The 40,912-nt window shown below is 71.4% G+C and carries 32 protein-coding genes; 16 read left to right on the top strand and 16 right to left on the bottom strand.

From position 1 onward, the window contains the following. Positions 1-30: 30 nt before the first annotated feature. The gene (locus AADR41_RS24770) at positions 31-597 is read right to left on the bottom strand and encodes a nucleoside deaminase (protein WP_342283604.1); all 567 of its coding nucleotides are present in this window, start codon (positions 595-597) and stop codon (positions 31-33) included. Between the two features lie 108 nt (positions 598-705). Here AADR41_RS24770 and AADR41_RS24765 point away from each other — a divergent pair, with 108 nt between their 5' ends. The 11 genes from AADR41_RS24765 (at position 706) to AADR41_RS24715 (ending at position 16,044) form a co-directional block, all read left to right on the top strand. Then, complete coding sequence (locus tag AADR41_RS24765) at positions 706-1,683, top strand: antibiotic biosynthesis monooxygenase (protein WP_342283603.1); 978 nt, start codon at positions 706-708, stop codon at positions 1,681-1,683. A gap of 128 nt (positions 1,684-1,811) precedes the next feature. After that, on the top strand, positions 1,812-2,774 hold the full coding sequence (locus tag AADR41_RS24760; RefSeq protein WP_342283602.1) for a DUF6807 domain-containing protein: 963 nt from the start codon (positions 1,812-1,814) through the stop codon (positions 2,772-2,774). Next, positions 2,768-3,733 (top strand): D-2-hydroxyacid dehydrogenase, encoded by a 966-nt coding sequence (locus tag AADR41_RS24755; protein ID WP_342283601.1) that lies wholly within the window; start codon positions 2,768-2,770, stop codon positions 3,731-3,733. The genes AADR41_RS24760 and AADR41_RS24755 overlap by 7 nt, the downstream gene beginning before the upstream one ends. 13 nt (positions 3,734-3,746) lie before the next feature. After that, positions 3,747-4,988, top strand: coding sequence for a mandelate racemase/muconate lactonizing enzyme family protein (locus AADR41_RS24750; protein WP_342283600.1), 1,242 nt, complete (start codon positions 3,747-3,749; stop codon positions 4,986-4,988). Between the two features lie 90 nt (positions 4,989-5,078). Continuing rightward, the gene (locus tag AADR41_RS24745; protein ID WP_342283599.1) at positions 5,079-6,149 is read left to right on the top strand and encodes a LacI family DNA-binding transcriptional regulator; all 1,071 of its coding nucleotides are present in this window, start codon (positions 5,079-5,081) and stop codon (positions 6,147-6,149) included. A 182-nt stretch (positions 6,150-6,331) separates the two neighbouring features. Beyond that, the gene (locus AADR41_RS24740) at positions 6,332-7,507 is read left to right on the top strand and encodes a GntR family transcriptional regulator (RefSeq protein ID WP_342283598.1); all 1,176 of its coding nucleotides are present in this window, start codon (positions 6,332-6,334) and stop codon (positions 7,505-7,507) included. Between the two features lie 14 nt (positions 7,508-7,521). Further along, positions 7,522-9,156 (top strand): FAD-dependent oxidoreductase, encoded by a 1,635-nt coding sequence (locus AADR41_RS24735; RefSeq protein ID WP_342283597.1) that lies wholly within the window; start codon positions 7,522-7,524, stop codon positions 9,154-9,156. Between the two features lie 102 nt (positions 9,157-9,258). Next, the gene (locus AADR41_RS24730; protein WP_342283596.1) at positions 9,259-10,362 is read left to right on the top strand and encodes a Gfo/Idh/MocA family protein; all 1,104 of its coding nucleotides are present in this window, start codon (positions 9,259-9,261) and stop codon (positions 10,360-10,362) included. Beyond that, the gene (locus tag AADR41_RS24725; protein ID WP_342283595.1) at positions 10,359-11,084 is read left to right on the top strand and encodes a polysaccharide deacetylase family protein; all 726 of its coding nucleotides are present in this window, start codon (positions 10,359-10,361) and stop codon (positions 11,082-11,084) included. Before AADR41_RS24730 ends, AADR41_RS24725 begins: the two co-directional genes overlap by 4 nt. 46 nt (positions 11,085-11,130) lie before the next feature. Then, entirely contained in the window at positions 11,131-14,136 is a 3,006-nt protein-coding gene (locus AADR41_RS24720; RefSeq protein WP_342283594.1) for an alpha-mannosidase, read from the top strand. Between the two features lie 150 nt (positions 14,137-14,286). After that, on the top strand, positions 14,287-16,044 hold the full coding sequence (locus AADR41_RS24715; RefSeq protein ID WP_342283593.1) for a serine/threonine-protein kinase: 1,758 nt from the start codon (positions 14,287-14,289) through the stop codon (positions 16,042-16,044). Positions 16,045-16,056: 12 nt separating this feature from the next. On the opposite strand, the gene AADR41_RS24710 is transcribed toward AADR41_RS24715, so the two are convergent. From AADR41_RS24710 to AADR41_RS24680, 7 genes are all read right to left on the bottom strand, one after another. Next, the gene (locus tag AADR41_RS24710) at positions 16,057-16,671 is read right to left on the bottom strand and encodes a hypothetical protein (RefSeq protein WP_342283592.1); all 615 of its coding nucleotides are present in this window, start codon (positions 16,669-16,671) and stop codon (positions 16,057-16,059) included. 8 nt (positions 16,672-16,679) lie between these two features. Further along, on the bottom strand, positions 16,680-17,363 hold the full coding sequence (locus AADR41_RS24705) for a hypothetical protein (RefSeq protein ID WP_342283591.1): 684 nt from the start codon (positions 17,361-17,363) through the stop codon (positions 16,680-16,682). 141 nt (positions 17,364-17,504) lie between these two features. Then, the gene (locus tag AADR41_RS24700) at positions 17,505-18,479 is read right to left on the bottom strand and encodes an acetylxylan esterase (RefSeq protein WP_342283590.1); all 975 of its coding nucleotides are present in this window, start codon (positions 18,477-18,479) and stop codon (positions 17,505-17,507) included. 137 nt (positions 18,480-18,616) lie between these two features. After that, positions 18,617-21,409, bottom strand: coding sequence for a hypothetical protein (locus AADR41_RS24695; RefSeq protein ID WP_342283589.1), 2,793 nt, complete (start codon positions 21,407-21,409; stop codon positions 18,617-18,619). Positions 21,410-21,580: 171 nt separating this feature from the next. Next, entirely contained in the window at positions 21,581-22,507 is a 927-nt protein-coding gene (locus AADR41_RS24690; protein WP_342283588.1) for a carbohydrate ABC transporter permease, read from the bottom strand. Beyond that, positions 22,507-23,538, bottom strand: a complete 1,032-nt coding sequence (locus tag AADR41_RS24685) for a carbohydrate ABC transporter permease (protein ID WP_342283587.1) — start codon at positions 23,536-23,538, stop codon at positions 22,507-22,509. Before AADR41_RS24685 ends, AADR41_RS24690 begins: the two co-directional genes overlap by 1 nt. Before the next feature lie 290 nt (positions 23,539-23,828). Then, positions 23,829-25,211, bottom strand: coding sequence for an extracellular solute-binding protein (locus tag AADR41_RS24680; RefSeq protein WP_342283586.1), 1,383 nt, complete (start codon positions 25,209-25,211; stop codon positions 23,829-23,831). Positions 25,212-25,441: 230 nt separating this feature from the next. Between AADR41_RS24680 and AADR41_RS24675 the strand changes: the two genes are divergently transcribed. Further along, a complete protein-coding gene (locus AADR41_RS24675) occupies positions 25,442-27,253 on the top strand; it encodes a hypothetical protein (RefSeq protein ID WP_342283585.1) in 1,812 nt (603 codons plus the stop codon). 117 nt (positions 27,254-27,370) lie between these two features. On the opposite strand, the gene AADR41_RS24670 is transcribed toward AADR41_RS24675, so the two are convergent. Further along, positions 27,371-27,634, bottom strand: coding sequence for a hypothetical protein (locus AADR41_RS24670; RefSeq protein ID WP_342283584.1), 264 nt, complete (start codon positions 27,632-27,634; stop codon positions 27,371-27,373). Positions 27,635-27,768: 134 nt separating this feature from the next. On the opposite strand from AADR41_RS24670, the gene AADR41_RS24665 reads away from it, so the two are divergent. Further along, positions 27,769-28,902, top strand: a complete 1,134-nt coding sequence (locus AADR41_RS24665) for a PP2C family protein-serine/threonine phosphatase (RefSeq protein WP_342283583.1) — start codon at positions 27,769-27,771, stop codon at positions 28,900-28,902. 29 nt (positions 28,903-28,931) lie between these two features. Here the strand turns inward: AADR41_RS24665 and AADR41_RS24660 are convergent, their stop codons facing one another. Together AADR41_RS24660 and AADR41_RS24655 are read right to left on the bottom strand one after the other, a co-directional pair. After that, on the bottom strand, positions 28,932-30,137 hold the full coding sequence (locus tag AADR41_RS24660) for an FUSC family protein (RefSeq protein ID WP_342283582.1): 1,206 nt from the start codon (positions 30,135-30,137) through the stop codon (positions 28,932-28,934). A gap of 82 nt (positions 30,138-30,219) precedes the next feature. Next, complete coding sequence (locus AADR41_RS24655) at positions 30,220-31,365, bottom strand: glycosyltransferase (RefSeq protein ID WP_342283581.1); 1,146 nt, start codon at positions 31,363-31,365, stop codon at positions 30,220-30,222. Positions 31,366-31,669: 304 nt separating this feature from the next. Here AADR41_RS24655 and AADR41_RS24650 point away from each other — a divergent pair, with 304 nt between their 5' ends. Further along, positions 31,670-32,656, top strand: coding sequence for an alpha/beta hydrolase (locus AADR41_RS24650; protein WP_342283580.1), 987 nt, complete (start codon positions 31,670-31,672; stop codon positions 32,654-32,656). Positions 32,657-32,933: 277 nt separating this feature from the next. Here the strand turns inward: AADR41_RS24650 and htpG are convergent, their stop codons facing one another. From htpG to AADR41_RS24625, 5 genes are all read right to left on the bottom strand, one after another. Further along, positions 32,934-34,865 (bottom strand): molecular chaperone HtpG, encoded by a 1,932-nt coding sequence (gene htpG / locus AADR41_RS24645; protein ID WP_342283579.1) that lies wholly within the window; start codon positions 34,863-34,865, stop codon positions 32,934-32,936. A 65-nt stretch (positions 34,866-34,930) separates the two neighbouring features. Beyond that, complete coding sequence (locus AADR41_RS24640) at positions 34,931-35,806, bottom strand: SDR family NAD(P)-dependent oxidoreductase (RefSeq protein ID WP_342283578.1); 876 nt, start codon at positions 35,804-35,806, stop codon at positions 34,931-34,933. Between the two features lie 52 nt (positions 35,807-35,858). Next, positions 35,859-36,641, bottom strand: a complete 783-nt coding sequence (locus tag AADR41_RS24635) for an SDR family NAD(P)-dependent oxidoreductase (protein ID WP_342283577.1) — start codon at positions 36,639-36,641, stop codon at positions 35,859-35,861. Beyond that, positions 36,598-37,347 (bottom strand): GntR family transcriptional regulator, encoded by a 750-nt coding sequence (locus tag AADR41_RS24630; protein ID WP_342283576.1) that lies wholly within the window; start codon positions 37,345-37,347, stop codon positions 36,598-36,600. The genes AADR41_RS24635 and AADR41_RS24630 overlap by 44 nt, the downstream gene beginning before the upstream one ends. Positions 37,348-37,380: 33 nt before the next feature. Then, the gene (locus AADR41_RS24625) at positions 37,381-37,935 is read right to left on the bottom strand and encodes a VOC family protein (RefSeq protein WP_342283575.1); all 555 of its coding nucleotides are present in this window, start codon (positions 37,933-37,935) and stop codon (positions 37,381-37,383) included. Positions 37,936-38,073: 138 nt separating this feature from the next. On the opposite strand from AADR41_RS24625, the gene AADR41_RS24620 reads away from it, so the two are divergent. Together AADR41_RS24620 and AADR41_RS24615 are read left to right on the top strand one after the other, a co-directional pair. After that, a complete protein-coding gene (locus AADR41_RS24620; RefSeq protein WP_342283574.1) occupies positions 38,074-40,272 on the top strand; it encodes an alpha-ketoacid dehydrogenase subunit alpha/beta in 2,199 nt (732 codons plus the stop codon). Between the two features lie 37 nt (positions 40,273-40,309). Then, positions 40,310-40,912 (top strand): E3 binding domain-containing protein (locus AADR41_RS24615; protein WP_342283573.1); only part of this gene is annotated, 603 nt, incomplete at its 3' end.

Raw genomic sequence — 40,912 nt, 5'->3', positions numbered from 1 at the left:
GCCCCCGGCCCTCTGCCCCCGGTCGCCGTCTCAGTAGGGGTGCTTGTTCACCCTGTCCGCCCAGGCCCGGTACGATGTGTTCCCCAGTTCGGGATGGATCTGTTCGAGTGTGATGCTGCGCCGGTCCGGCGGCTTGGCGAAGTCCTCGTACTGGAAGGCGTCGTCGAAGCCGATCTCCTGGGTCGCCTTCCAGTCACAGCTGTAGTAGACGGCGCCGATGCGGGCCCAGTAGATGGCGCTCATGCACATCGGGCACGGGGCCCCGCTCGTGTAGATCGTGCACCCCTGCAGCATCCGGGCACGCTCCGGCACGGCATCGGGCGAGCCCTCGGGGCGCGGCACCAGTTTGAGCGTGTACCGGTCCAGGTAAGCCTCGGAGATGCTGGGGGCCTCGGGATTGAAGACCTGGATGGCCTTGCGGATGGCTTCCACCTCGCCGTGAGCGGTCGGATCGGCGGTGAGCAGTACCCGGTTCTGCCCGCGCGCGATGATCTCGCCCTCCTTGGTGATCACCGCGCCGAACGGCCCGCCCCAGCCCTCCTCGACGGACTCGGTGGCCAGCCGCACAGCCTCGGCCATGAATTCCTTGTGCCCCATCACGGCACCCCTCTTCATCCGGCGCTCGCCCTCCCGGCGCGACCATCCTTAGGGGATTAAAATCACCCTATTTGTCCGATAACTCCCTTTAGAACTAGACTACTCCGCATGAGTACCCGTGCAAGCCCCGGCCCCGACTCCGGCCCCGGTGGCAGTGCCACGGTCGTCATCTCCCAGCGAGTCCGGGCGGGCCGGAACGACGAATACAGGCGCTGGCAGGAGAAGACCAACGAAGTCGTGCGGGGTTTCGACGGGTTCCAGGGGACGGAGATGTACCCACCGGCTTCCGGTGACGAGAACGAGTGGGTCGTCGTATTCCGCTTCTCCCGCCTCGAACAGCTCACCCGCTGGCTGGAGTCGGCGGCACGCCGGCAACTCCTCGACGAGGGTGTTCCGTTGTTCGACGGGCCCGCCACACAGGAAGTGCTCTCCGGCGGGACGCCCACCGACGATGTCGTCACGGCCGTGGTCTCTCACGACGTGCGGCCGGGGCACGAACAGGACTTCCTGCACTGGCAGTCCAAGATCCTGAAGGAGCAGGAGAGGCAACCGGGTTTCATGGGGTCCGAGTTGTTCAGACCGGTGAAGGGCATCCAGGACCGCTGGGTGGTGGCCTTCCGGTTCGACACCCGGGAGCACCTGGAGACATGGCTCGCGTCCGACGCCCGGCGACGGCTCGTCGAGGAGGGGCGCGGCCATTTCGAATCCTACGACGTTCGCAGGATCGGCTCGGCGTTCGGCGGCTGGTTCCGCTTCGGTCCGGGCCCGCAGGAGGGCGTGCCGCCCAACTGGAAGCAGGCCATGTCCGTGGTGCTGGCGCTGTATCCGACGGTGATGGTTCTGGAGCTGACGGCAGGCGACAGGTTCAAGGATCTGGGGGTGCCGGGGTACATCGCGCTGTTCCTCAGCAATGTACTGAGCGTGAGCATCCTGACCTGGCTGCTGATGCCACTGGTCAACCGGGCACTCGCGTTCTGGCTGCTGCCCGGCCGCGCCCGGTCGGTCCGGGTCCACGTGGCCGGAGCGGCTGTCGTGACGCTGTGCTACCTGGTGATCATCACCGTCTTCGGCCTGACCACCGGCTGACCGCGGCGCACGGAAACCGGCCCCTCCGTACCGCAGCCGCCTCGGCCCACGTTCTTGTTGACACCCCTCCGAGGCAGGCCCTAGGTTTCGGTAAGCGCTTTCCAGCCGCACCCAGGAGATCTCGGGACATGAGCAGTCCACTGCGCATCACGCACGCCCACGGTGACCGGATCACGGTCACGGAGGAGCGCGGCGGCATCGATCTGATCAGCTACGTCTACCGACCGGAAGCGGCCTGGGAAGCCCCCAAGCCGTACATCCATCCCATGCGCACACTTTCCGACAACGTTGTCACCGACTACCGGCCCAACGATCACCGCTGGCACAAGGGCCTCCAGATGACGGCCTCCCACCTCTCCGGGCAGAACCTGTGGGGCGGCAACACCTATGTGCACGGCCAGGACTACGTGCCGCTGCCCGAGCGGGTCGGATCGATGGCGCACCTCGGATTCGACGAGGTGACGGCGGACGCCGGACGCGCGGTCATTGCGGAGCGGCTGAGCTGGCGCCACAACGACGGCACGCACTGGGCGGACGAGCTGCGCCGGGTCGAGCTGCACGACGTCGAGCACGCCGGCTCCGGATCCGCCGCCGGCGACGCGGGCCGCGGCGGCAATTGGACACTGACCTGGTCCAGCGCGATCACCAACCGGCGTACCGAGCCGCTGCTCTTCGGCAGCCCGACGACCCACGGCCGGGAGGCGGCCGGTTACACGGGCCTCTTCTGGCGCGGACCGCGTGCCTTCCGCGGCGGCCGGATCCTGGGCCCGGACGGGGAGGGCCCGGGGCTGATGGGGACGCAGGCCCCCTGGCTGGCGTACACCGGCGAACACGACGGTGCCGACGGGCACGCCACGCTGATCTTCCAGCACGCACCGGAGAACGATCACACGGGAGCGGGCGGCACCCACCCGGCGCACTGGTTCGTCCGCGACGAGCCCTTCGCGGCCGTCGCCCCCTCCTTCGCCTTCCACGAGGAACTGGAGCTCGCCCCGGGCGACACACTGTCCCGCCGCTACCGGGTCACCGTCGCGGACGGTGTCTGGGACCGGCAGCGGATCGCCGATCACCTGGCGGCGCACCCGTGGTGAACGAGGACAAGGACGGCCCCGGCCTGTACGTGGAGCTGCCGCTCGACGATGCCGGCCGGGCCCGGCTGCGCGGTCTCGGGACCGGGCCGGTGTGGTTCGCCGAACCGGGAACCACCGCCGCGGCGGACGCCCGGGCGCTCGCGGGCGCCGGCATCGCGCTCGGCAATCCCCGGGCGGCCTGGGTGGCCGAAGCGTCCCGGCTCCGGTGGCTGCAGCTCGCCTCGGTCGGGATCGACGGCTATCTCGGCCTGGACTGGCCGGTCCTCGGCCACCGGCTGACCGTCACCAATCTGGGTGACCTCTTCGCGGGACCGGTGGCCGAGTCGTGCCTGGCGGGCGTCCTGGCGCTGTACCGCGGCATCGACGAACTCGCCGTGCTGCGTACCCGCGGCACCTGGGCGAAGCCCGCCGTCCGGCCGCGGCTGCGGCTGCTGTCCGGATCACGGGTCCTGGTGCTGGGCCGGGGGTCCATCGCCCGGAGGTTCGCCGAGCTGCTCGGACCGTTCGGCTGCCGGGTGTCGTACTTCGCACGCGGCTCGGGCGACATCCGCACACCGGCCGGACTCGACGAGCGGCTGCCCGGCTTCGACGTGGTGGTGGGGCTGCTGCCCGGCACGCCCGCGACGGACCGGCTGCTCGACGCGCGCCGGCTCGCGCTCATGCGGCCGGGGGCCGTTCTGGTGAACGCCGGCCGGGGTTCGCTGGTGGACGAGGAGGCACTGGTCCGCGAGCTGTCCTCCGGGCGGCTCGGCGGCGCGGTGCTGGACGTGACGGGGCAGGAGCCGCTGCCCGCCGGGCATCCCCTGTGGTCCTGCCCGAGCGTCGTCCTCACCCAGCACACCGCGGGTGGCTCCACGGACGAGAGCGCGCGGGTCGTCGACCTGTTCGCCGACAACCTGCTCCGGTTCGGGGCCGGTGAACCGCTGCGCAATCCCGTGCGGTGGACCAGAGGATTCTGAGGACGCGACCGACATGCCCGAATCAGCTTCCGCGCACCCCGGTGCGCTCGTCGACGACAAAGTGCGCATCGCGGCGCTCCGGCCGGTGCTGCTCAGTGCGCCGTACGCCGATCCGGAGAATCTGGAGGTGCGCGTGGCGCTGCCCACGGGGTGGCGCACGACGGGGCTGGTCGAGGTGACCCTGGACGACGGGACGACCGGTCTCGGCGAGGGGTATCTCGCCGTCTTCGCCCCGCAGGTCTTCGTCTCGACGGTCGAGCTGCTCGCCCCCTACCTGGTCGGACGCCCGGCCGGGGACCTGGCCGGGCGCTACCGGGACATGGTGCACGTCACGGGGTACTGGAGCCTTCAGGGGGCCGCCCGCCATGTCGTCTCCGCCGTGGAGGCGGCCCTGGTCGACGCCCTCGGGAAACGGGCCGGCGTGCCGGCGTACGAGCTGCTGGGCGGCCGTCGTACGGACCGGATCCGGCTCTACGCCAGCGGGGGCGACTCGACGTCGCCGGCCGCGATGAGCGCCGAGATCTCCGCCGTCGCCGCCCTCGGGATCGACACCTTCAAGATCAGGGCACGGGGCCACGAGGCGGACAAGGCGGTGTGGACGCTTGAGCACGCGGCCCCGCACGGTGTCGGGATCGCCGTCGACATGGCGCAGAATCTCCATGACCCCGGTCAGTCGGCGGCGGACGCGCTCGCGTTCCTGGCCGCGGTGCGGGCCGGCACGCGGCGGCCGCTGCGTTTCCTGGAGGAGCCGCTGGGCCCCGCCCGCACACATGAGTACCCCGCGCTGCGGCGGGCGGCCGGTTGCCCGGTGGCCGGCGGGGAGACCGTCACCACCGCGCGAGAGCTGCTGGAACGCATGGCCGCGGGTTGCTACGACATGGTGCAGCCGGACGCGACGGTCGTCGGCGGGCCGGTGCAGACACTGGCCGTCTTCGCGGGTGCCGCGGAACACGGCGTCGACCCGGTCGTGCACTGCTGGGGCAGTGCGGTGTGCCAGGCGGCCAACTACCACGCCGCGTTCGCCGGTGGCGGCCGGCTGGCCGAGTGGCCGATGCCCGCGTATCCCCTGCGGTCCGAGCTCCTGGTCGAGCCCTTCCGCATCGAGGCGGGCCACCTGCTCGCTCCGCGGGCGCCCGGGCTCGGCGTCCGGCTCACCCCGCAGACCGAGCGGCAGTACGCCTTCCGCGGTGATGCCGTCTACCGCTGCCTGGCCACACTGCCACCGGCCGCGCCGGGCCGGTGGCGCACCGGCTGACCGGGCGGCCTGGGCGAAAGCGTCGACGGCGGGCCGGGTCCTCTTGCCCACACAATGGGAAAACGCTTTCAGTGCGGCTATCGTAGCCCTATGCAGAGCCAGGTCAATCGACGTTCCGCCCGCCCCCGCCCGTCGTCCGCCGTGACGCTCCAGCAGGTCGCGCAGGACGCCGGGGTCTCTCTCGCCACGGCGTCGCGCGTCCTCAGCGACAGCGACCGCAACGTGACCCAGGAGCTCCAGGAGCGGGTCCTGGAGGCGGCCGCCCGGCTCCGCTACGTGTCCAACGCGCCCGCCCGCGCGCTGGTGCAGTCCACGACGTCCATCGTCGGCCTGGTCGTGCACGATGTGAACGACGCCTACTACTCCACCATCGCCGCCGGCGTCATGGAGGTCGCCCGTGACCACAAGCTCCTGGTGATGCTGGCGGGCACCTTCCACGAGCCCGGGCTCCAGGCCGAGTACGTCGCCCGGCTGCGGGCGCAGCGGGCCCGCGCCGTGGTCCTCGCCGGATCGGGTTTCACCGGTGCGAACGCCGCGCTCGCCCAGGAGCTGGAGGCTTTCACGGCACAGGGCGGCCGGGTGGCCGCGGTCGCGCACCAGGACCTGCCGGTGGACACGATCGTGCCGGGCAACCGCGAGGGCGGCCGGGCGGTCGCCGAGCACCTCGCCGCGCTGGGGCACACCGAGATCGGCGTCATCTGCGGACCGCTGGCCCTGGTCTCCGTGCAGGAACGGCTGCACGGCTTCCTGGAACGGGCCGCCGAGCTCGGCGTCGTCGTGCAGGAACACCACCGCGTCGAGGCCGACTTCACCAGGGAGGGCGGCCGGGCCGCGGCGGTGCGGCTGTTCCGCAGGTCGCCTGGGATCACCGCGCTGTTCGCGCTCAACGACGCCATGGCGCTGGGGGCGCTCGCCGCGCTCCGTGACGACCTCGGCAGGGGCGTTCCCTCCGACGTCTCCGTCGTCGGCTTCGACGACCTGCCCGTGGCCTGCGACGTCACCCCCGCGCTCACCACCGTACGGCTGCCGCTGGAGGAGATCGGCCGCCGGGCACTGCTGCTGGCCCTCGGCGACGCGACGGCCTCGCCGCGCACGCTCGCCGTGCCATCGCGCCTGGTGGTGCGGGCCAGTACGGCTCCGCCACCCCGAGCGACCGGCTGACTTCCTTCCCGGCCACCGGGTCATCGGGAACAGCAAGTTGACGCATTAAAGAGGCGGATCCCCGGCTTGATGCACCAAGTTGCCGATCCTTTCCCTGCAACCCTCTTGAAATAATGCATTAACCCCCTCCACACTGAGGTCAACGCCGATTGACGCGTCAAATCCGAGAGGGTGGTGGCTGGATGGGTACGTCCGGGCCCAAGTACCAGCGCATCAAGGACGAGTTGCGGGCCGAGGTGGCTCGTGACGAGTACGAGGCCGGTGCTCCGTTCATCACTCAGAACCAGCTGCGCGAGCGCTTCCAGGTCAGCTCCACCACCGCCGTCCGGGCGCTCAACGACCTCGTTGCCGAGGGGCTGCTGGTGCGGCGGCGCGGCCAGGGGACCTTTGTCGCCGACGCCGGTGACCGGGCGGCCGCGGAGCACTCACCGGCACACCGGTCCGGGGTGGTCGCCTGCATCATCAGCGGCCAGGGGCCCTACCAGTCGGAGGTGCTGCGCGGGATCGAGTCCGGTTGTTCGGAGCGCGGGATGCGGCTGTTCTTCTCCGACTCCGCCGTCCACATGACCGAGACCGGGCACGCCTCGCACGACGCCTCGCTGGACCGCCAGGACCAGGCGTTGCGCCAGGCCGTCGGGGACCGGGTCGACGGCATCATCCTCTACCCCGTCCAGGGCGCGCCCGATCTCGACGTCCTCGACGAGATCAGGCGCCTGCGCATCCCCATGGTGCTGGTCGACCGGTATTTCCCCGGCCTCGCCGTCGACGCGGTCACCGCCGACAACTACGACGTCGGCTACCGGCTCACCGAACATCTGCTGGCCGACGGCCACGAGCGGATAGCGACGCTCTGGGGCGAGACGCAGTGCACCAGCGTCCACGACCGGATGACCGGGCACAAGCAGGCGCTGCGCGCCCATGACCAGCCGCTGCTCCCCCAGTTGACCGCCCTGCGCTCGTACACGGCGCTGTCCGAGGACGAGCGCAAGCAGTTGCTGACCGACCTGCTCGGCTCGCCCGAGCCGCCGACCGCCCTGCTGTGCGCGCACGGTTTCGCCGTCGCCACCGCCGCCGCCGATCTGGCCTCGCTCGGCATCGCCGTGCCCGACGAGATCGTGCTGGCCGGGATGGACGACGCCGGACCCTACGACCTGCTGCCGCTCACCAGCTTCGCCGCCCGGCTCCCCGCCAGGGAGATCGGCCTGCGGGCGGTCGAGCAACTGGTCACCCGGATCGCGGAGCGCGCGGCGGGCGAGGACCCGTACCGCAGCGCCGAGCAGATCGTGCTCCCCGTCCGGATCAGGACGCGCGAGTCCGTGCCGGTCCGGCTCCGTACCGTCGCCGCCCGCCGGCCCTGAGGGAGGAGACTCCTGTGTTCGCCGCCCCCACCCCCCGTACCCGCGAACTCGGGACCGATGTCCTGGTGGTCGGTGCCGGTCTCGGTGGTCTAGCCGCCGCGCTGACCGCCTCCCGGTTCGGACACCGCGTCGTACTCACCGAGGCGACCGACTGGCCCGGTGGCCTGTTCACCGCGCAGGCCGTGCCGCTCGCCGACGGCCACCGCATCGAACTGGACCCCGTCTCCCCCGGCTACCGCGATCTGCGCGAGCGGATACGCGACTTCTACCGGCGCAACTACCCGCTGTGCCCCGAGCCGTTCGCCGATCCGCTGCTCGATCCCGGCCTCAGCACCACCGGCCATCTCAGCCACGAGCCGCGCGCCGCACTCGCCGTCGTCCAGGAGCTGCTCACCCCGCACCTCGCCTCCGGCAGGCTCACCCTGCTGCTCGGCCACCGCCCGGTCGCCGCCCAGGCGGACGGGGACCGGGTCACCGCGGTGACCCTGGCGGCGGCGGACGGCGAGCCGGTGACGGTCAGCGCCCCGTACGTCGTCGACGCCACGGACCTGGGCGAGCTGCTCGGCCTCGCGGGCGTCGAGCACGTCACCGGCGCCGAGTCCCGCGAGGAGACCGGCGAGCCGCACGCGCCCGCCGTCGCCGATCCGCTGGACCAGCAGCCGGTCTCCTGGGTCTTCGCCCTGGACCACCGCCCCGGCGAGGACCACACGGTGGACCGCCCGGCCGGCTACGACCGGTGGTCCGAGGCCTTCTCCTGGGACACCGCGGAGCCGGGCGGCGGACCGGCCCGCTCCGTGCCGCTGTTCCTGCACGAGCCGGACGACGTCCCGCCCTGGGCCGCGCCGCCCAACGACCGCTGGCACCAGCTGCGGGCGCTGGCCCGGAGCCGCTACCTGCCGGGCACGTTCGACAGCGACATCACCCTGGTCGACTGGGAGCAGACCGCCTACAGCCGGCTCCCGCTGACCGGTGCCGGCGACGAGGTACGGGTCCGGGCCGAGCAGGAGGCGCGCGAGCAGGCCATGTCGTTCCTGCACTGGATGCAGACCCGCGCGCCCCGGCACGACGGCGGTCACGGCTACCCCGAGCTGCGGCTCAGGCCCGATGTCACGGGCACCGGGGACGGGCTCGCCAAGGCCGCGCACGTACGCGAATCCCGGCGCATCCGGGCCGAGTTCACCCTGCTGGAGCACCATCTGACCGCCGAGGCGCGGGCCGGGGCGCCGGGCGCCGAGACGTTCACGGACAGTGTGGGCACCCTGCGCTCCCGGATCACCCTGCACCCCGGGGCGGGTGGCGGCGCCGGACTGGACCTGGAGTGCCTGCCGTTCCAGCTGCCGCTGGGTGCGCTGCTGCCGGAACGGGTGGACAATCTGCTCCCGGTCGGGCGGAACATCGGCGCCACCCATCTCAGCGCGCCCGCGCTCGGCGGGCACGCGGGCCAGTGGAGCATCGGTGAGGCCGTCGGCGCACTGGTCTCCTACTGCCTGGAGCACCGGCTTCCGCCGCGTGCGGTCCGCGCGGGCGAGCACCGGCTCGCCTCCTTCCAGGACCGGCTGAGCTCCTCGCTCGGTCTCGCCCTCGACTGGCCGGACCGGCTCCGCACCGGGCCCGTGACCAGTGCCGGGGCGCTCTACGCCACGCTCTGACCCCACTGCCCTTCCCTCGGGAAGGGCACTTTCCCGACCTGCTGGAAAACGCTTACCAATCCCGGCGGCTCACGCCCTCAGCCTGGACGGCCCTCTGTGACTGTGACTCCCTACCGTGTACTGCTCGTCGGCGCGGGCAACATCGCCCGTGCCGTCCACATGCCGGCGTTCCTCGAACTTCCCTCGGACTTCACGGTGATGGGCGCCGTGGACGCCGATCCCGCGACCGCCCGTTCCTTCGCCGCCGACTTCGCGCTCCCCCACCACTCCACCGATCTCGCCGCCTCGCTGGGCGAGGTCCGTCCCGATCTCGTCGTCATCGCCTCGCCGCCCATAGCCCACCGGGAGCAGGTCGTCACCGCCCTGACCGCGGGGGCCTGGGTCTGGTGCGAGAAGCCGCCCGCGCTGAGCCTGGCGGAGTACGACGCCATGACCGCCGCCGAGGGCGAGCGCGGACCGTACGCCCCGATCGTCTTCCAGCACCGGTTCGGCTCGGGGGCCGAACACGCCAAGGCGCTCATCGCCTCCGGGGAGCTGGGGGCGCCGCTGGTGGCCCACTGCCAGACCACCTGGTACCGCGACGACGCCTATTACGCGGTCCCCTGGCGCGGGAAGTGGGCGACCGAGGGCGCGGGCCCCGCCATGGGGCTCGGCATCCACCAGATCGACCTGTTGCTCGAACTGCTGGGTGACTGGGCGGAGATCCGGGCCATGGCGGGGAGACTGGCCCGTGACGTCGAGACCGACGACGTCACCACCGCCACCGTGCGCTTCGCCTCGGGCGCGCTGGCCACCGTGGTCAACAGCGCGCTCTCGCCCCGCCAGCTGAGCCATCTGCGGATCGATCTGCGGGACGCCACCATCGAGCTGAACCATCTGTACGGGTACGGCAACGGCGACTGGACCTACACCCCGGCTCCGGGTGTCGAACCCGGCCGGGCGGCCGGCTGGGCCTCCCCCGCCGAAGACGTCCCCAGCTCGCACGGCGCCCAGCTCCGCTCGCTCCTGGCCGACATGCGGGCGGGACGGCGGCCCCGGGCGAGCGCCGGGGACGGCCGCCGCTCCCTGGAGCTGATCACCTCGATGTACAAGGCCGCGCTCACCGGCCGCCCGGTCCTGGCCGGTGAGATCGGGCCGGGCGACCCGTTCTACACGGCGCTGCACGGCTCCGTTCCCGGCTGGGCCCCGCAGGGGTCCGGGCGATGACCGACCGCCCGGACAGCGGCGTGGACCGTGCCCTGCTGCTCACCTTCGACGACCGGCACGTGCACGAGTGGGCCGCGGCCGCGCCGCTGTTCACGTCGTACGGCGCACGGGTCACCTTCTTCGTCTGCGAGCCCGACCGGCTGGACCGGGACGAGGTACGGCTGCTGCGCCGGCTCGCGGACGACGGTCACACCGTCGGCTGCCACGGCCTGCGGCACGAGCGCGCCCCGGAGTTCGTCGCCGCGCACGGCGCGGGTGCCTATCTCGACCGGGAGGTGGTGCCCGCCCTCGACGCGCTGCGCCGCCTCGGCTTTCCGGCCCGCAGTTTCGCCTACCCGTGCAGTGCCCGTGACGAGGACACCGACCGGCTGCTGCTCACGCTCTTCGACCGGCTGCGCAGCGGGGTGCCGGTCGGCCGTCGCGCCGACCCCCGCCTCGCGGACGAACTCCACGTCCCGGCCGGTGACGTCCCCGCCCGGCGGGTCCTGCCGGGGTGCTCGGTGGACTCCGGGCGCGGGAGCGTCGCGTACGGGGACGATCTCGGCGGTGTCGAGGCGGCCCTGCGCCGGAGCGCCGAGCACGGCGGCGTGACCACGCTCTACGCCCACTGCGTGGCCGACGCCCACGAGGCCAACCACGTGACCCCGGCCCGGCTGGAGAAGCTCCTGGCCACGGCCGACGGGATGTCACTGCCCTGCGTGGGCTTCGACGACCTCCCGTGAACCACTTCCGCGTCGCACACATTTCATCCAGAGGGGCCCTTCACTCATGCATGACGACCGCACACTGACCGAGGAACGGCTCGACCGCGCCCTGCGCGAGCGCATCCGCCCCGCCGTCCACCCCCGCACCGAGCCCCTGGAGTTCGAGGTCTGGCACGCCCCCGGCGAACCGGTGCCGTTCACCGAGGCGGTGGCCGCCCCGTACAAGCCGGGCGCCCTCGGCGACGACTGGGGGCCGGCCTGGGGCACCAGCTGGTTCCGGGTGACCGGCCGGGTTCCGCAGGGCTGGGCCGGTGAGACCGTCGAGGCGGTGATCGACCTCGGCTTCGCCAAGGACCGGCCCGGCTTCTCCGCGGAGGCGCTGGCCCACCGGCCGGACGGCAGCGTGGTCAAGGCGCTCAACCCGCGCAACACCTGGCTGCGGGTCGGTGAACCGGTCGCGGGCGGCGAGGAGTTCACGTACTACCTGGAGGCCGCCGCCAATCCCGAGATCCTGGACGGGGTCAGCCCGCTGGGCGACCGAGAGACCGCGGGCAGCGAGCCGCTGTACCGCGTCGAGCGGATGGACCTCGCGGTCTTCGACCGGCAGGTGTGGGAGCTGGTCCAGGACCTGGAGGTGCTCGACCAGCTGATGCGGCAGCTGCCGCTGGGCTCCGCGCGCCGCTGGGAGATCCTGCGCGCGGTGGAACGCTGCCTGGACGCCCTGGACCTGGACGACGTGGGGGCGAGCGCGACCGCCGCCCGGGAGCGGCTGCGGGACGTGCTCGACTCCCCCGCGAACGCCTCCGCGCACCGGCTGTCCGCGGTGGGCCACGCGCACATCGACTCGGCCTGGCTGTGGCCGCTGCGGGAGACGGTGCGCAAGGTGGCCCGCACCACCTCCAACGTGGTGGCGCTGATGGACGACCGGCCGGAGTTCGTCTTCGCGATGTCGCAGGCCCAGCAGCTGGACTGGCTGCGGGAGCACCAGCCCGCGCTGTACGCCCGGGTGAAGGAGAAGGCCGCCGCCGGCCAGTTCGTTCCGGTGGGCGGGATGTGGGTGGAGTCGGACACCAACATGCCCGGGTCGGAGGCACTGGCCCGGCAGTTCGTCTACGGCAAGCGGTTCTTCCTGGAGGAGTTCGGGGTCGAGACCGAGGAGGTGTGGCTGCCCGACTCGTTCGGCTACTCGGCGGCTCTGCCGCAGCTGGTGAAGCTCTCCGGCTCGCGCTGGTTCCTCACCCAGAAGATCTCCTGGAACACGACGAACCCGTTCCCGCACCACTCCTTCCTGTGGGAGGGGCTGGACGGCACCCGGGTGTTCACCCACTTCCCGCCGGTGGACACCTATGTGGCCGAGCTGTCCGGCGAGGAGCTCGCGCACGCCGAGGAGAACTTCCGGGACAAGGGCCACGCCACCCGTTCGCTGGTGCCGTTCGGCTGGGGCGACGGCGGTGGCGGCCCCACCCGCGAGATGCTGGCCCGGGCCGAGCGGCTCGCGGACCTGGAGGGCTCCCCCCGGGTGACGATCGAGACGCCTTCGGCCTTCTTCGCGGCCGCCGAGGCGGAGTACGAGCGGCCGCCGGTGTGGCTGGGCGAGCTGTATCTGGAGCTGCACCGCGGCACGTACACCTCTCAGGCGCGGACCAAGCAGGGCAACCGGCGCAGCGAGCATCTGCTGCGGGAGGCCGAGCTGTGGGCGGCGACCGCCGCGGTGCGGGCCGGATTCCCGTATCCGCAGGAGGAGTTGGACCGGATCTGGAAGAGCGTGCTGCTGCACCAGTTCCACGACATCCTGCCGGGTTCGTCGATCGCCTGGGTGCACCGTGAGGCCGAGGCGACGTACGCCCGGATAGCCGAGGAGCTCGAAGCGGTGATCGGGGCGGCGCAGCGGGCGCTGGCCGGCGCCTCGGAGGGCGGCGGCACGGTGGTGTTCAACTCCGCTCCGCACGGCCGCGCGGGCGTGGTGGCGGGGGGCGCGGCGCTCGCGGCGGAGCAGCCCGGACAGCCGGTGGAGGTCGAGGAGTACGACGGCGGCTTCCGGCTGGACAACGGGGTCCTGCGGGTGACCGTGGACGCGCGGGGGCTGGTGGTCTCCGTCGTCGACCTGGTGGCCGGGCGCGAGACCGTCGCGCCGGGGGGCGCGGCGAATCTGCTCCAGGTCCACCCGGATCTGCCCAACCGCTGGGACGCGTGGGACGTCGATGCCTTCTACCGCAACACGGTGACGGATCTGACCGAGGCGGACGTGGTGCGCCGCAGCGGTGACGGCGTGGAGGTGGTGCGCAGCTTCGGTTCGTCCCGGGTCGTCCAGCTGCTGACGCTGCGGCCCGGTGCCCGGCGCCTGGACATCGACACCGAGATCGACTGGCACGAGCAGGAGAAGTTCCTCAAGGCGGCGTTCCCGATCGATGTGCGCGCCGATCACTCCACCGCGGAGACCCAGTTCGGGCACGTGCAGCGGCCGACGCACACCAACACCAGTTGGGAGGCGGCCAAGTTCGAGATCTGCGCCCACCGTTTCCTGCACGTCGGCGAGCCGGGCTGGGGTGCGGCGCTGATCAACGACTCGACGTACGGGCACGATGTGACCCGTACGGTCCGCGAGGACGGGTCGACCACGACCACGGTGCGGCTCTCGCTGCTGCGGGCGCCCCGCTATCCCGACCCGGCGACCGACCAGGGGGTGCACCGGCTGCGGTACGCGCTGCTGCCGGGCGCGACGATCGGTGACGCGGTCCGTGAGGGCTGGTCCTTCAGCCTGCCCGAGCGCCGGGTTCCGGGGAGTGCCGAGGTGGCCCCGCTGGTCTCGGTCGACGACGACGCGGTGGTCGTGACGGCGGTGAAGCTCGCCGACGACGGCAGCGGGGACGTGGTGGTCCGGCTGCACGAGGCGCACGGCGGGCGGGTCTCGGCGCGGCTGACGGCGGGGTTCGCGCTGGCCGGGGCGAGCGTGACGGACCTGCTGGAGCGTCCGCTCGCCGGCGAGCGGGCCGAGGTGGAGGGCGACGCGGTCCTGCTGGGGCTGCGGCCCTTCCAGATCGTGACGCTCAGGCTCACACCGAACGACTAGGGTCTCTCGTCGGTCTTTCGTCCGGACCGGGCCGGGTCGGGGCGCTGCTCCGAGGCACGCGAGCCCGGCATGATCCGGACGAGAGGCCCTGGTTGTGAGGCGTACGGGGTGGGTGCGCGCCGCCGCGGACCCGCCCCGTACTCTTTTTCCATGAACGCTGGGGGGCCTGTGCGCCGAGTGATCGACGACCGTTTCGAGCTGGTGAACCGGCTCGGCAGTGGCGGGATGGGCATGGTGTGGCGGGCCCACGACCTGGCGCTGCACCGTGATGTGGCGCTCAAGGAGGTGCGGCCTCCGGACCCGGCGCTCAGCGAGAACGATCCGGAGTCGGCCAGGCTGCTGCGCGAGCGGGTGCTGCGCGAGGCCCGTGCGCTGGCCCGGCTCGACCACCCGGGCGTCGTCACGGTCCACCACATCGTGGACGGCGGTGCCGGGACGTATCCGTGGATCGTGATGGAGCTGGTGCCCGGCGCCTCGCTCGCGGAGCGGCTGGCCGAGGGGACGCTCTCCCCGGTCGAGGCCGCGGAGCTGGGCCGGGGGGTGCTGTCCGCGCTGCGGGCCGCCCATGCCGCCGGAATCCTGCACCGCGACGTCAAGCCCGCCAATGTGCTGCTGAGGGCCGACGGGAGTCCGGTGCTCACCGACTTCGGCATCGCGGCGATCCGCGAGTCCACCAGTCTGACGGCGACCGGTTCCATCATCGGCTCCCCCGACTACATGGCGCCCGAGCGCATCCGCGGCGAGGAGGGCGACCCCTCGTCGGACCTGTGGTCTCTCGGCATGATGATGTACGTCGCCGTGGAGGGCCGGCATCCGCTGCGCAAGGCCACCACACTGGCGACGCTGGCGGCCGTGCTGGACGAGGAGATCCCGCCGCCCCGGCGGGCCGGTGCGCTGACCCCGGTGCTGAACGCGCTGCTGACCCGGGACACGTCCGTCCGGCCCGGTCCCGAGGAACTGGACCGGATGCTGGCGGCGGTCGTCGCGCCGGTGGGCGAGCCGGCCGGGGCCGCGCAGCCGCGCCCCGCGGCTCCGCAGGATGCCGTGCCGCCCGGTCCGCAGGCGCCCACCCGGCAGGACGCGGTGCCGCCCGGCTTCGGCGGCCCCGGTCCGACCACGGTCCTGCCCACCGCCCCCGTCCGGCGCCGGGCGCCCATGAGCGGAGCGGGCACCGCTCCCCCGCGTCCGGCGCCCGCGACGCTGGGGAGCCAGGAGGTCCGTCGCCGGCTCCGGCGGGGCCGTGCCTTCACGGTCGGCACCGCTCTCGTGGGAACCGCCCTGACCGGGGCGCTGGTGTGGTCGCTACTGCCCGACACGGACACGGAGGCCTCCGGCACGAAGCCCGCCGGCACCGTGTCGGGCACTCCCGGCACCTCGTCGTCCACCTCGGGCCGGCCCCCCGGCGGAGCGTCGCCCGACGGGGCCGACCGGGCCCAGGGCTCGTCGCGGGTGGACCGGAAGAACCTGCTGACGCCTGCCGGAGCACGGTCCGTCATCGCCGCGCTGAAGCCGGTGATGGGCACCACCGAGGTCACGTCGTTCACGCTGTACGACGTACATGCGAGCGTCGAGGCCCCGGTCGCGAAGAACAAAGCCCTGTACGACGTCTACTCCTACCAGGACGGCAAGGCCGCCCGTGACCGCGCGGGCGGCACGCTCCAGTCGGACGCCAAGTCCGTGGACCTGGAGAAGATCGACTGGGACGCCCTGCCGGGGCTGATACGCCGGGCGGACAAGGAGCTCGGTGTCGCCGAGCCCACCACCCACTACGTGGACATCGACCCGGCCTCCCCGTTCGACGGCTATCGGCCGACCCTCAGCGTCTACGTCTCCGACGAGTACGGCGGCGCGTATCTGCGGGCCGACATCGACGGCAAGGTGCTCAAGAAGTATCCGCGCAACGGCTGAACCCGGCGCGGGTCAGCCGAGCACCCGGACCAGCACCAGCAGCACGGCCGCGAGGCCCACGCCCATCAGCAGCGTCCAGAGACCGGTCGGGATCCCGGTGGCCGGCTCCTTGACCACGGCCGGCGGGGCGGCGGCGTTCGCCCGGGCCAGCCATTCGCGCGGCGGGTCGGCGGCGACGGCGACCCGCCAGGGCTGCCCGGGGTCGTACTCGACGACGGCCCTGGACTTGTGCAGCAGCCCCTGGAGGTCGAGGGGGTGACAGACCCGCGTCCGGTACGCGGGGAGCCCGTCGGGCATCACGGTCAGGTCGAAGGCGAACACGGAGTCCACCGACCGCCCGTCGCGGACCGGCCGGCCGGTCCTCTTGTCGACCGTCCTCACTCCGTTGACCACGGCGGGCGCGAAGGCGCGCGGCCCGCCGGAGCGCGGCCGCATCGCGGAGCCCGTGGCCGCCGGATCGCCCATGTCGCCGAGGACCGTCAGGATCAGGGCCGTCACCGGGACGCCGGTCAGCAGCAGCCAGCGGGGGCCGTCCAGGGCACCGTGGACCAGCGCGGCGACGGAGAGTCCGATCAGGAGGACGGCCACCATCCTGAGCGAGGAGAAGAGCATGCGCAGGGACGACATGGATCGGTTCATGTGAGGCGCAGCAGCTTTCGGTGGGGAATCGCGACCCGGGTGAGAGCGGGGTCGCCGGGGCGGTCGGCGTCGTACACGGCGAGGACGTCGCGTCTGAGGGCGACGCGGTCCACGACGGCCGGGACCTCGTGGCGCACCCCGTCCTCGTCGTCGAACACCACGGTGACCTCACCGGACTTGCGGCCCACCGACTGCCAGCCCTCCAGTACCGCGTCGGCCGTGCGGTAGCGGCGGGACAGCCTGCGCAGCCCCGCGGTGCGGCGCAGGCTCACCGCCGCGCCCCACCAGGCGACGAGGCAGCCCACGCCGGCGACGGACCACAGGGCGGTGAGCCATTGGGAGACGGCGAATTCGCCCAGCGGCAGGACCACGTGGAAGCTGGTGACGGTGGTCCGCTCGACCTGGCCCTCCGCCAGCGCGTCGTACCAGCCGGCCAGTGCCGCGACGGCGGAGAGTGTGATCATCGCGCCGGGTGCCGCCCGGTGCAGGTACCGGGCGGAGAGCAGACCGAGGACGACCGCGAAGGCGATCCCGAGCAATGCGGACACGGACGCGAACTGGTCACTGGCGCAGCCCCCGGCCAGGTCGCAGGACCATTTCACACCGATCGCCTCGTGGCCGGCGATGTACCACATCGTCCAGACCTGCCACGCCATCAGCGCGCACGCGATGACACGCATCGCCTGCGCATAGGCTTTCTGCCGCACTGTTCGCCCTTGTCCTCGCCCGTCACGGGGCATTGACGTGCCCCGTCGGACGATATACGTGCTGTACACACCCTGTCCGTGATCCACAACACCCCGGCTGCGGTGCGGCAGGGCTCAGACCTTGCCGGCCAGCGCCTTCGGCACCCAGCGGAGCTGGGCGGCCTCCTGGAACATGGCACCGCCCTCGTGGCCGTTGAACGGGTAGACCTCGATCTCCTTCTCGCCGGCGTAGGCGTTGTGCGCGGCGAAGACCGTGGACGGCGGGCAGACCTGGTCCATCAGCGCGACGGAGAAGAGCGCGGGGGCGGTGCCCCGGGCGGCGAAGGACACGCCGTCGAAGTACGACAGGGTGCGCAGGGCGGTCTCCTCCTTGCCCCGGTGCATCTTGAGGTAGCGGGCTATCTCGGCGTACGGGTTGGAGTCGGTGAATGTGACGGCCCGCCCGAAGTGGCAGAGGAACGGGACGTCGACGGCGATGGCGGCCAGGTCGGGAACGAGCCCGCCGACCGCGAGGCTGATGCCGCCGCCCTGGCTGCCGCCGAACGCGACGGTGCGGGCGGGGTCGGCGAGCGGGTGGGACCGGGCCGCTTCGACGGCGCGCACGGCGTCGGCGTAGACCCGGCGGTAGTAGTAGGTGTCCGGGTCCTCGATGCCGCGGGTCATGAAGCCCGCGTGGGAGGGGCCGGAGCCGACCGGGTCGGGGGTGTCGCCGACGTTGCCGCCGCTGCCCTGGCCGCGCACGTCCATGATGAAGTGGGCGAATCCGGCCGACGGCCACAGGCCCCAGCAGTGCGGAAGGCTGCGACCGCCGTTGTAGCCGTGGAACTGGACCATGAGCGGGAGCGGGCCCTCGGCGTCCGCGGGGGCGGTGAACCAGCCCTTGATCGGGTGGCCGCCGAAGCCGGCGAACGTGACGTCCCAGGTGCGGGTGCCGGTCAGCCCGGTCTCGACGGGCTCGAAGGAGACGGCGGGGTCGTGGGCACGGGTCTCGTCGAGAGTCTTCGACCAGAAGGCGTCGAAGTCCTCCGGTTCGTCGATCCGCGGCCGGTAGGCGCGGAGTTCGGGCAGCGGCATGTCGAACAGTGCCATGGAGCTGGTCTCCTCACGGTGGGATCCGGAACAGTCTGCCGTGCGGCGCCACGGCATGGAGCGGCGGGGGGGGGGGGGGGGGGGGGGGGCCGGGTGCTGTCAGGTGCACCCGGCCCCGCCCGTTCTTCGGGGGTGGATCAGTCGGTCAGCTGGACGGCCCGCAGGCCGGTGGCGCTCTTGGAGTTGTTGGCGATGGCGGCGCCCCACTCCGTCCAGCCGCGCGCCCGGCCGTCGTTGTCGCTGTCGTTGACGACGACGCCGAGCCCGATGGATGCGGTGGGCTTGCCGGCGAGGCCGAGCGAGGCCCACGGCACGGTCACCGTGTAGTGGGTGATGGTGCCGTCACGGGTGATCTGCGCGGTGGCGCCGGGGGTCGGCCCCGCGGACTGGCCGGAGGGCGCCCGCCAGGTGTAGACCTGCGGCTTGCCGCCCACGAGCGAGGCGCCGACCTCGACGTACTGCTTGCTGCGGCCGGGCACCTGGGGAGTGACGGCGAACTGGATGCTGTCGCCCTGCCACATGTTCTCGGCGGTGGTGGCGGGCTGTGCCAGCACGTTGTCCGTGATCGCGCCCTTGAGCACGAGTCCGGCGTCGGTGTACTGGGGCCGGACGGTGCCGGACAGGTCGGCGGCGCCGTTGTAGCCGCCCGTGTACTTCACCGAGCCGTCGCCGATGACGTCGATGGGGGTGGTGGTGTCGGTGCCGGCCGGCTGGACGGAGCCCCAGCCGTTCCAGGTACCCACCGCGGTCCTGGCGCCGTCGGGGGCGTTGATGTAGGCGGCGGTCCAGTAGCGCTTCCACTGCGTGATGTTGCGCGCGTCCACGGTGAACGAGGCGCTGGACCGGGCGCCGACCTTGATCGGTCCGTCGACGGTGCCCCGGTCCAGGTAGGTGTCGCCCGAGTTCACCTGCCAGTCCAGCTTGGTGAGTTCGAGCGGGCCGCGGGCACGGTTGTTGGTGACGGTGACCTTCAGCGCGGCGGCGAACGGAGCCGCCTTCTTCACCACCGGGTCGAAGGTGACCTGGGTCGGCGGCACCACCTCGGTGTCGGAGGTGAGGCGGGCGAGGTTCAGCGGCCCGAGTCCGACGGTGCCGCTGACCGTGCGCGGCCCGGTGAGGGCCGAGGTGGGCAGCTGGATGTTCTGGCCGACGACCTTGCCGGGCTTCGCGGTGACCCGGTACTTCTCACCGGCGACCCGGAAGTCGTAGGGCAGCGGCAGCGTCCGGCCCTTGGTGCCGTCCACCTGGAGCACCGCGTCGACGGTCTCCTCCGTGTTGGAGTGCTGCGGCAGCCGGAGGGAGAACACGGGGCCGCTGACGGTCTTGACCGCGGACACCGCGCCCTTGACGTACAGCACCTTGCCGTCGATGCCGAGCTGCACCTTGCCGCCGACCGGGAGGTAGGTCTTCTCGTGGCCCAGCTGGTCGGTGACGGTGACCGGGCCGCTCGCCGAGAGTTCGGCCGTGCCCGGGGTGGCGGCCGTGGTGTACAGGGCCCGGACCGTGTCGTTTCCGGTGCCGAAGCGGTACGAGCGGACGTCGGCGGAACCCGCGTCGTCGCGGCCGGCGTAGGCGCGGCCCGCGAGCTGCCGGATCAGCACGCCCTCGGTGACCACGGACGGCTTGGGCTGCCAGGCCTTGACCTCCGCGGTGGGCCGCTTGAAGGCACCGAAGTTGTGTTCCTTGTTGGTGGCGTCGGTGCCGTCGTTGGTGAGGTCGTACCAGTAGTAGCGGTTGACGCCCGAGGCGAACGAGAAGATCTGGGCGCGCGGCACGTACGCGGCCTGCTGGGCAGGGGTGACGCCGTCGCTGTGGGTCGGGTAGCCGTTCTCGGTGATCCACAGCGGGAAGTTCTTGCCGCCCGCCGCGTCCAGATCGGCGCGTACCTGCGGCAGCTTCTCCAACGCGGTCTCGGGCGGGGCGGGGTAGCCGTAGTGGTGAACGCTGAGCGCGTCCATGTGCTTCAGGCCGCCGACCGCGTACAGGCGCTTGAGCCAGTCGGTCTGGAGACCGGCCAGGCCGCCGCCGACCACGGTGGCGTCCGGGACCTTGGCGTGCACCTTGCTGTAGCTCGCCTGGAGCAGCTTGAGATAGCAGTCGGCGGTGATCCCGCAGGTGCCGTTGTTGAAGCCGGTGGAGTTGTACTCGTTGTAGATCTCGATTTCCTTCGAGGACTGCTGGTACTTCTCCACGGCGGCGGCCGTGAACTTCCCGTACGCATCAAGGGCTTCGGGCGAGGCCGGAGTCCGGTTGCCGTCGTAGTTGGCGTTGCGGTAGCCGGAGATGGGCAGGGCGGTCAGCCCCTGCGACTTGGCGTACGGGATGTGCTGGTCGGTGGAGTAGCTGCTCCAGGAGTACGCGCCGGGGGTCTTCTCGATGGCGCCCCAGTTGATGTCGGAGCGGATCCCGTGCATGCCCATCAGCTTGACCGAGCGCAGCAGCTTCTGGTCGTCGCCGTCGTTCCATCCGTAGTGGATGCCCGTACCGAAGCGGGTGTCCTGCTGTTCCTTGCCGGTCAGCGCGGTCAGTACGCCGAAGTTGGCGGTACGGGTGGTGGTGCCGGCGGTCGCCGTGAGCGTGTAGTAGCCGCTGCCGAGCTTGGTGACGTCGACGGTGGCCGAGCCGCCGGTGACCGGGGCGGTGCCGGACGCGACGGTCAGCCCCTGGTCGTCGATGGCCTTCCAGGCCACCGAGGTCTGGTCGGAGCCCAGGGTGATCTTCGCCTGTCCCTTGACGAAGATCAGGTCGGGCGAGGTGACGGTGAGGGTGCCGGCGGCGTGGGCGGCCGGGGCGGTGCCGGGCAACGGAGCCGCCACCAGCAGACAGCCGAGCAGGGCAGCGGCACTGCCCCATGCGGCGGGCCGCCGGGAGCGACCCCTTATTCTGGCCGGAACCAGGGGACCTGGCCGGATCGTGCCGTTCTGTTCCATCGAGGCAACCTCTCGATCGGATCGCGCGGTGCGTTTCGGTGGTTCCCGGGTGGAGGTGTGCTCCGTCGGCTGTACCCCGGCGGAGCACACCGGTCCGTGTGCCGTCGGCGCGCACCGCTGCCGCCGTCGGCCGGCGCGGACGGGGGTCCGCGCCGTTGCCCGGGTGGTGCCTCATCCCTTGAGGCCGGTGAAGCCTCCCCCGCCGCGGACGATCTGCCGCTGGAAGATCAGGAACAGCACGACCGGGGGCAGGATGGCGAGCAGCATCCCGGCGATGAGCAGCGACTGTTCCGCCGTTTCCGCGAGACGCGGCAGGGCGGCGGAGATGGGCTGCTTCTCGGTGTCCGGGATGACGATCAGCGGCCAGAGGAAGTCCTTCCAGGAGTTCATGACCGTCAGCAGGGTCACCACCGCGAGGATCGGCTTCGACATGGGCAGCACGATCCGGCGGAAGATGGTGAACGGCCCCGCCCCGTCGACCTTGGCGGCCTCGAAGAGTTCGCGCGGGATGCCGTCGAAGAACTTCATCACGATCAGCACGGTGAAGGCACTGGCCGCGTGCGGCAGCCAGACGCCCCAGGGGCTGTTGGCGAGGGAGATGCCGAGGCCCGGCAGGTCGAGCACGGTGAGGTAGAGCGCCACCAGGGAGATGGAGCCGGGGATGAACAGGGTGGCGAGCACCAGCCAGCGCACGGGCGTCGCCCACCTGGGGCGCAGCACGGACAGTACGTAGCCGCCGGTGGTGGCGACGACGAGGTGCGCGACGACCGAGCCGCTGACCAGGACCACGGTGTTCCAGAGGTACTGGCCGACCTGGAGTTCGCTCCAGGCGCGGGAGAGGTTGTCCCACTGCGCGTGGTCGGGCCAGAGCGCCAGCGGATCGCGCAGCAGCTCCTGGGTCGGTGAGACGGCGCCCTTGAACGTCCAGTAGAGGGGCGCCGCTCCGAAGGCGAGCAGCAGCAGGAGCGAGAGGGTCTGTACGGAGCGGAGCGAGACGCGTACCGAGGTCCGCCGCCGGTCGGCGCCGGAGATGAGTCCGCGTGCGCTCTCCTCGGAGCGGCCGGCGCGGCGGGTGCGAAGGGGGGTCTGTACGGCCATCAGTTGCTCCAGCTCCTCGTCGCCCGCAGATAGATCGCCGAGAGCACGCCGAGCACGAGGGCCAGCATCACGCTGAGCGCGGTCGCGGCTCCGAAGTCGCCGTTCTGGAAGGCGTAGTTGTAGATCAGCATCAGGATGGTGAGGGTGGAGTCCTCCGGGCCGCCGTCGGTCATCACGAAGGGTTCGGTGAAGATCTGCAGGGTGCCGATGATCTGGAGCAGCAGCATGATCAGGATCACCCCGCGCAGCGACGGCAGAGTGATGTGCCAGACCCGGCGCCAGATGCCCGCGGCGTCGATCTCGGCGGCCTCGTACAGTTCGGTCGGTACGGAGCCGAGCGCCGCCAGATAGATGATGACCGTGGAGCCGAAGCCGGCCCAGGTCGCTTCCAGCACGATCGACAGCATGGCGGTGTCGGTGGACTGGAGCCAGGGGTACGGGCCGAGGCCCACATGGGCCAGCAGCTGGTTGAACAGCCCGGCGTCCGGGTCGTAGAACACCTTCCACAGCAGGACCGACACGACCGGCGGGATCGCCACCGGAAGGTAGGCGAGGATGCGGAACAGGGTGCCGCCGCGCCGCAGTTCGGAGATGAGCACGGCGAGGAAGAGCGGCACCGGGAAGCCGATCACCAGGGCGAGCACGGCGAACAGCGCGGTGTTCTTGACGGCCGTCCACAGCAGCGGGTCGTCCAGTACGTGTGTGAAGTTGTCCAGCCCCACCCAGGTGGCGGGGTCGACCAGGTTGGTCTGCTGGAAACTGAGCTGCACGCTCTGGACGATCGGCCACCACGAGAAATAGGCGAAACACAGCACCATCGGCAGGCCGAACAGGATGGTGGTGACGCCTCCTTGCCTGACCCAGCGGACGAGGCGTTCCACCGGGCCGCCGCGGTGCGGGGAGGCGGTGCGAGGCGGCCCGTCGGAAGTCCGCGGCAGGTCCGCGGAGGGGTCGACGGAACGTTGTTTCCTCGTCCGGTCCTTCTGGGTGCGGTTCCCGGCGGGCGCCGCAGGCGCTTGTGACCTGCTCATTGACGTCTCCTCGCCTCTCCTCGTGCTGTGCTCACTGCGTGATGTCCGGACGCTCCGCTGCCGGAAGGGGTGCTGGTGCCGCGGGGGCACTGGGGTCTCTCGTTCGGATCGGGCCGGATCAGGGAGCGGGGTCCGGTGTCGTGCGTCGCAAGGCGGAGAAGGGAGTCGACGGGGGTCTCCCCTGTTCGAGCGGAGCCGAGGGCTCGGGGAAGGAGCCCTGGCGACCGACGACAACGCGGCGAGGCGCGGCACCCGGGCGCGCGAGCCCGGCGTGATCCAAACGAGAGGCCCTAGTTCTGCGCCCGCTCCACCTGGGACTTGACCTGTGCCGCGGCCTTCTTCAGCTGCTCCGCCGGGTCGGCGTCCCGGCGGGTCAGTACGGCCTGCACGGCGCTGTCGAGGGCCTTGTAGACGTTCTGCGCCTCGACGGGCGGCTCGATGGCCAGCTCGTAGTCGCCGAGCGTGCCGCTGTACGGGGCGAAGTTCCCGACCGGCACGTTGGCCTGCTTGTCGACCGCGGCCTGGACCGGATCGGCGATGGCCGGCTTGTAGAACGGCACGGTCGGCACGCCGATGGCGGCGCCGTCCTTCTTCTTGGCCGCCGCGTCCTTCTCGGCGAGCCCGGCGTCGTACTTGGTGGAGAGGTAGTAGAAGTCGATGAACTTCGCCGCGGCCTCGCGCTCCCGCGAAGTGGCCCGCGGGCTGATCACCGCGATGGTGCCGCCGGCCAGGGTCCGCTTACCGGTGCCGTCGACGGGCATGGCGCCGAGGCCGATGAGCTTCGGGTCGCCCTTGTACTGCTGGATGTAGTGGCCGACCATGCTCGGGCCGGCGATCGTCATGCCGATCTTCCCGGCGGAGAAGTCCTTCTCCATGTCGGTGATGTTGCGCAGCTGGTTCTTGCCCATCGAGTCGTCCGTCCAGCGCATGTCCTTCAGCGCCTTCAGCGACTTCTCCGCGCCGCTGCCGGAACGGTCGAAGGTGTTGGCCCACTTGCCGCCGGACTGCTCCTGCATGCTGTCGCCGAAGGAGTAGGCCATCGCGGTGAGCATCCAGCCGCCGGTGTTCTCCTTGGTCATCTGCGCGTAGCCGGTGGCGTCGGTCTTCTCGGAGATCGCCTTGGCCGCCGTACGAACCTCGGACCAGCTGGTCGGCGGCTTGTCCGGGTCGAGACCGGCCTTCTCGAACAGGTCCCGGTTGTAGACCAGGCCGAGGGCGTACTCCTCGGTGGGGATGCCGTAGAGCTTGTCGTCCGCGCCCTTCACGGGCCCGAGCGCGACGTCGTTGAAGTCCTCGCTGTGCTTCAGCTTCTTGAAGTCCGAGGTCAGGTCGGCGACCTGCCTGCGCTTGATCAGGCCCGACATCTCGGTCAGCGGCACCCGTACGATTGTCTCCAGGCTGCCGCCGCCGACCTTGGTCTGGAAGCTCTGCTGGTCGTACTGGTACTCGTTCGTCTTGATCTTGATCTTGGGGTTGGCCTTCTCGAATTCCGCCACCCGCGCGTCGAACGTCTTGAGCGCGGCCGCGTTGGTGGCGGGCGGGCGCCCGGAGACGGTGATCGTCACCGTGCCGTCGCCCGCCGCGTCACTGCCGGAACCGGAACACGAGGCAAGCACGCAGACGAGCGCACCCGCGGTGACGCCCGTCAGGGCGATGCGCAGGGAGGGTCTCATCGGGGACTCCATTCAGGGGCAGACCGGAAACCGGCTGGAAAGCGTTTTCCAGCCGGGGTCACCTTGCACCGCCCGATATCGCCGCGTCAATGGGTTTGGTGCGGACTTCTGGCCCGGAGCCCCACGTATGCCTCTTGCCGCAGCGTAGACGTCGGCTTAGCCTCTGGAAAACGTTTCCCAAGCGTTTCCGAAGATCGTCGTCCCGACGATCGCGAGCTGGAGGACATCCCGTGCACCCTGCCTGGTCGGCCGCCGAGTACGATCGCGCCCTGCTGCGAGCGGCCCTCGCCGAGGGCGATCGCTGCTGGGACGCCGAGGCGAACCTGCTGCAGGTCGAAGCCCCGTACAACCCCATCCACACCAACATCAAGGGCGGCCCTGCCCACCCCACCCGCAACTCCCTGCACTATGCCCTGCTGCTGCTGGAGCGGGGCGGCGAGGGCGACGCCGAGCGCGCCCACTCGGTGATCCTGCGGGTCGCCGGGCTCCAGGACCGGTCGCCGGAGAACGCCACCTATGGGATCTGGGGCTACTACGCCGAGGAGCCGGCGGCGGAAATGGTCCCGGCCGACTGGAACTGGGCGGACTTCCTCGGCATCGCACTGCTGCTGGTGCATGCCCGCCACGGCGACACCCTGCCGGCCGAGGTGCGCCACGAGCTGCGGGAGTCGCTGCGGCACGCGGCCGCCTCGATCGTCCGCAGGAATGTGCATCTGACGTACACCAACGTCGCCGTCATGGGAACCTTCGTGACACTCGCCGCCGGGAGGCTCCTGGACGACGAGGAACTGTTCGCGTACGGCAAGGACCGCATGGTGCGGCTCACCCGGGCCATCGACAGCACCGGAAGCTTCACCGAGTTCAACAGCCCGTCCTACTGGGGCGTCGTGCTCCAGACCCTGACCCTGATCAGGGAGCACGTCGACGACGAGGAGGTGCTGGAGCTCAACGACCGGCTGCACGACCGGCTCTGGCTGCACTTCCTGGCCCGCTGGCACCCGCCGACCCGTCAGCTCTCCGGCCCGATGGCCCGCTGCTACAGCAATGACCTGGGGGTGCCGCCGTTCCTGGCGAAGGCGGTGCGCGGGGAGCTCGGCACGCCGGTGCCCAGCCCGGTCCGGGGCGAGATGGCGACCGGGGTGGAGTCCTGCGTGGACTACCGGATGCCCGACTGGGTACGGCCCCGGCTGCGGGAGCTGGCGGGCGAGCACGAGCACCGGGAGCTGTTCACCGAGACCCCGTCCCCGGAGACGGGCACCACCTGGCTGGACGCGGTCACCACCCTGGGCAGTGTGAACCACCAGGACACCTGGCTGCAGCGGCGTCCGCTGTTCGGCCACTGGGTCCGCCCGGACGGGACGCCCGGGCATCTGCACGTCCATCTGATGAAGGACGACGGGGCGGAGGACTTCGACTTCGCCTCGGGCGTGCTCTCGACCGTGCAGAGCGGTCCGCATGTGGCCTGGCTGGCGGGATTCGCCTGCCCGGCGGGCGACCGGCACCACCACCTCGACATGATCGAGCCGGGCGACCGGTTCCGGGCGCGGTCGCTGCGCCTGGTGGTGGACGCGATCGGCGCGCCGCCCGTGACGGAACCGCGCGCCCTCGACGGCGGCGTCGAACTCGACCTGGGCACGGCGCGGCTGGACTTCAGGCTGGCCGGCGGTGCGTTCGGCGGCCGTACGCCGACGCTCCGGCTGGTGCCGCGCGCCGACGGGGTGCGGATCGAGGTGGTGCTGTTCGAGAGCGCGACCCCGGCCGAGCTGGACTGGGCGGAGCTCGGCGACACCTTCGCGGCCGGATCCCTGTCCCTCGTGGCGGCCGGCGCGCGGCAGGCCGCGGAGACCACGCCGGGTCCCGAGGCCGCCGTCGACGGAGACCACGCCGAGGTGCGCTGGACGACCCCGCGGGGGCACCGGCTCGGCGTGCGCGGCGGCCGGTCGGTCGTCTCCCGCGACGAGCACGCCGCACTGCACTCCGCGACGCTGGACGGCGCGGCGCCCCCGTCGCCCCGCCTCTCGGATTCGCCGCTCGTTCCGTGACGCACCGGTCACCGCCGGCCGCGGGGCATTCCGCAGCCGGCGGTGTCCGCGCGATCGGACATCGCAACCGCCCCGTGCGCGGCGGCAGCACATGAGTTCAGCCGGCCCGGCCGGTGGTCACCGGCGCACGGGCTTCACCGCGTCGGCGTGCACGCACCCGGTGCCGCTCGCGGTGAGGGAGACGGCGGCGCCGGTGCCCTCGGCGTACGACCGGGTACCGAGGGACGTCCAGCCGGAGCTTCCGGTGCGTTCGTCGAGTGTCGTGTCCGGCACGGTCCTGCAGGTGATGGAGGTGAGCCGGCCGGCAGTGCAGTCGTGCGTCCACCGACCGGGGGTGTGGGCGGCGGTGCACTTCAGGGTGCCGTCGAGGTGGAGCTTCACACCGCTCTCGGACCGGTCGATCCCGTAGGTGTGCCACTGCCGCAGGTCGAGTCCGCTGTCGCGGGAGCTGCCCGCGGGCCTGGTGATCAGCCGTACGAGGAGCGGGGGCGGGCCGAGTGAGGTATTCCGGAAGCATGGCTTCCCCGCGGTTCCTGGAGTCGATCCGTGAGTCCCGACGGCGCAGGAACGCGCTCGTGGCGACGCCGTTCGCGCTGATCGCCACCGTCACCGTGGTGGACGTCGTCGCACCGCCGGACGTCCATCTCGGTCCGTTCCTGGTGGCGGCGCCCGCGCTGGCCGCCTCGTTCAGCGGGCCGCGCATGACCGCACTCGTCGGTGTGGTCGCCGTGCTCACGCAGGCGGTGGTGGCGGTCGCGCGTACCGGTCCCAACAATCTCAACCACACCTACCAGATCGTCGCGCTGGTCCTCATCTCCGCCTTCGTCACCTTCTTCGCCCACCTGAGAGTCCGCAACGAGCGGGCCGTGACCCAGTTGCGTTCGGTGGCCGAGGCGTCGCAGCGCGTGGTGCTGCGTCCGCTGCCCGCACGGAGCGGCCCGCTGCGCATCTCCTCGGTCTATCTGGCGGCGGAGGCGGAGGCGCAGATCGGCGGCGACCTCTACGCCGCCGCCCGCACCGTGGGAGGCACCCGGCTGATCATCGGCGATGTGCGCGGCAAGGGGCTCGCCGCGATCGGTGAGGCGGCGAGTGTGCTGGGTGCGTTCCACGCGCTTTCCCGCCAGCGGTGGCCGCTGCCCGATCTGGTCGCCCAGCTGGAGACGAGCATCGCACCGGACCTCGACGGCACGGGCACCGCGGGCGGGGACGAGGAGGACGACCCGGACCTCGCCGAGTCGTTCGTCACCGCGGCCGTGCTCGACATCCCCGACGACGGCGCCGAGATCCACCTGGTCAGCTGCGGTCATCCACCGCCGCTCCTGCTGCGGGCCGGTGCGGCGATTCCGCTCGATGTGCGCACGCCGGACCCGCCGCTCGGGCTGGCACGCCTGGTGATCACCGAGCACACGACGGAGACGTTCGGCTTCGAGGCCGGTGACACGCTGCTCCTGTACACCGACGGCGTGATCGAGTCCCGGGACCGGTCGGGGCGTTTCTATCCGCTGCGGGAACGGGCCGCCTCGCGGTTCGGCACGGGCCCCGAAGCACTGCTGGAGTCCCTGTGCGCCGACCTGTTGCACCACGCGGGCGGTCGTCTGGGGGACGACGCGGCGCTGGTCGCCATCGAGCGTCTGCCGGCCTCCGGATGACGGTTCCGGGTGCCGGGTGCGCCGCGCCGTCAGCTCTGCCCGCTGCCCAGGCGGCGTGACACGGAGCGCAGCCAGGGGTGACGTTCGTGGAGCTGCGCGGAGCGCCGGTCGAGCTCCTTGCCCAGGCGTTCCGTGCGCTTGTCGATGTCGAGCTCGTCCAGGATCCGGTCGATCTCGGCGAGCAGCGCCCCGTGCAGCTGCCACTGCCGAGGATGTTCCTGGACGTCTTCGAGGAGCAGATCGGCCACCCGGTCCCTGGTCGCGCGGCTGACGGCGAGCGCGTCGGCCAGCCTGGCCTCCGCCTCCTCGGCGTTCTCCGCGAGCGGGGTGGTGATCAGTTCGGCGAAGCTCTCGACGGCGTCGGCCAGCTGCCCGAACAGCTCGGTCAGGGATTCGGCCACGTCGGTGGGGAACAGCGTCTCGTCGGTACGGGCCTTGGCCAGGTCGGTCAGCGTGCGCGACAGGACCCGCAGCACCACGGCGCAGATCTCCAGGGTGTCCAGACCGGTGCGGAGCACGACCCGGTAGAGCAGTCCCTGCCGGACCCGCGGATTGAGCGTGAGGCTGTCCTCCGCCTGCCGCAGCGAGGCGTCGACCTCCACGATGTCGTGGTCGAGGCGGCGGGCCGCGTGGAGCCGGTCGGCCGCCCGCCCGACGGAGATGTGCCCGCCCGCGTCCGCTCCCGTCGCGCGGAGCATCCTGCCCATCTCACGGGCCAGACCGTCGATGGAGGCACCCGCGGACTGCACCCACACCGGAGGCGCCAGGAGCAGGTTGAAGAGCAGCCCCACTCCCGCACCGATCAGGGTCTCCAGCACCCGGTCCCAGGCGGTCGACGCGACCTGGGAGACACCCAGCACGAGCATCGCGCTGATCGCGACCTCGGGGACGAACTCGCCGACGCGCACCAGCCGCCCGATGATCAGCGAGGCGAAGATCGTCAGCCCGAGGCTCCACCAGTTGAGGCCCACCAGCGCGGTGAACGCGCTGGCGATGAGCACCCCGACCACGACGGAGTTCACCCGGCGGATCCCCGTGGTGAGGGTCGCGTAGAGGGTGACCTGTACGACGAGGAGCGCGGTGAGCGGTGCCGTGAGCGGTGCGGGGTGGGGCAGGGCCCACACCGCCACGACATAGGCGATGACGGCGGCCGCCGTGGAGCGCAGGGTCTGCGCTCCGACGGGCTCGGCCGTCCGCCGGACGAGCTCGATCACGGGTGCGGATACTCGTGCCATCTTCTTCCCATGCCCGCCGGTGCCCGGCACGGGCGCCCCGGTCCGGCGACTCCCTCCGTACGGAGGACGCCGTCCGCCGGGGTCAGGGGGCGAGAGTGCCGAGCAGTTCCTCGACCGTGGGGGTGGACCGCATCTCGTCGGCCAGGCGGCCGGCCCGGGCCCGGAACGACGGCTCGTCGAGGATCAGCTCGGTGGCCGCGCGGATGCCTCGTACGTCGTCGGGGCCCAGCACCGGCGGCTCGTCCACCGGGGCGCCGGTCGGGGTGATCGCCGTCCCCGCCCCCGCCTCGGTCACCAGCCGGGCGTTCACCGGCTGGTCGGCGAAGAGGGGGACGCAGACCAGCGGGACGCCGGCCGCCAGGGCGCCGAAGACGGTCCCGGATCCGCCGTGGCAGACCACCAGCGACGCACGGCGCAGGACGTCCGCCTGGGGCACCCACTGCTCCACCCGGACATGGGGCGGCAGCGGTCCGAGGTCCGCCGGCTCGATGAGGTGCCCCGTGGTGAGCAGTACCCGCACCGGCAGTTCGCCCACCGCCTCGACGAGCGCCCGGTACAGGCCGACCGCGGTCGGCAGGGCGCCCGCCTCGGTGCCCAGGGTGAGGTTGACCAGCGGCTGTTCCGCGTCGCCCCATCCGTCCGCCGGCGCACCCGGCCTCAGGGTCTCGTGATAGCGGTGGGTCGCGGCGTACTGCGAGGGGTCCAGGGACGCCGGGAGGCGGCTCAGGTACGGGGTGGCGAGCAGCCGTTCCGCGATGCCGGTTCCGTACGGTTCGAACACGGGGATCGTCAGGGCGTCGGTGGACCGGGCGAACCCCGCGGCCGAGACCGCGACCCTCAGCCGCGGGATCCCGTGCCGCTCGGCGGCCACCACCGAGGCGAACTCGTACGCCTCGTGCACGACGAGGTCGGGTCGCCAGTCGCGGCACGCCTCCTCCAGCGCGGGAAGCATCGCGGCGATCCCCAGCCGGCCGAACACCTCCGTGACCATCAACGCGACGCCGTCGTCCGGGGCCAGCGCCAGCACGCGCGCCATGATCCTGCCGAGCTCCTCCTCGGGTGGCTCCCCGCCAATGCGGTACGGCTGTTTCCGGGACGCCAATAACGATTCCAGTGCTGGTGGGGCGACGACGAGGACGTCGTCGCCCCGTGCCGTGCACGCGTCGATGAGTGGAACGAGCGGGTGGAAGTGGCCCGAGCCTCGGGTCGAGGCGAAAAGTACACGCATGGGACAGAGACTAGGGATGTTCATCTGCCGCCCACAGGGCACCTTTCCGCCTGATTTCGGCGTGATTCCGGCGTCTGTCCGATGTTTGCCGCCGGTCCTGCGGGGGTGCCCCCGCAGGCCGCGCCGCCCGTTGTCACACCCTGCGCCAGGCGCCTTCGGGATAACGGGCCTGCTCCGCCGATGGTTTGCCGGAACGGCAACAACGCTCGCGTGGGCCGGGTATCCGTCGCATGATCGGGACCACGCATCGGGTCCGCGCAAGGGATCGCGGTCCGCGCAACACATCGAAGGATCGGGAGGATCCATGTCGCAGCCCGCCCGGGTCACGGACTTCAGACACCGCACGGTCCCCTCTCCCGCAGGCCGTATCCACCTGGTGGAACAGGGCGTCGGGCCGCTGGTACTGCTGGTGCACGGGTTCCCGGAATCCTGGTACTCCTGGCGCCGTCAACTGCCGGTGCTGGCCGCCGCGGGGTACCGGGCGGTCGCCATGGACGTGCGGGGCTACGGGCGTTCCTCCAGGCCGGAGTCCGTCGACGCGTACCGGATGCTCGACCTGATCGAGGACAACGTCGCCGTGGTGCACGCGCTCGGCGAGGAGACCGCGGTGATCGTCGGGCACGACTGGGGCTCGACGATCGCCGCCGACTCGGCCCTCGTCCGGCCGGACGTCTTCCGCGCGGTGGGTCTGCTGAGCGTTCCCTACGCGCCACCGGGCGGGCCGCGCCCCAGCGAGGTCTTCGCGGGGATGGGCGGGGACGAGGAGTTCTACGTCTCCTACTTCCAGGAGCCCGGCCGGGCCGAGGCCGAGATCGAGCCGGACGTCCGGGGCTGGCTCGCGGGCATCTACGCCGCACTGTCCGCCGACACCATGCCCGCACCGGACGCGCCCGATCCGCACTTCGTGCGGCGCGGCGGAACAATGCGTGAGCGGTTCCCCGCCGGCCGGCTGCCCGCCTGGCTGGACGAGGACGAACTGGACGTCTACGCAGCGGAGTTCGAGCGCACCGGAATGAACGGGGCGCTCAACCGCTACCGTAACATGGACCGGGACTGGACGGATCTCACCGATTTCCACGGCGCGCCCATCACCCGGCCCGCCCTGTTCATCGGCGGCGGCCTCGACGCCTCGACCACCTGGATGTCCAAGGCGATCGAGGCGTACCCGGCGACCCTGCCCGCGCTGGATTCCTCGCACGTCCTCGAAGGCGCCGGCCACTGGATCCAGCAGGAACGCAGCGAGGAGGTCAACAGCCTCCTGACCGGCTGGCTCGGCTCCCTGCCCCGCTGAGGCCGGCACGGTCGCGGTACGGCGGCCGGGAAGCGGACCGGAGCGCCGGGGAAGGGGCCGACCCCCGGGGGGTCGGGGCGCAGCCGGGCCACTGCCCGTACTTCGATCCTCGCTCCGGACCGCGTGATTCGCATCCCGGCGGCGACCACCGCGGCACCGGTACACCCGGGCCACCCGCCACGGCCGGTGGGCCGCGCCCCGGACGTGCGAGGCGCGGCCCACCGTGAAGCGTCCGCCGTCCTGGAGCCGCCGGTGCGGCTTCAGCGGCGGCGGGGGTTCACAGGGTCCGTTCGAGGCGGTCGGCCATCAGCCGGACGAAGCGTGACGGGTCGCCCAGTTCGCCGCCCTCGGCGAGCAGCGCCAGATCGTGGAGCAGCTCGGCCGTCTCCTGGAGTCCGGTGCCGTCGGTCTCGCCGCGTTCGGCGTGCGCCCGGTTCAGGCCGCTGACCAGCGGGTGCTCCGGGTTGAGTTCGAGAATGCGCTTGACCTGGGGAATCTCCTGCCCCATGGCCCGGTACATGTTCTCCAGGGCAGGTGTCACATCGTGCGTGTCCGAGACGATGCAGGCGGGCGAGACGGTGAGGCGGGAGGAGAGGCGTACCTCCTTGACGGTGTCGCTCAGTCGCTCCGTCATCCAGCCGAGCAGGTCCGCGTACTCCTGCCGGCGGCCCTCTCGTTCGGTCGCCGCCTCGTTCTTCTCCTCCTCGGTCCCGAGGTCGACCTCGCCCTTGGCGACGGACCGCAGCTTCTTGCCGTCGAACTCCGGCTCGGCCTCGACCCACACCTCGTCGACGGGGTCGGTCAGCAGCAGCACCTCGACGCCCTTGGCCCGGAACGCCTCCATGTGCGGGGAGTTCTCGATGGCCTGACGCGACTCGCCCGTCAGATAGAAGATGTGCTCCTGGCCGTCCTTCATCCGCTCCACGTACTGCCGCAGCGTGGTCGGCTCGTCCTTGTCGTGGGTCGTGGCGAAGGACGAGACGCCGAGGATGGTCTCGCGGTTCTCGAAGTCGCTCAGCAGCCCTTCCTTGAGGACGCGGCCGAACTCCCGCCAGAACGTGGCGTACCGCTCCGGCTCGGCGGACATCATGTCCTTGACCGTCGACAGGACCTTCTTCGCCAGCCGCCGGTGCATCAGCTGGATCTGGCGGTCCTGCTGGAGGATCTCGCGCGACACGTTGAGCGACAGGTCCTGCGCGTCCACGACGCCCTTGACGAAGCGCAGGTACGGCGGCATCAGCGCTTCGCAGTCGTCCATGATGAAGACGCGCTTCACATAGAGCTGGATGCCGCGCCGGTACCCCTGCATGAACAGGTCCTGGGGCGCGTGCGACGGGATGAAGAGCAGTGCCTGGTACTCGAAGGTGCCCTCCGCCTGAAGGCGGATGGTCTCCAGGGGGGCGCTCCAGTCGTGGCTGATGTGCTTGTACAGCTCGTGGTACTCGTCGTCGGTGACCTCGTCGCGCGAGCGCGCCCACAGGGCCTTCATCGAGTTGAGCGTCTCGGGCTCGCGCGGGGCGTCGTCGGCCCCTTCCCCGCCGTCCGCGTCCGCCGCGGCCTCGGGGACCATCCGGACGGGCCAGGTGATGAAGTCGGAGTAGCGCTTGACGATCTCCCTGATCTTCCACGGGGAGACGTAGTCGTGCAGCTGGTCGTCGGTGTCCTCCGGCTTGAGGTGGAGCGTGACGGAGGTTCCCTGGGGAGCGCTGTCGACGGTCTCGATCGTGTACGTGCCCTCGCCGGACGACGTCCACCGGGTGCCCTGGCTCTCGCCGGCGCGCCGGGTCAGCAGCGTGACCTCGTCGGCGACCATGAAGCTGGAGTAGAACCCGACGCCGAACTGACCGATCAGCCCGTCGGCCGCGGCGTTCTCCTCGGCCTCCTTGAGCTCCCGCAGGAACTTCGCGGTGCCCGAGTTCGCGATGGTCCCGATGAGCTGGACCACTTCTTCGTGGGACATCCCGATGCCGTTGTCCCGCACGGTCAGGGTGCGGGCCTGCCGGTCGGTCCCGATGGCGATGTGGAGGTCTGACACGTCCGCGCCGAGCGAGTCGTCGCGCAGTGCTTCGAGCCGCAGCTTGTCGAGCGCGTCGGAGGCGTTGGAGACGAGTTCACGCAAGAACACGTCCTTGTTCGAGTAGATCGAGTGGATCATCATCTGCAGAAGCTGGCGCGCTTCCACCTGAAACTCGAACGTCTCAGTGGGCATATCCGTGATTCCTTCTCAGGTCCGCGGTCGTGGATCTGGCCTGAGCACTTTAGATCAGCTGGTGATCACTCCGGGCCACTACCCCGAAGCCCACCGTTTTTGTGGTTCCGACCGGTATCCGGTCGGTCCGGCGTCACCGCGTAACCGTCGGCCGTCCAGCCGCCGTCGCTGACCAGCACCTGGCCGGTGATGTTCGCGGACACCCCGGAGGACAGGAACAGGGCGAGATTGGCGATGTCCTGCGGGGTGCCGAGGCGGCCGCGCGGGGTGCGGCGGCGCAGCGCCCGGGTGTCCAGGCGCCCGGCGTCGGCGAGCCGGTTCAGCAGGTCGGTCTCGACGTATCCGGGTGCGAGCGCGTTGACCCGGATGCCGGACGGGGCCCATTCGACGGCCAGGACCTTGGTGAGGGCGGCGACGGCGGCCTTGGTGGCGCAGTACGCCGCGCGCTCGGGGCCGGCGGTCACCCCGTACATCGACGAGGTGGTGAGGATGACACCTCCGTCGCCCTCGCGCATGATGCGGGCGGCGGCGCGCGCGCAGACGAAGACCCCGGTGAGATTGACGTCCAACGCGGTGTTCCAGCGGTCCAGTTCGAGATCGAGCGACGGCGCGTTGGCGGAGACACCGGCGTTGGCGACCATGACGGACAGCTCTCCCGTCCGGGCGGTGAACGCGGTGAGTGCGGCCGTCACCGCGTCCTGGTCGCTCACCGGGGCCGTGGCCGCCGCGATCACCCGGCCGGGGTGGCGCGCCGCCAGCGCCGGTTGCACCCGGTCCAGTTCGTCGCCGTCGAGGTCGAGCAGCAGCACATGGCATCCGGCGCGGGCGAAGGCGTCGGCCATCGCCAGGCCCAGGCCGCGGGCGGCGCCCGTGACGCATACGGAGCTTCCGTTCAGGTCGGGGTAGACCGCCGCTCGGGTCGTCGTGTTCGGTTCCGTCACCACTTGCTCCGCCGTGTTCTCCGTCGTGCTCTGCCCTGTTGTTCCCGGTCGCTCAGATCATGTGCATGCCGCCGTTCACATGGATGACCTCGCCCTGTACGAAACTCGCGGCGGGCGAGCAGAGGAAGGTGACCACGGAGGCGACTTCCTCCGGCCGGCCCAGGCGGCCCAGTGGGGTGGTGGCGAGAGCGGTGTCGCCGCGGTCGGCCACGTAGTCGCGGGTCATGGGGGTCTCGATGATGCCGGGCGAGACCATGTTGATCCGTGCCCTGGAGCCGAGTTCCCAGGCCAGGCTGCGGGAGAAGGCGAGCAGCGCGCCCTTGGTCGCCGCGTAGTGCGCGTGCCGGACGCTGCCTCGGTGACCGGCCATGGAGGTCAGATTGACGATGGATCCGCCCTCGTTGAGGTGGGGCAGAACGGCACGGGTGAGGTAGAAGACGCCGTTGAGGTTGACCGAGATGACGGTGTTCCACTGCTCGTCGGTCATGTCGGCGACGGCCTGCTCGGGGTAGATCCCGGCGGCGGGCACGAGGAAGTCGACCGAGCCGAACGTCTCGACGGCGGCGGCGACGAAGGCGTTGTTGCTCTCCGGCGACGCCGCGTCCAGAGTGCGGGTGATCACGGTGGTGCCCGTGGGGTCGAGCGTCGCGGCGAACTCCGCCAGTGTCCCGGCGTTCAGGTCGCCGAGCACCAGGTTGGCACCGGCCGCGTGGAACTGGCGGGCCACCTCGCGGGCGATGCCGCCGCCCGCGCCGGACAGGAGGAGGGTTCGGCCCTCGAAGGGGCGGGGGTCAGTCCGCTGGGCCTGCGGCGTCTGCTGTGTGGTCGCTGTCATGGTCTTCCTCTGTGAACAGTTCGGGATGTTGGGCCAGTTCGAGCCGGGTGCGGCGGATGTGGCCGGTGAGAAATCGTTCGGCGTCGACGATGTCGGCCCGCTTGATCGCGTCGATGATCAGGCGGTGCTCGGCATGGATCAGTTCCCAGCCGCTGTCGCCCGCGAGCCGGGCGAAGGCGCGGCGGTAGTGCTGGGTGGTGTTCCAGAACCGGTCGACCATGGCGGTGATCTGGGTGACGCGGCATCCGGAGTAGGTGAGCAGGTGGAGCCGGCCGTCGAGGGCCAGGAAGCGGTCCACGTCGGTGGTGAGCTCGATCTGCCGCGCGATCGCCTCCAGTTCGGCGATCTGTCCGGCGGTCAGATGCGGGATGCTCTCGGCGAGGGCGAGCGGTTCCAGGCGTTCGCGGATCTTGTAGACGCCCTCGCACTCCGCCATGTCCATCCTGGAGACCCAGGCGCCGCTGTTGGACTTCACCACGGTCAGCCCCTCGGCCGCCAGTATCCGCAGGGCCTCGCGTACGGGCAGCCGGCTGGCGCCGAGCTGCGCGGCGACCTGCTCCTGCATGATCCGGGCGCCGGGGCGCAGTTCACCGCTGAGGATGGCGGCACGCAGATGGTCCGCGACGCGCTGGCTGGCGACGGCGGCGCTGGATCCGGGCGTGCCGGATCCCGAGGGGCCTGATCCGGTGGTCGGGCTGGGTGACATGGTTCTCCCTGGTGGGGTGGCGCGGCAGCGTGTTCAGACGGAAGGCTGCCACAGCAGTACCGGTGAGCCGGCCTCGTACCGCTTGCCGTCCGGGTAGGAGACCAGCTCCAGCTGCATCCCCCAGGGAGTGAGGAAGTAGACCCAGCGCTGCCCCTCGCTCGGGCCGGAGCTGGCCGTGGGTTCGCCCAGGATCCGTACACCGTGCCGTCGCAGGTGTGCCACGGCGGCGTCGAGGTCGGTGACGTAGAAGGCGAGATGGTGGCCGCCGATGTCGCTGTTGCGCGGCGGTCGCGTCTGCTGTCCGGGGGCCTCGTACTCGAAGATCTCGAAGTTCGGACCGCCCGCGCACCGGAAGAAGCGCAGCTCGCGCATCACGGCACGTGGGTGGACGCCGAGGTGGTCGCTCATCCAGGTGCCGTCGGAACGGAACGGGCCGAGCGAGTAGACGTGCTCGCAGCCGATCACCTCGACGAAGAACCGGGTCGCCTCTTCGAGGTCGGGAACGGTGAAGCCGATGTGCTCGACGCCGGCCAGCCCGGGAAGTCCCCGCTGCTGGTCACCTGTGGAATGGATCCATCTATCCGCCATGGCTCTCACATTGCTCCGCGTTAGGTGCCGTAGTCAATGGACATTCCCGAAATCTGAACGTAACGTTCCGGTAACGAGGTATTGGCTATGGATCCATTCACTGCGACAGTGCTCACCGAATCACACAGGAGAGTGCTCATGCCCACACACCGGAAACTGGCCCCCGCATCACCCTGGACCGAGGTGACGGCGACCAAGAAGGACTGGCACGGCGCGGACCCCCGGCTGCTGACCTCGATGTTCACCCAGACCCTGCTGATCAGGACCTTCGAGGAGTACGTGCTCGACCTCGCGGGCCAGGGGCTGGTCCACGGGCCGGCGCACTCCAGCATCGGCCAGGAGGGCGGCGCCGTCGGCTCCGTGCTGCCGCTGACCGGCGCCGACTTCGTCGGCGGCTCGCACCGGGGGCACCACCAGTTCCTCGCCAAGGCACTGGGACATGTCGCGCCCGACGGCATCGACCTGCGCCGCCCCGTCGACGCGGAGGTGCGCACCGTCCTGCAGCGCAGCCTGGCCGAGATCTGCGGCCTGGCCAGGGGCTTCTGCCGGGGGCGCGGCGGATCCATGCACCTGCAGTGGCGCGAGGCCGGGGCCATGGGCACCAACGCGATCGTCGGCGGCGGCGTGCCGCAGGCCGCCGGGTTCGCCTGGTCGGCGCGGCAGGCCGGCACCGACGCCGTCTCGGTCACCTACTTCGGGGACGGCGCGGTCAACATCGGCTCCGTGCTGGAGACGATGAACCTCGCCGCCGCCTGGAAGCTGCCGGTCTGTTTCTTCATCGAGAACAACAAGTACGCCGTCTCCACCCACGTGGACGAGGCGACGGCCGAGCCCCGGCTGTCGGCGCGCGGACTGGGCTTCAACATCCCCAGCTGGCGTGTGGACGGCATGGACCCGCTCGCCACGTACCTCGCCATGAGCGAGGCCGTGGACCACATGCGCGCCGGTGGCGGCCCGACCGTCGTCGAGGCCGAGGTCTACCGCTTCTTCCACCAGAACGGCCCGTTCCCCGGCAGCGCGTTCGGCTACCGCACCAAGGACGAGGAGAAGGAGTGGCGGGCCCGCGACCCGCTGGCCCTCGTCTCGCGCCGGCTCGTCGAGAACGGCGTCCTGAGCGCCGGAGAGATCGAGGAGTGCACCGCGCGGGCCAAGGCGGTCATGGCCGCCATCGGTGACGAGCTGCTGGAGCCCGACCCCGAAGGAAAGCCGGGAACCCGCCGCATCAGGCCCGCCGAATGGCCCGACCCCTCCTTCCGCGACGTCGGTGTGCGGGGCGACCTCAGCGAGTTCGACGGCGTACGCCTCGCCGACACCGGGACCGGCCCGGACGCGTTCCAGGGGCGTCTGGAGCAGCGGAAGTTCATCGACGTCGTGGCCGAGGTGATGAGCCGGCGCATGGCCGAGGACTCGTCGGTCGTCGTCATGGGCGAGGACGTGCACCGGCTCAAGGGCGGCACCAACGGCGCCACCAAGGGCCTGGCCGAGGCCCACCCCGACCGGGTCCTGGGCACCCCGATCAGCGAGAACGCCTTCGCCGGACTGGCCGGCGGCATCGCGCTCGACGGCCGGTACAAGCCGGTGGTGGAGTTCATGTACGCCGACTTCATGTGGGTCGCCGCCGACCAGATCTTCAACCAGATCGGCAAGGCCCGGCACATGTTCGGCGGCGACGGACAGGGGTCCGGCGTCCCGCTCGTCCTGCGCAGCAAGGTCGCCATGGGTACCGGCTACGGCTCCCAGCACTCCATGGACCCGGCGGGGATCCTCGCCACGGCCCCCGGCTGGCGGATCGTCGCCCCGTCCACGCCCTTCGACTACGTGGGCCTGATGAACTCGGCGCTGACCTGCAAGGACCCGGTCGTCGTGCTGGAGCACACCGACCTGTACAACTCGGTCGGTCCGGGCCCGGTGGACGACCTGGACTACTGCCTGCCGGTGGGCAGGGCGGCGGTGCGCCGCACCGGGTCGCGGATCACCGTCGTGTCGTACCTCGCGATGACCAACTACGTCCTGGAGGCCGTCGAGCAGCTGGGCCTGGACGCCGAGGTCATCGACCTTCGCTGGCTCGACCGCGCCAGTCTCGACTGGGACACCCTCGGCGAGAGCATCCGCAAGACCAACAACGTGCTCATCGCCGAGCAGGGCCCCATCGGCACCTCCTACGGCGGCTGGCTGTCCGACGAGATCCAGCGCCGCTGGTTCGACTGGCTCGACCGGCCGGTCGAGCGCGTCGGGGCCGGCGAGTCCTCGCCCAGCATCAGCAAGGTGCTGGAGCGGGCGGCGATCGCACGGACCGAAGAGGTCGTGGCCGCGCTCCAGCGGGTCACCGGGAACTGACCCTCCCCGTAAGAGAGAACACCCAGGAGGGTTGATCATGGCAGAACTGTTCCGAATGCCCGCCGTGGCCGCCGACGCGGCAACGGCCGTACTGTCCGCCTGGCAGGTGGCGGAAGGGGCGTCGTTCACCAAGGACGACGCGCTGGTCTCCATCGAGACCGACAAGGCCGAGGTGGACGTGTCCGCCGAGCGGGACGGCGTGCTGCTCAAGGCGCTGTACGAAGCCGGCGTGGAGATCGAGGTCGGTGACCCCATCGCCGTGCTCGGCACCGTCGGCGAGCAGACCGGTGACCTCGACGCGCTGCTGGCGGAGCTCGGCGTGGCCGCGCCGGGCGAGGCCCGGCAGGCGGTGCGCCGGGACGTGCCGGAGGAGCCGGTCGCTCCGGTTCCCTCCGCCGCTCCGGCGCCCCGCGTCGCACCGGCTTCCGGTGAACCGGATCGCGGCGGGCGGATCTTCAGCAGTCCGCTGGCCCGCAGGCTGGCCCGCGAGGCGGGCCTCGGCATCGAGACCCTCACCGGCACCGGGCCCGGCGGCCGCATCGTCCGGCGCGACGTCGAGGCCGCGGTCGCGGCCGGGCGGGCACAGATGCCCGAGCCGCCCTCTCCCCCGGCCGCCGCACCCGTACCGCAGGCCCCCACC

The sequence above is a fragment of the Streptomyces sp. CLV115 genome (genome assembly GCF_038448545.1).
In the GTDB taxonomy this organism is placed as follows: Bacteria; Actinomycetota; Actinomycetes; order Streptomycetales; family Streptomycetaceae; genus Streptomyces; species Streptomyces sanglieri.
The sequence above is the reverse complement of the archived record's forward strand: the minus strand, read 5'-3'. Positions and strand labels throughout refer to the sequence as shown.

Excerpts from the sequence above, each read along its gene's own strand:
- AADR41_RS24770 (WP_342283604.1), bottom strand. The coding sequence starts at position 597 with ATGGGGCACAAGGAATTCATGGCCGAGGCTGTGCGGCTGGCCACCGAG.
- AADR41_RS24765 (WP_342283603.1), top strand. The coding sequence starts at position 706 with ATGAGTACCCGTGCAAGCCCCGGCCCCGACTCCGGCCCCGGTGGCAGT.
- AADR41_RS24760 (WP_342283602.1), top strand. The coding sequence starts at position 1,812 with ATGAGCAGTCCACTGCGCATCACGCACGCCCACGGTGACCGGATCACG.
- AADR41_RS24750 (WP_342283600.1), top strand. The coding sequence starts at position 3,747 with ATGCCCGAATCAGCTTCCGCGCACCCCGGTGCGCTCGTCGACGACAAA.
- AADR41_RS24745 (WP_342283599.1), top strand. The coding sequence starts at position 5,079 with ATGCAGAGCCAGGTCAATCGACGTTCCGCCCGCCCCCGCCCGTCGTCC.
- AADR41_RS24740 (WP_342283598.1), top strand. The coding sequence starts at position 6,332 with ATGGGTACGTCCGGGCCCAAGTACCAGCGCATCAAGGACGAGTTGCGG.
- AADR41_RS24725 (WP_342283595.1), top strand. The coding sequence starts at position 10,359 with ATGACCGACCGCCCGGACAGCGGCGTGGACCGTGCCCTGCTGCTCACC.
- AADR41_RS24720 (WP_342283594.1), top strand. The coding sequence starts at position 11,131 with ATGCATGACGACCGCACACTGACCGAGGAACGGCTCGACCGCGCCCTG.
- AADR41_RS24715 (WP_342283593.1), top strand. The coding sequence starts at position 14,287 with ATGAACGCTGGGGGGCCTGTGCGCCGAGTGATCGACGACCGTTTCGAG.
- AADR41_RS24710 (WP_342283592.1), bottom strand. The coding sequence starts at position 16,671 with ATGTCGTCCCTGCGCATGCTCTTCTCCTCGCTCAGGATGGTGGCCGTC.
- AADR41_RS24705 (WP_342283591.1), bottom strand. The coding sequence starts at position 17,363 with ATGCGTGTCATCGCGTGCGCGCTGATGGCGTGGCAGGTCTGGACGATG.
- AADR41_RS24700 (WP_342283590.1), bottom strand. The coding sequence starts at position 18,479 with ATGGCACTGTTCGACATGCCGCTGCCCGAACTCCGCGCCTACCGGCCG.
- AADR41_RS24695 (WP_342283589.1), bottom strand. The coding sequence starts at position 21,409 with ATGGAACAGAACGGCACGATCCGGCCAGGTCCCCTGGTTCCGGCCAGA.
- AADR41_RS24690 (WP_342283588.1), bottom strand. The coding sequence starts at position 22,507 with ATGGCCGTACAGACCCCCCTTCGCACCCGCCGCGCCGGCCGCTCCGAG.
- AADR41_RS24685 (WP_342283587.1), bottom strand. The coding sequence starts at position 23,538 with ATGAGCAGGTCACAAGCGCCTGCGGCGCCCGCCGGGAACCGCACCCAG.
- AADR41_RS24680 (WP_342283586.1), bottom strand. The coding sequence starts at position 25,211 with ATGAGACCCTCCCTGCGCATCGCCCTGACGGGCGTCACCGCGGGTGCG.
- AADR41_RS24665 (WP_342283583.1), top strand. The coding sequence starts at position 27,769 with ATGGCTTCCCCGCGGTTCCTGGAGTCGATCCGTGAGTCCCGACGGCGC.
- AADR41_RS24660 (WP_342283582.1), bottom strand. The coding sequence starts at position 30,137 with ATGGCACGAGTATCCGCACCCGTGATCGAGCTCGTCCGGCGGACGGCC.
- AADR41_RS24655 (WP_342283581.1), bottom strand. The coding sequence starts at position 31,365 with ATGCGTGTACTTTTCGCCTCGACCCGAGGCTCGGGCCACTTCCACCCG.
- AADR41_RS24650 (WP_342283580.1), top strand. The coding sequence starts at position 31,670 with ATGTCGCAGCCCGCCCGGGTCACGGACTTCAGACACCGCACGGTCCCC.
- htpG (WP_342283579.1), bottom strand. The coding sequence starts at position 34,865 with ATGCCCACTGAGACGTTCGAGTTTCAGGTGGAAGCGCGCCAGCTTCTG.
- AADR41_RS24635 (WP_342283577.1), bottom strand. The coding sequence starts at position 36,641 with ATGACAGCGACCACACAGCAGACGCCGCAGGCCCAGCGGACTGACCCC.
- AADR41_RS24630 (WP_342283576.1), bottom strand. The coding sequence starts at position 37,347 with ATGTCACCCAGCCCGACCACCGGATCAGGCCCCTCGGGATCCGGCACG.
- AADR41_RS24625 (WP_342283575.1), bottom strand. The coding sequence starts at position 37,935 with ATGGCGGATAGATGGATCCATTCCACAGGTGACCAGCAGCGGGGACTT.
- AADR41_RS24620 (WP_342283574.1), top strand. The coding sequence starts at position 38,074 with ATGCCCACACACCGGAAACTGGCCCCCGCATCACCCTGGACCGAGGTG.